Source organism: Methylobacterium sp. PvR107, assembly GCF_017833295.1.
GTDB lineage: Bacteria > Pseudomonadota > Alphaproteobacteria > Rhizobiales > Beijerinckiaceae > Methylobacterium.
The window spans coordinates 5,885,609-5,940,206 of the sequence record NZ_JAFIBW010000001.1 but is presented as its reverse complement, the minus strand read 5'-3'; the positions used below and the strand labels follow the sequence as shown (position 1 = coordinate 5,940,206).

Annotated in this window: 63 protein-coding genes and 1 pseudogene (2 of these 64 cut by a window edge); 34 read left to right on the top strand and 30 right to left on the bottom strand. The window is 66.6% G+C overall.

The genetic code is table 11. The annotated features are described in order from the left end of the window. Together JOE48_RS28170 and JOE48_RS28165 are read left to right on the top strand one after the other, a co-directional pair. Positions 1–110, top strand: partial view of a hypothetical protein gene (locus JOE48_RS28170; protein ID WP_192709091.1) — the end only. 118 nt of this gene lie to the left of the window's left edge; only the last 110 of its 228 coding nucleotides appear in the window; the start codon falls outside the window, past its left edge; its stop codon occupies positions 108–110. 547 nt (positions 111–657) lie between these two features. Beyond that, the gene (locus tag JOE48_RS28165; RefSeq protein ID WP_245252989.1) at positions 658–1,386 is read left to right on the top strand and encodes a nucleoside deaminase; all 729 of its coding nucleotides are present in this window, start codon (positions 658–660) and stop codon (positions 1,384–1,386) included. A 204-nt stretch (positions 1,387–1,590) separates the two neighbouring features. Here the strand turns inward: JOE48_RS28165 and JOE48_RS31290 are convergent. The 3 genes and pseudogenes from JOE48_RS31290 to JOE48_RS28155 form a co-directional block, all read right to left on the bottom strand. Continuing rightward, positions 1,591–1,713: pseudogene (locus tag JOE48_RS31290) on the bottom strand (IS481 family transposase); the annotation flags it as partial. Between the two features lie 209 nt (positions 1,714–1,922). Continuing rightward, positions 1,923–5,870: a glycosyltransferase gene (locus JOE48_RS28160; protein WP_210034858.1), complete on the bottom strand. Its 3,948-nt coding sequence runs from the start codon at positions 5,868–5,870 to the stop codon at positions 1,923–1,925. A gap of 314 nt (positions 5,871–6,184) precedes the next feature. Next, complete coding sequence (locus tag JOE48_RS28155; RefSeq protein WP_210034853.1) at positions 6,185–6,787, bottom strand: acyltransferase; 603 nt, start codon at positions 6,785–6,787, stop codon at positions 6,185–6,187. Positions 6,788–7,139: 352 nt separating this feature from the next. Here JOE48_RS28155 and JOE48_RS28150 point away from each other — a divergent pair, with 352 nt between their 5' ends. Continuing rightward, positions 7,140–7,676 (top strand): hypothetical protein, encoded by a 537-nt coding sequence (locus tag JOE48_RS28150; RefSeq protein ID WP_210034851.1) that lies wholly within the window; start codon positions 7,140–7,142, stop codon positions 7,674–7,676. Positions 7,677–7,712: 36 nt separating this feature from the next. Here the strand turns inward: JOE48_RS28150 and JOE48_RS28145 are convergent, their stop codons facing one another. Continuing rightward, positions 7,713–9,146, bottom strand: coding sequence for a MaoC/PaaZ C-terminal domain-containing protein (locus JOE48_RS28145; RefSeq protein WP_210034848.1), 1,434 nt, complete (start codon positions 9,144–9,146; stop codon positions 7,713–7,715). Positions 9,147–9,354: 208 nt separating this feature from the next. On the opposite strand from JOE48_RS28145, the gene JOE48_RS28140 reads away from it, so the two are divergent. From JOE48_RS28140 to JOE48_RS28110, 7 genes are all read left to right on the top strand, one after another. Beyond that, positions 9,355–10,962: an HAD-IIIC family phosphatase gene (locus JOE48_RS28140; protein WP_210034846.1), complete on the top strand. Its 1,608-nt coding sequence runs from the start codon at positions 9,355–9,357 to the stop codon at positions 10,960–10,962. After that, positions 10,928–11,239, top strand: a complete 312-nt coding sequence (locus JOE48_RS28135; protein WP_210036148.1) for a hypothetical protein — start codon at positions 10,928–10,930, stop codon at positions 11,237–11,239. The genes JOE48_RS28140 and JOE48_RS28135 overlap by 35 nt, the downstream gene beginning before the upstream one ends. Then, the gene (locus tag JOE48_RS28130) at positions 11,232–12,269 is read left to right on the top strand and encodes a 3-oxoacyl-ACP synthase III family protein (protein ID WP_210034844.1); all 1,038 of its coding nucleotides are present in this window, start codon (positions 11,232–11,234) and stop codon (positions 12,267–12,269) included. The genes JOE48_RS28135 and JOE48_RS28130 overlap by 8 nt, the downstream gene beginning before the upstream one ends. Then, a complete protein-coding gene (locus JOE48_RS28125; protein ID WP_210034842.1) occupies positions 12,269–12,496 on the top strand; it encodes a hypothetical protein in 228 nt (75 codons plus the stop codon). The genes JOE48_RS28130 and JOE48_RS28125 overlap by 1 nt, the downstream gene beginning before the upstream one ends. A 10-nt stretch (positions 12,497–12,506) precedes the next feature. After that, the gene (locus tag JOE48_RS28120; protein WP_210034840.1) at positions 12,507–13,229 is read left to right on the top strand and encodes an SDR family NAD(P)-dependent oxidoreductase; all 723 of its coding nucleotides are present in this window, start codon (positions 12,507–12,509) and stop codon (positions 13,227–13,229) included. Positions 13,230–13,242: 13 nt separating this feature from the next. Further along, a complete protein-coding gene (locus JOE48_RS28115; protein ID WP_210034838.1) occupies positions 13,243–13,902 on the top strand; it encodes an acetyltransferase in 660 nt (219 codons plus the stop codon). Positions 13,903–14,412: 510 nt separating this feature from the next. After that, a protein-coding gene (locus JOE48_RS28110; protein WP_210034836.1) for an IS3 family transposase occupies positions 14,413–15,524 on the top strand; the annotation gives its coding sequence in 2 pieces (ribosomal slippage) (positions 14,413–14,662 and positions 14,662–15,524; 1,113 coding nt in all). 958 nt (positions 15,525–16,482) lie between these two features. Here the strand turns inward: JOE48_RS28110 and JOE48_RS28105 are convergent. From JOE48_RS28105 to JOE48_RS28095, 3 genes are read right to left on the bottom strand one after another with little or no spacing between them, the layout of a single operon-like run. Further along, a complete protein-coding gene (locus JOE48_RS28105) occupies positions 16,483–16,665 on the bottom strand; it encodes a hypothetical protein (RefSeq protein ID WP_210034834.1) in 183 nt (60 codons plus the stop codon). A gap of 4 nt (positions 16,666–16,669) precedes the next feature. Beyond that, entirely contained in the window at positions 16,670–16,876 is a 207-nt protein-coding gene (locus tag JOE48_RS28100) for a hypothetical protein (protein WP_210034832.1), read from the bottom strand. A gap of 8 nt (positions 16,877–16,884) precedes the next feature. Next, positions 16,885–17,262: a hypothetical protein gene (locus JOE48_RS28095; RefSeq protein ID WP_210034830.1), complete on the bottom strand. Its 378-nt coding sequence runs from the start codon at positions 17,260–17,262 to the stop codon at positions 16,885–16,887. Between the two features lie 428 nt (positions 17,263–17,690). On the opposite strand from JOE48_RS28095, the gene JOE48_RS28090 reads away from it, so the two are divergent. Next, the gene (locus JOE48_RS28090) at positions 17,691–18,890 is read left to right on the top strand and encodes an IS256 family transposase (RefSeq protein ID WP_210025717.1); all 1,200 of its coding nucleotides are present in this window, start codon (positions 17,691–17,693) and stop codon (positions 18,888–18,890) included. Positions 18,891–18,962: 72 nt separating this feature from the next. Here the strand turns inward: JOE48_RS28090 and JOE48_RS28085 are convergent, their stop codons facing one another. The 3 genes from JOE48_RS28085 to istA (JOE48_RS28075) form a co-directional block, all read right to left on the bottom strand. Beyond that, positions 18,963–19,283, bottom strand: coding sequence for a hypothetical protein (locus JOE48_RS28085; protein ID WP_245252988.1), 321 nt, complete (start codon positions 19,281–19,283; stop codon positions 18,963–18,965). Between the two features lie 530 nt (positions 19,284–19,813). After that, positions 19,814–20,638 carry an IS21-like element helper ATPase IstB gene (gene istB / locus JOE48_RS28080; RefSeq protein WP_053611553.1) on the bottom strand — a complete coding sequence of 275 codons (825 nt, stop codon included), beginning with the start codon at positions 20,636–20,638 and terminating at the stop codon, positions 19,814–19,816. Beyond that, complete coding sequence (gene istA / locus JOE48_RS28075; protein WP_409518549.1) at positions 20,635–22,119, bottom strand: IS21 family transposase; 1,485 nt, start codon at positions 22,117–22,119, stop codon at positions 20,635–20,637. The genes istB (JOE48_RS28080) and istA (JOE48_RS28075) overlap by 4 nt, the downstream gene beginning before the upstream one ends. Before the next feature lie 975 nt (positions 22,120–23,094). Between istA (JOE48_RS28075) and JOE48_RS30605 the strand changes: the two genes are divergently transcribed. Both JOE48_RS30605 and JOE48_RS28070 read left to right on the top strand, forming a co-directional pair. Next, a complete protein-coding gene (locus JOE48_RS30605) occupies positions 23,095–23,337 on the top strand; it encodes a DUF6522 family protein (RefSeq protein ID WP_245252987.1) in 243 nt (80 codons plus the stop codon). Between the two features lie 74 nt (positions 23,338–23,411). Next, positions 23,412–23,630 (top strand): hypothetical protein, encoded by a 219-nt coding sequence (locus JOE48_RS28070; RefSeq protein WP_210034827.1) that lies wholly within the window; start codon positions 23,412–23,414, stop codon positions 23,628–23,630. Positions 23,631–23,637: 7 nt separating this feature from the next. Here the strand turns inward: JOE48_RS28070 and JOE48_RS28065 are convergent, their stop codons facing one another. Next, positions 23,638–24,183, bottom strand: coding sequence for a recombinase family protein (locus tag JOE48_RS28065; RefSeq protein WP_210036101.1), 546 nt, complete (start codon positions 24,181–24,183; stop codon positions 23,638–23,640). A 674-nt stretch (positions 24,184–24,857) separates the two neighbouring features. On the opposite strand from JOE48_RS28065, the gene JOE48_RS28060 reads away from it, so the two are divergent. Next, entirely contained in the window at positions 24,858–25,103 is a 246-nt protein-coding gene (locus JOE48_RS28060) for a hypothetical protein (protein ID WP_210034826.1), read from the top strand. 390 nt (positions 25,104–25,493) lie between these two features. Continuing rightward, complete coding sequence (locus JOE48_RS28055) at positions 25,494–25,790, top strand: hypothetical protein (RefSeq protein WP_210034825.1); 297 nt, start codon at positions 25,494–25,496, stop codon at positions 25,788–25,790. Between the two features lie 379 nt (positions 25,791–26,169). On the opposite strand, the gene JOE48_RS28050 is transcribed toward JOE48_RS28055, so the two are convergent. Then, on the bottom strand, positions 26,170–26,313 hold the full coding sequence (locus tag JOE48_RS28050; protein ID WP_210034824.1) for a hypothetical protein: 144 nt from the start codon (positions 26,311–26,313) through the stop codon (positions 26,170–26,172). A gap of 604 nt (positions 26,314–26,917) precedes the next feature. On the opposite strand from JOE48_RS28050, the gene JOE48_RS28045 reads away from it, so the two are divergent. Next, on the top strand, positions 26,918–27,175 hold the full coding sequence (locus JOE48_RS28045; protein ID WP_210034823.1) for a hypothetical protein: 258 nt from the start codon (positions 26,918–26,920) through the stop codon (positions 27,173–27,175). A gap of 1,053 nt (positions 27,176–28,228) precedes the next feature. Here JOE48_RS28045 and JOE48_RS28040 read toward each other — a convergent pair. Then, the gene (locus tag JOE48_RS28040) at positions 28,229–28,453 is read right to left on the bottom strand and encodes a hypothetical protein (RefSeq protein WP_210034822.1); all 225 of its coding nucleotides are present in this window, start codon (positions 28,451–28,453) and stop codon (positions 28,229–28,231) included. A gap of 451 nt (positions 28,454–28,904) precedes the next feature. On the opposite strand from JOE48_RS28040, the gene JOE48_RS28035 reads away from it, so the two are divergent. Further along, complete coding sequence (locus JOE48_RS28035; RefSeq protein WP_210034820.1) at positions 28,905–29,132, top strand: hypothetical protein; 228 nt, start codon at positions 28,905–28,907, stop codon at positions 29,130–29,132. A gap of 17 nt (positions 29,133–29,149) precedes the next feature. Here the strand turns inward: JOE48_RS28035 and JOE48_RS28030 are convergent, their stop codons facing one another. Continuing rightward, a complete protein-coding gene (locus JOE48_RS28030; RefSeq protein WP_210034819.1) occupies positions 29,150–29,341 on the bottom strand; it encodes a hypothetical protein in 192 nt (63 codons plus the stop codon). A 245-nt stretch (positions 29,342–29,586) separates the two neighbouring features. Between JOE48_RS28030 and istA (JOE48_RS28025) the strand changes: the two genes are divergently transcribed. Together istA (JOE48_RS28025) and istB (JOE48_RS28020) are read left to right on the top strand one after the other, a co-directional pair. Continuing rightward, positions 29,587–31,128, top strand: coding sequence for an IS21 family transposase (gene istA, locus JOE48_RS28025; protein WP_210034817.1), 1,542 nt, complete (start codon positions 29,587–29,589; stop codon positions 31,126–31,128). 9 nt (positions 31,129–31,137) lie between these two features. Continuing rightward, positions 31,138–31,884 carry an IS21-like element helper ATPase IstB gene (gene istB, locus JOE48_RS28020; RefSeq protein ID WP_210031503.1) on the top strand — a complete coding sequence of 249 codons (747 nt, stop codon included), beginning with the start codon at positions 31,138–31,140 and terminating at the stop codon, positions 31,882–31,884. A gap of 173 nt (positions 31,885–32,057) precedes the next feature. Here the strand turns inward: istB (JOE48_RS28020) and JOE48_RS28015 are convergent, their stop codons facing one another. The 3 genes from JOE48_RS28015 to JOE48_RS28005 all read right to left on the bottom strand — a co-directional run bounded on the left by JOE48_RS28015 (position 32,058) and on the right by JOE48_RS28005 (position 32,803). Further along, on the bottom strand, positions 32,058–32,288 hold the full coding sequence (locus tag JOE48_RS28015; protein WP_210034815.1) for a hypothetical protein: 231 nt from the start codon (positions 32,286–32,288) through the stop codon (positions 32,058–32,060). Between the two features lie 30 nt (positions 32,289–32,318). Beyond that, on the bottom strand, positions 32,319–32,501 hold the full coding sequence (locus JOE48_RS28010; protein WP_210034813.1) for a hypothetical protein: 183 nt from the start codon (positions 32,499–32,501) through the stop codon (positions 32,319–32,321). 83 nt (positions 32,502–32,584) lie between these two features. Beyond that, positions 32,585–32,803 (bottom strand): hypothetical protein, encoded by a 219-nt coding sequence (locus JOE48_RS28005; protein ID WP_210034811.1) that lies wholly within the window; start codon positions 32,801–32,803, stop codon positions 32,585–32,587. A gap of 123 nt (positions 32,804–32,926) precedes the next feature. On the opposite strand from JOE48_RS28005, the gene JOE48_RS28000 reads away from it, so the two are divergent. After that, positions 32,927–34,164 (top strand): IS3 family transposase gene (locus tag JOE48_RS28000; RefSeq protein WP_210034809.1). Its coding sequence is split into 2 segments (ribosomal slippage): positions 32,927–33,287 and positions 33,287–34,164, totalling 1,239 coding nucleotides; the frame shifts between segments, so codons are not numbered across the junction. A 51-nt stretch (positions 34,165–34,215) separates the two neighbouring features. Here JOE48_RS28000 and JOE48_RS27995 read toward each other — a convergent pair. After that, complete coding sequence (locus JOE48_RS27995; protein ID WP_210034807.1) at positions 34,216–34,449, bottom strand: hypothetical protein; 234 nt, start codon at positions 34,447–34,449, stop codon at positions 34,216–34,218. 459 nt (positions 34,450–34,908) lie between these two features. Continuing rightward, positions 34,909–35,661: an IS6 family transposase gene (locus JOE48_RS27990; protein ID WP_210034805.1), complete on the bottom strand. Its 753-nt coding sequence runs from the start codon at positions 35,659–35,661 to the stop codon at positions 34,909–34,911. Between the two features lie 891 nt (positions 35,662–36,552). On the opposite strand from JOE48_RS27990, the gene JOE48_RS27985 reads away from it, so the two are divergent. After that, positions 36,553–37,050 (top strand): hypothetical protein, encoded by a 498-nt coding sequence (locus tag JOE48_RS27985; protein WP_210034804.1) that lies wholly within the window; start codon positions 36,553–36,555, stop codon positions 37,048–37,050. Positions 37,051–37,456: 406 nt separating this feature from the next. Here the strand turns inward: JOE48_RS27985 and JOE48_RS27980 are convergent, their stop codons facing one another. After that, positions 37,457–38,290, bottom strand: coding sequence for an outer membrane protein (locus JOE48_RS27980; RefSeq protein ID WP_210034802.1), 834 nt, complete (start codon positions 38,288–38,290; stop codon positions 37,457–37,459). 296 nt (positions 38,291–38,586) lie between these two features. Between JOE48_RS27980 and JOE48_RS27975 the strand changes: the two genes are divergently transcribed. Continuing rightward, a complete protein-coding gene (locus tag JOE48_RS27975; protein ID WP_210034800.1) occupies positions 38,587–39,012 on the top strand; it encodes a hypothetical protein in 426 nt (141 codons plus the stop codon). Between the two features lie 442 nt (positions 39,013–39,454). Beyond that, positions 39,455–39,748, top strand: a complete 294-nt coding sequence (locus tag JOE48_RS27970; protein ID WP_210034798.1) for a hypothetical protein — start codon at positions 39,455–39,457, stop codon at positions 39,746–39,748. Between the two features lie 580 nt (positions 39,749–40,328). Here the strand turns inward: JOE48_RS27970 and JOE48_RS27965 are convergent. Then, positions 40,329–40,679: a hypothetical protein gene (locus JOE48_RS27965; RefSeq protein ID WP_312893386.1), complete on the bottom strand. Its 351-nt coding sequence runs from the start codon at positions 40,677–40,679 to the stop codon at positions 40,329–40,331. A 225-nt stretch (positions 40,680–40,904) separates the two neighbouring features. On the opposite strand from JOE48_RS27965, the gene JOE48_RS27960 reads away from it, so the two are divergent. The 8 genes from JOE48_RS27960 to JOE48_RS27925 all read left to right on the top strand — a co-directional run bounded on the left by JOE48_RS27960 (position 40,905) and on the right by JOE48_RS27925 (position 44,208). Further along, on the top strand, positions 40,905–41,057 hold the full coding sequence (locus tag JOE48_RS27960) for a hypothetical protein (protein ID WP_210034796.1): 153 nt from the start codon (positions 40,905–40,907) through the stop codon (positions 41,055–41,057). Between the two features lie 121 nt (positions 41,058–41,178). Continuing rightward, positions 41,179–41,421, top strand: a complete 243-nt coding sequence (locus JOE48_RS27955) for a hypothetical protein (RefSeq protein WP_245252984.1) — start codon at positions 41,179–41,181, stop codon at positions 41,419–41,421. Between the two features lie 733 nt (positions 41,422–42,154). Then, entirely contained in the window at positions 42,155–42,406 is a 252-nt protein-coding gene (locus JOE48_RS27950) for a hypothetical protein (RefSeq protein ID WP_210034794.1), read from the top strand. A gap of 81 nt (positions 42,407–42,487) precedes the next feature. Beyond that, positions 42,488–42,664, top strand: a complete 177-nt coding sequence (locus tag JOE48_RS27945; RefSeq protein ID WP_210034792.1) for a hypothetical protein — start codon at positions 42,488–42,490, stop codon at positions 42,662–42,664. Between the two features lie 80 nt (positions 42,665–42,744). Next, complete coding sequence (locus JOE48_RS27940) at positions 42,745–42,990, top strand: hypothetical protein (RefSeq protein WP_210034790.1); 246 nt, start codon at positions 42,745–42,747, stop codon at positions 42,988–42,990. 153 nt (positions 42,991–43,143) lie between these two features. Further along, positions 43,144–43,410 carry a hypothetical protein gene (locus JOE48_RS27935; RefSeq protein WP_210034787.1) on the top strand — a complete coding sequence of 89 codons (267 nt, stop codon included), beginning with the start codon at positions 43,144–43,146 and terminating at the stop codon, positions 43,408–43,410. Between the two features lie 149 nt (positions 43,411–43,559). Then, the gene (locus tag JOE48_RS27930) at positions 43,560–43,955 is read left to right on the top strand and encodes a response regulator (RefSeq protein ID WP_210034785.1); all 396 of its coding nucleotides are present in this window, start codon (positions 43,560–43,562) and stop codon (positions 43,953–43,955) included. 88 nt (positions 43,956–44,043) lie between these two features. Beyond that, complete coding sequence (locus tag JOE48_RS27925; RefSeq protein WP_210034781.1) at positions 44,044–44,208, top strand: hypothetical protein; 165 nt, start codon at positions 44,044–44,046, stop codon at positions 44,206–44,208. 512 nt (positions 44,209–44,720) lie between these two features. On the opposite strand, the gene JOE48_RS27920 is transcribed toward JOE48_RS27925, so the two are convergent. The 5 genes from JOE48_RS27920 to JOE48_RS27905 all read right to left on the bottom strand — a co-directional run bounded on the left by JOE48_RS27920 (position 44,721) and on the right by JOE48_RS27905 (position 47,767). After that, a complete protein-coding gene (locus JOE48_RS27920; RefSeq protein WP_210034779.1) occupies positions 44,721–44,990 on the bottom strand; it encodes a hypothetical protein in 270 nt (89 codons plus the stop codon). A gap of 224 nt (positions 44,991–45,214) precedes the next feature. Then, positions 45,215–45,346, bottom strand: a complete 132-nt coding sequence (locus tag JOE48_RS30950; protein ID WP_280921341.1) for a hypothetical protein — start codon at positions 45,344–45,346, stop codon at positions 45,215–45,217. 8 nt (positions 45,347–45,354) lie between these two features. Next, complete coding sequence (locus JOE48_RS27915) at positions 45,355–45,765, bottom strand: hypothetical protein (protein ID WP_210034777.1); 411 nt, start codon at positions 45,763–45,765, stop codon at positions 45,355–45,357. A 174-nt stretch (positions 45,766–45,939) separates the two neighbouring features. Continuing rightward, entirely contained in the window at positions 45,940–46,680 is a 741-nt protein-coding gene (locus JOE48_RS27910; protein ID WP_210034775.1) for a CHASE3 domain-containing protein, read from the bottom strand. Between the two features lie 919 nt (positions 46,681–47,599). After that, complete coding sequence (locus JOE48_RS27905; RefSeq protein ID WP_210034773.1) at positions 47,600–47,767, bottom strand: hypothetical protein; 168 nt, start codon at positions 47,765–47,767, stop codon at positions 47,600–47,602. A 250-nt stretch (positions 47,768–48,017) separates the two neighbouring features. Between JOE48_RS27905 and JOE48_RS27900 the strand changes: the two genes are divergently transcribed. Beyond that, positions 48,018–48,407 (top strand): hypothetical protein, encoded by a 390-nt coding sequence (locus tag JOE48_RS27900; protein WP_210034770.1) that lies wholly within the window; start codon positions 48,018–48,020, stop codon positions 48,405–48,407. Positions 48,408–48,440: 33 nt separating this feature from the next. On the opposite strand, the gene JOE48_RS27895 is transcribed toward JOE48_RS27900, so the two are convergent. The 4 genes from JOE48_RS27895 to JOE48_RS27885 form a co-directional block, all read right to left on the bottom strand. Beyond that, a complete protein-coding gene (locus JOE48_RS27895) occupies positions 48,441–48,809 on the bottom strand; it encodes a hypothetical protein (RefSeq protein ID WP_210034768.1) in 369 nt (122 codons plus the stop codon). Between the two features lie 264 nt (positions 48,810–49,073). Then, positions 49,074–49,205: a hypothetical protein gene (locus tag JOE48_RS30945; protein WP_280921340.1), complete on the bottom strand. Its 132-nt coding sequence runs from the start codon at positions 49,203–49,205 to the stop codon at positions 49,074–49,076. A 1,075-nt stretch (positions 49,206–50,280) separates the two neighbouring features. Further along, a complete protein-coding gene (locus JOE48_RS31285; RefSeq protein ID WP_210034766.1) occupies positions 50,281–50,559 on the bottom strand; it encodes a PilZ domain-containing protein in 279 nt (92 codons plus the stop codon). 583 nt (positions 50,560–51,142) lie between these two features. Next, a complete protein-coding gene (locus JOE48_RS27885) occupies positions 51,143–51,313 on the bottom strand; it encodes a hypothetical protein (RefSeq protein ID WP_210036147.1) in 171 nt (56 codons plus the stop codon). Positions 51,314–52,852: 1,539 nt separating this feature from the next. Here JOE48_RS27885 and JOE48_RS27880 point away from each other — a divergent pair. Then, positions 52,853–54,073, top strand: coding sequence for an IS256 family transposase (locus tag JOE48_RS27880; protein WP_210026721.1), 1,221 nt, complete (start codon positions 52,853–52,855; stop codon positions 54,071–54,073). A 108-nt stretch (positions 54,074–54,181) separates the two neighbouring features. Continuing rightward, positions 54,182–54,598: the beginning of an autotransporter outer membrane beta-barrel domain-containing protein gene (locus JOE48_RS31105; RefSeq protein ID WP_210034758.1), read on the top strand. 1,647 nt of this gene lie beyond the right edge of the window; 417 of the gene's 2,064 nt are visible here — the first part of the coding sequence; it begins with the start codon at positions 54,182–54,184; the stop codon falls past the right edge of the window.

The following is a 54,598-nucleotide window of genomic DNA, read 5'->3' as shown; positions in this document are numbered from 1 at the left end:
GTCTCCTGGGCGATGCCGAGATCCCGCACCAGATCGCCGTCCTGATGCCGATCGGCCTCGACCGCTGGCCGCGGGTGGTCGTGAAGGGACGGCGCCTGCCGGACGTGTAGCGGATCCGGAGGCCGGCGCGGGTCCGCTCGCGCCCCCCGCTCGGCCAGCCCCATCCCCGGCTAATCCGAGCGCACCAGCTTCGCGTGGCCGCCGATCTGCCCTGGGCTCAGCCTGTCCGTCTGTTCCTCGACCGGGCGCCACCTCGACACGCAGGGCGGGCTGGTCGCCGAAGCCGACCGATCGGCCGGATCGCCCCGACCCCTTGTCGCGGGCAAGGGCCCGCTCGCGTAGATTCTCCCGATGGAGGCGTGTCGGCTCACATCGACCTCCGGGGCAGGCCGACAGGAGCTGAGCCAAACCCGTCCCGTCAATGAGCCAAGGGTATCTTGAAAAGATCGTTCTCATCGATCTTGATATCGATGTGCATGATGACGTCTGTCCGCAATCGAGCCACGCATTTTGATTGCCGTTACTTCGCATCTTGAGCGAAATTTTGAGACCTGATTATCCAATAGCGAATTTATATGTGTCACGAGGAAAAACTTAATCTTAAATTCTCCAGTTGGCGGTAGCCGTCGATGGGACCTTGGTTCGGATTTTATGGGGATGGATTTGATGCTGCGAGCTTGCGACTGTTCGTCCGATCATTCCGGGGATTGCCCAACGGGCGGGAATGTCGGTCGGCGCGCCTTTCTGGCGAGTGCGGTCGGATTCGGCATGTCGACGGTCTTGCCATCCGGAGCGGTCGCGCAGGCCGTTCCGGTCCCGGCGGGCAAGAAGGCCTTCATGGAAGAAGCGACCCGGCTTGCGATTGAGTCTGTCGAGAAAGGTTGGGGTGGTCCGTTCGGGGCCGTGATCGTCAAAGACGGTGAAATCATCGGGCGGGGTCAGAACCGCGTCCTCCTGACTGGCATCCCGGTTTTCCACGCCGAGATCACGGCTATCATGGATGCCTCCACGCGCCTGAACCCGAAAGCTCTTCTCGGAAGCGAGTACGGATTGGGAACGATCCTGGAGATGATTCCCCGTGAACCCGGCTCTCCAGATCCAGTGACCGAACGTGCCAGGATGCTGAAGGGCTGCGAGATCTACATCAACGGCGCACCCTGCCCGATGTGCATGAGCGCTATCTACTGGTCACGGATCGACCACGTCTATTTCGCAGCCAGCCTGACGGATACAAGCAAGATCGGCTTCGATGACGCGTTCCAGTACGAGGATTTCGCTAAGCCCTGGGGGCAGCGTCGCATCAAGATCACGGAAAATTTCGAGCGTGAGACCGGCCTGAAAGCCTACGAAGCCTGGACGAACAAACAGGATCGGCACCCCTACTAACCGGAATTCCGGAATTTGCGTGTGCGTCCGACGTCGGTTCGCAGGCTCGGATCTGCGATAAATGGCGGCGTGCGCGGAGCGCCGCAGGCGGTTCAACGAATCCCGCTTTGTGGGGCATCAACAGCGTGTCCTGGGCGACGTCGAGGCGTCTGAGGGCTGTGTCGCCGTTGACGGCCCCGTGCGGGCGCTGCCCGTTGAAGCGGAAGGCAGGTCCGCGCGGCGCTGCTCGGAGGCGTGGCCGGCGCGGGCCGAGACCCATTCGCGGAAGGACGTCAGAACGAAGCGCTCCGCCTTCCCATCGGTCCTGAGCGTGTAAAGCCGCGTGCGTGTGGGGCGGATGAAACGGAGAGCGTTGAAGAGGAAGGCAATGCAGGGCGGATCGGGTCTCGTCCGTGAGGATCTCCGAGCGGCCCAACCGGGAGTGATCGTCGATGGCGAGGCGCTCTGTTTTGCGCAGCGCCTTCTGATATCCGGCTGGGACCACGGGGAACGAGCCGAAGCGTGGCGGGCCGACGTGCCGCTGCCGGAGCGCGGAATCAGGGCGTAAGACCGTAATAGTCGCGCATGAGATTCCGGTAGGCGGCGGCCTGGATCGGCCCGGAGAGCCGGCCGGTTTCCGAGATGTCGATGGCCAGCAGCCGGTCGTTGAAGGCGGCCGGGTCGGTGGCCAGCGCGTAGGGCAGGCAATGGCCGTTCGGGTAGGCGCGGAGCCGCTCGCCCGGGGCGCCCAGGTCGAAGGCCGCCACCGGCAGGCCGGTGCGCAGGGCCAGGGTCAGCGCATACGCGTACGTCTCCGGCCAGATCGCCGGAAGCAGGACCAAATCGGCTGAAATCTGGTTCACGAGGTCGAGGAACTCGTCGTCGTCCCAGTGGCGGTCGGTCTCGGCGATCTGGAGAGCCGCGCGTGCCGGCCGGTCGAGGGTCGTGTCGTCGGTGGAGTAGCGTCCGGTCTCGGTGACGCCCGTGCGTTCCAGGCCGCCCGTGAGGGCCGGGTCGGAGAAGCCCACGATCGAGAACCGCAGCGGCAAGCCCCGGTCCTGCGCGTCCGTCGCCAGAGCCTGCAGGAACAGGCCGCCCTTCGTCGCGCTGATGGCGCCGAGCACCGCGACGCGCCGGACGCGTCCGGGCCGCTGCAGGGCGGTGTCGCGCACGGCGCGCTCCGGCTCCAGATGCGGCCGCACCGTGATCGCCAGGTCCGGGTACACGCCCCGGATCCGCGCCGCCGTGTCCGACGAGGGCGCAAACACCCGCGCCGCCCCGGCCAGGAAGGCCCCGAACGCCGCCCGCCGCTCGCCCGGATCCGGCTCCTCGAACCCCTCGGCATCCGCCGCCAGGCACGCCCGGCATTCGGCGACCGGCGCCAGGCCGCAATAGCGCCCGTCCGGCTGCACCAGGTGGTTGCGGTGGCAGACCGGCGAGTAGTCGTGCAGCGTCCAGGCATAGGGCCGGCCCGAGCCCGCCACCAGGTCCATCAGCGCCCCCGCCGCCGCCCAGCGCAGGCCCGCCAGCGAGTGCACGTGGATCAGGACCGGCGCCAGCGCGGCGATGAAGCCCGACAGCGCCTCGGCGTCGCGCGGCAGGTACAGGCTGCCGAGGTTGGGCAGGTACAGGAACGCGGCGCCGCGATACGCGACCCGGACCTCGAGGTTGCGGGTCCGGTCGATCTGCAGCAGCACCACCGCGAGGCCCTCGGCCCGGGCCTTGGCGATCATGTCGTCGATGTGCCGCTGGATGCCCCCGCCCCAGCTGTGGGTCACGTAGAGCAGCGCCCGGCCCGCGCAGTGCCGGGCCAGCCGGGCGAGGTCGAGGCGCGCCCGCCCGCCCCGGCCCGGATCGGCCTGGACGAACTGCCCGACCCGGGCCGGGTAGTCCGGATGCTTGGCCAGCAGCGCCGCCTGGCCCTGGTCGTACTCGCCGCCCTCATCCAGCCCGAACGAGATCTGGCCGGCATGGTAGACGTAGACGTCCTCGGCGAGCAGGTTGGTGAAGCCGGCCTTGCTGGCGCGCAGGCACCAGTCGTTCTCCTCGCCGTAGCCCTTGCCGAAGGCCTCGGCGTCGAGGGCGCCGACGGCGTCGAGCGCGTCGGCGCTCATGTACATGCAGAAGCCGACGCCGGTGGGCACGGGCACGGCGCGGCCGCGGTTGATCTGCGCGGCCAAGCGGTCGAGATCGGGCCGGTCGATCTCCAGCGGCATGGTGTTGTTGGCGTTGAAGCGCGGGTAGGAGCAGATCGTGGCGTTGTTGGACAGCGGCGTGACGCTGCCCACCCGCGGGCGGGCGGCGCCCGCGGGTTCGGCATCAGGCTCGGCGTCAGGCTCGGCATCAGGCTCGGCATGGGCGACGAGGCGGTCGAGCCAGTCGCCGAAGACCTGGGCGTCGGAGTTGAGCAGGACGACGGCGCGGCCCTGGCGGAGGCTGAGGGCGCGGTTGACCGAGCGGACGAAGCCGAGGTTCTGCGCGTTCTCGACGAGGTGGAACAGGCCCCTGCGGGCGAGCTCCGCGAGGTCGGCGGCGAGCTCCGGGTCGGGGGAGCGGTCGTTGACGGCCAGCAGGGTGAAGGGGGTTGTCTGCGGGGCCGCCAGGCAGGCGTGGAGGGCGCGCAGGGTCTCGCCGCGGCCCTTGTAGACGGGCACGATGACGACGACGCGGGCCTGGTCGATGGGCAGGGCTTGCGGCAGGCCGTCCCAGTCCTCGGGCGCGGGGGCGGTCATGGGCGGGGCGGTGCCCAGATCCTCCGGCGCGGCCATCAGCCCGGCCGCCCGGCCGGTCCGGACGTAGTGCAGGAACGGCGACTCCCCAGGACCGAACAGGTGACCGTAGGCCCGGCGGTAGAACCGGGTCACGAAGGCCGTGCTCGGATCGCGATCCTCTTCCTGTCCGTGCGACAGGAAGTGCATGGCGGGACCGTTCTCGAAGCCGCGCGTGTCGGGGTAGCGCTTCAGGTACCAGGGGGCGTCGAAATAGGGCTCGATCAGCCGCGCCTGCTCCATCAGCTCCGCATCCTCTTCGGGAGGCGGACTGCCGTAGCGCGGATCGAAAGCGGGCCCGGTGAGGTCGACGCCGCGCATCAGCGCCATGGCGAGGAAGTGGACGAAGGGCGCGAGACCCGTCGCCTCCACGTAGGGGTGATGCGCGCGGTACGCCCAGCCGTTGAAGTCGGGTCTCGGGTTCCGGCCCCTGCGCCAGCCGGTGTCGCAATAGTCGCGCACCGCGTCGGCATCCGCGGGCAGCCCGTAGCGCGCCCGGTAGAAGGCGTGGTCGACATGCCCCGCCACCAGCCGCGCCTGCAGGTCCAGCAGCGCCGCCCGCTCCACCGGCCCGGCCCCGATCGCCCCCAGCCAGCCCGTGTCCTCGACCGGCGCCCGCGCCGGACGCAAGCCGCAGACCCGCAGCAGCGCCGCCAGCGTCGAGCGCCCCGGGCCCGGATCGCGCAGCTCCCGCCAGCCGATGCCGGCAAAGTGCAGGTACGGCTCACGGCCACCCACATCCGGGTAGGTCGCCCGGTACCACGCCTCATCCACCGCCGGCACGTTCAGCCGCTCCGGCTCGGCGAACGGTTCCCGCCCGGCCAGACGCGTCTCGGCCACGTAGCGGAAGAACGGGTCGTCGCGCACCGCCCGGCTGCCGGCGCGCGCCTGCACGAAGCCGGCCGGGTCGAAGTCCGGACGCGGGCCGACGAGCCGCCGCCAGCCCTCCGCCACGTAGGCGCGCAGCAGCGCCGCGTCCGTGGCGCCGGCCAGGGCCTCCGCCTGCGCGGCGCTCAGGCCCCGCCGGTAATGGGCAGCGTCGAAATAGGGCGCGAGCGTCGCGACCCGCAGCGCCAGCGCCTCGGCGGCCTCCGGCCGGGCGGGGCCGCCGTGCAGGACGTAGTGCACGAGCGGGTTCTGGGTGGCGTAGGTGATCCCGCGGGTCAGGCAGTAGGCCAGGGTGTCGAACCGGGGCGACGGCTCGCGGCCCTCGCGCCAGCCCGAGGCCATGTAGTGGTCGACCGGATCGACGCCGGCGGCCGCGAGGTCGGGGTTGCCGGCGAGATAGAACGGCCCGTCCACGAGGCGGCGGGCGAGGCGCTGGGCCTCGGCCGTGTCGGGCTTCGGCAGGGCCGCGCCCGTGTCCGCGCCGCCGGCCGCACCGGCCCGGCGCTTGTGCGCCGCGAGGGCGTGCAGGAACGGGTTGATGCCGGCCCGGGCGAGATGGGGCCGGGCGGCGAGGTAGGCGGCGGAGGAGAAGTCGGGCCGCGGGTCGCGGCCCTCGCGCCAGCCCTGGACCAGGTAGTCGCGCACCGGATCGGCCGTGATCCCGTACCAGCTCGCGTAGAACGCCGCGTCGAAACACGGCGCCAGCGCCGCGATCTGCGCCTCCGCGGTGGCGAGATCGTTCGCGGCCGGGAGGCCGCCGCGCGCTGCGAGCCGGACCAGCGGGTTGCGGCTCGCGCGGACGGAGCCCGAACGCGCCCAGCGGTGGTACAGTCCGTAGAGCGTCCTCAAAGCACCGCTCTCGGCTTATCGGCCGATGCGCCCGGCATCGGGATCCGCGGCGCTCCGTCGATCATCGTCCCGCCGTGGCCGCCGTCGATCGATGCCGCACGACCGGTCCGTGCTGACGCGCCGTTCGCGCCGGCGGATATATCGGGACCTGAGGCTCGGATGAGCATGTGTTCGCGCAGGCTGGATTGATGGCCGGGCGCCGCGTCGGCCCGAGAGGCGCGGCGGCGGCCCATCGCCCTATCGGAACGCGCGCGCGGGGTAAACAACGCTGGTCCCGCCGACCGGGGCACGGAGTTCTGCGCGCGCAGACGCGCTCAGATGAGGTCCGAGCGCCAGGTCACGTTCTCCCGCACGATGCGCGCGGGATTTCCTGCGGCCACGCAATGGGGCGGCACGGTTCCGGTCACGACCGCATGGGCGCCGATGATCGCGTTGTCGCCGATGACGGAGCCCTTGAGGAGTGCAGCCTGGTTGGCGATCCAGACGTGGTTGCCGACGCGGACAGGCTTGGCTGGGTTCAGCCGTGCGCCGGAGTCCAGGCCGATCACCGAGTGGAAGTCGCTCGTCGTCATCCACACTCCGGAAGCGATCGAGCAATTCGTCCCGATCTCGATCGTTTCCGCCTCGATGAGATTGAGGTGGACCAGGCCGGTAAAGCCCGTCCGGTCGCCGATGCGGAGCACCGAGCCCGGACCGATATAGATGTTGGCCATCGAGAGACGGACATCCTCGCCGACATCGAACCGGCAATTCGACTCGATGACGATGTGCATATCCTTGTCCGAAACGCAGCCTCTTCCGATGCGGATATAATTGTTGCTGCCGTTTATGTATATCTTTCCGGCCTGGTTTTGCTGGTCGCGGACATCAATATCGATGACGTTATTTTCGCCTTTATCGAAAATGTTCAGCGACATACTGTTCTCTGTGGAGTTGACGTCTGCGACCCCGCGCGACGCGGCCTGTGCCGGCGACCGCAGGGCGGCGCGCCGACGCCGGGGAAGACGCCTCGTCTTCTGCCGTGGCCGCCACGGTATCGGAGCGCTGTGATTGGAAACCTTTTGCGTTCGACGCTACGCTAATGAGCCCGGATCCGGTAGGGGCGTTTCCGGATGTCTCTAGGCCATGTCGCGCCGTCGTCACAACGGAGGCCGTCGCCCACGGGGCCTGCCTCCCGACGGAGTGGCAACAGGTCGGCCGCGTGTTGACGTTCGAAGGGGCCTATGACGTATGGCCGGCTTTGCGCGATCTTGAGGACGAGGCCATCCCGTGGCTGAAGACAACACGCTGACAAAGGCCCTGGTCGACGTAAGGGCGCGCCGAGCGGCCCTGCAGGGCGATTACGATCGGATCGCGGCGGAGTTGACGAAGCTCCGTGCGGCAGAGGCTGCGCTGACCGCGATCGTCGAGGGCGTTCCGCTCGAGGCGACAGGTCATCTCCGGTCAACGGAGGCCCCGCGGGCAAGCGCCGGCGATCGCGCTGCGCCGCAGCAGGGCGGACGGCGCGGCGCCCGCGGTCCGCGGGCGAACTCGGCCAAGGGTCGATTGAAGGTGCTGCTCGGCAATGCGGGTCCGCAGGGCCTGTCGCATGCCGAGATTGCCGAACGGCTCGCCGACGTCGCGCCCAACACCCTCAACACCTATCTGAGCATGATGGTGACGGGGGGCGAAGCGGTCCGGAAGGGTGACTTCTTCACCGCCGCACCGGACTCGGGCCTGGATTCCGATGAGGCCGCCGATGAGGCAGATCCGGACGGGGACAGCTCTGCCGATGACGAGCCTCACCGCGACGCTGCGGCCGAGTGAGCGAGGCCGCTCGTCCCGCGGCGGCCGTCATGCGGGTCAGGACGTCGCCGACATCTGCCGTATGATCGGCAGCATCAGCGCGCCGGGGGAAGCGGCCGGGACGGGAAAGATCGTGGCCGTCTGATCCGTCCGCACCCGCGGCAACCGCTCGATCACGGTCCGCAGGTTCGGGATCGTCCGCGCCATCGTCGCCGCGAGGGTTTCGCCCGCACTTTTCGCCATGACGTATTCGAGCGTGTCGCGGGGCGCCTCGTCGATGGCGGTGGTCGAGGGATAGAAGGCCGCCAGCGCATCCCCGCGTCCGAGGCAGAACAGGCTCAATTCGTAGAAGGCGTAATTGTAGACGCGCATCATCTCCTCGAAGCAGACCGGCTCGAACGGCGCGCGCTTCTGGCGGAAGATGCGGGGCGTCGCGAAATGGTAGAGCTGAGACGGGCTCATCGCGAGCGCATCGAGCTGCGCGGCGACCGGACCTGCGGCGTCGTAGCGGAGGATCTGGCAGCGGCCGCCGCCGTCCCGGATCTCCCGGGCGACCGCCTCCGCCTCGTCGGCGCCCGACGCGTAGGTGATGCAGACCGCACCGCCCCCCGCGGCGATCAGCTTGGCCGTCGCCGCGCCCAGGCCCCGCGAACCGCCGATGACGAGGGCGGCGACGTCGGAGAACGCGCGCGGCTGCACCAGCGCGGCGATGTCCTGCAGGCTCTCCTGTCGGACCGGGCGCGGACGGACGAAGCCCTCGACCCGCGCGGTGAGGCCCGGCCCCTTCGCCTCGAGGGTCACCGATTGCAGCATCGGCTGGAACCGCTTGACCGCGTAGGCCAGGCTCGATCCGTGAGCCGCGTCCGTGAACGTCACGTCGATCTTCGAGAGGATCGAATGGAGCCCGGGCACGAACATGCCGACGAGGGTCGAGAGGCCGCCCAGCCCCGCGACGCGGGCGGGGCCGACGGCCTGCGCGAGCCGCGGCGCCAGCGCGGCGACCGCCGCGGGATCGGGAAGCCGGAACGTGCCCGCCCGACTGGCGATCGTCGCCGGATCGATCACGTCCGGCGCGTCCGGGATCTCGGTCGGGCTTGCGTCAAGCGTCTCGGCCGGTGCCCGCTCGGACGCGAATGTCCCCTGGATCGTGAGCGTACGGACGCCGTCCACCGACACCGACAGGCGCATCTGCCGTGCATCCGCGTCGTGGACCGTGACCTCGGCCCGATCGCCGACCAGCACGAAGCGCTCGAACCGCATCTGCAGCGTCGCGAGCCGCGCGAGCGGATGCTTGTCCGCGCAGGCATCGAGGGCCCAGAGGGCGGCATGAACGCCGTGAACGGCCCGGTCGCCGGCGAGCGTCCGGCGGGCCACGCGCGCATCCATGTGCATCGGATTCACGTCGCCGGTGGCCCGCGCGAAGGCGATCTGATGCGCTTCGGTCCAGACCCGCGTCATCGCGGGGGGATCGTCCGACCCGGGTTCGTTCATCGGGAAGCTCCTCATCTGCGGCCTCGGCCCCGACGGGGCCGCGACCGAGCGCCCGCATGCAGCACGGGGGCTCCGGCGCGAACCGCTTCGCCCCTTGCTTTATGACAGGGGATCTCGCAAGAGGGCGGCGCTCGCACGCACGGGAAGGGGCCGGTCGACCGCCGGAGGGCAGGCATCCACCGGGACGCCGCAGGGACCGGTATCGAGGATGACCACGGCTCGCGCCCTGTCGATCGGCTTCGTCGGAAACGTCGTCACCAACCCGTTCGGGAAAGTGTCCGGCCGCCTCGGGGACCTCGCGGACGCGACCTGCGCGCATTTCCCCATCGGGCAGATCGAGCAGGTCCTGGCGGGGCCGGCCTCCGTCGACGTCCTGATCGTACATCTCGACCACCGCTGGTTCTTCGACGTCGCCCCGGACGCGGGCGCGGTCGCCCGCGCGCGCGCGCTCGCCGCGCTGGTCTCGGCCCGGCTCGGGCGCGGCCCCGGCACCATCATCCTCAACACGGTGCCGTTCGTGCCGGTCTCGTCGGTGGAGAGCGATCTCCACGATCAGCTCGAGGCCCTGGCCGGCGTGAATGCGGTGCTGTTCGACCTCGCCCGGTCGCAGGAACGGGTCAGCGTCGTCGACGCGGCCGGCGCCCTCGCGATCCTCGGCTTCGCCAACGCGTTCCGCGAGCGGAACCGCCTCCTCTACCAGATGCCCTACGCCCCGGCCGCCGTGGACGCGCTGGTCGAGCGCTACGCGGACGCCGTCGCGGTCCGGCTGCGGGCGCGCCGGAAGGTGGTGGTGGTCGATGCCGACAACACGCTCTGGGGCGGCGTCGTGGGCGAGGACGGCGTGGAGAATCTCGAGGTCGACACCGACTATCCGGGGATCGTCCACACGCAGCTCCAGCGCCAGCTGCTGCGCCTGAAGAGCCTGGGCATCCTGCTCTGCGCGGTGACCAAGAACAACGACGAGGATTTCCGCTCGGTCTTCGCGCAGCGCGCGATGCCGCTGCGCCTCGACGACCTCGTGGCCTACCGCAGCAACTGGTCGGAGAAGAGCGACAACATCCGCGACCTTGCCGAGACGCTCAATCTCGGCCTCGACAGCTTCGTCTTCCTCGACGACAACCCCTTCGAGATCGAGGAGGTCCGGGCGCGGCTGCCCGGCGTCGAGTGCCACCTGTTCGACCGGACGCGTCCGGAACTGGCCCTCGCGCTCCTCGACGGGATCGCGTCCCTGCGGGCCCGGAACGTCACCGCCGAGGATCTGGCCAAGACCGAGCAGTACCGGGGCGAGGCGCAGCGGCAGGAGCTGCAGCGCTCGGCCGCCTCGATGGAGGACTACCTCGCCTCCCTCGACATCCGCGTGCACATGGCCCGCAACAATCCGGGCTCCCTGCGGCGGGTCACGCAGCTGATCAACAAGACCAACCAGTTCAACCTCACCACACGGCGCTACACCGAGGACGAGGTTGCCTCCGCGATGCGCGCGGGCAGCGTCTACGCGGCCCGGGTGGTCGACCGGTTCGGCGACATGGGGGTCGTCGGTGTCGCCATCGTCCGGGACGGCGCACTGGAGACCTTCCTGATGAGCTGCCGGGCGCTCGGGCGCCGCATTGAGAGCCAAGTCCTGCGCTACATCTGCCAGCAGGAGGCCGATCCGGCGCTGCGGGCCCACTACCGCCCGAGCCCGAAGAACCGCATGGTCGAGACCTTCCTGGACGAGAACGGGTTCGCGCTCATCGGCTCTGGCCCCGAGGGCAAGGACTATCGACTGACCCGAGGACCGGATGACACCGCCTACATCCACATCGTCGCGGAGTGAGAGCGCCGCCGCCGCGGCCCGCGCTACCCTGGATCGCCTCGTCGACACGTGGGGCCGCCCGGAGCTGGGCGCCCTCAGACCCGAGGACGACCTGTTCGACAAGATCGATTCCTTCGCGGTGGTCGAATTGCTCCTCGAGACCGAGTCCGAGGTCGAGAAGGCCGTGGGCCGCTACGTCCCGCTGGCCGATGAGAGCATCCTCGACAGCACGCATTCGCCGCTGCGCCGGATCCAGAGCTGGTTCGACTACGTGGCGGAAGCCGTGAACCGTGGCTGAGCTCCGGTTCCGGAACGCGGGCCTCGCCGGCCTCGTCACCACGGTCGGCGGCCGGGCGCTGGCCTTCGACGCGGAGGCGGCGGATCTCGGCATGGCGCCGGACGAGGCCGAGCGGCTCAAGCGCGCCATGGGGTTCAGCACGCGCCACGTCGTCGTGCGCGCGGATACGACGACGGCCGACCTGTGCCTGCATTCCGCCCGGCACCTCCTCGACGGCCTCGGCCTGCGGCCGGAGGATCTCGACGGGCTGATCCTGGTCACCCAGACGCCGGATTACAGCTCGCCCTCGACGGCGATCGGCCTGCAGCACCGGCTCGGCATGCGCACCGACACGCTCTGCTTCGACATGCGGCTGGGCTGCAGCGGCTTCGTGTACGGCCTCTCGGTCGCCTACAGCGTGGTCGAATCCGGGCTGAAGCGGATCCTGCTCTGCGTCGGCGACGTGGCGAGCCGGATGGTCGCCAAGGACGACCGGGCCATCACCCCCATCATGGGCGATGCCGGCGCCGCCGTGCTGATCGAGCGGCGCGAGACCGAGAGCGTGTTCCAGCTCCACAGCGACGGGTCCGGCGAGAAGGCTCTGTTCATCCCGCATAGCGGCCTGCGCGCAGATGCCGAGGATCGCGACAAGCCCGCCTCCATGCAGATGGACGGCGCGCAGGTGTTCAACTTCACGCTGAAGCGCGTGCCGTCCCTGATCACCGACATCCTGGCGGCCGCTGACCTGCGGCCGGAGGAGCCGGATTTCTACGTTCTGCACCAGCCGAACAAGTATATCCTGAAGAACCTGCAGCGCCGCCTGGGCCTCGACGACGGCAAGCTTCCCTCAGGCACGCAATCCGTCTACGGGAACCAGAACTCGGCCTCGATCCCGGGCACGATCTCGGGTTTCCTGGCGGAGGATTTCTCACACCGGCCGTTGCGCGCGGTGCTGGCCGGATTCGGCGTGGGTCTGAGCTGGGGTGCGTGCGCGATCACCACCGACCGGCTCTACGCACCGCCCGTCCTGAAATTCGAGGAGACCGCGTGATGACCGAGTCTGGGTTCCTGGACGAGCTCGGCGCGATCCTGGATCAGCCGGGGCCGCTCGCGCGCGGCCAGAAGCTCGGCGAGATCGAGACCTTCGACTCTCTCGGCATCCTCAACATCATGGCGCTGTTCGACACGCTGGGTCTCGAGGTCGAGCCGTCGCGGATCGCGGAGGCCGGGACGACCGACGATCTCCTCGGCATCGCCGGCACGAAACTGCAAGCCTGAGGCCCGGACCATGGCGGAGGCCGAGGGGCATATCCTGGTCGTCGGAGCGAGCAGCGGCATCGGGCGGTCGGTGGCCGAGCATTTCGCCAAGCAGGGGGCGGTCACCGCCCTCGCCCGTCGGACGGACCGCTTGGCCGAACTCGCGGCGGCCGGGATCGCCACCATCGCGGCGGACGTGACCGATCTCGCGGCGATCGGCGGCGTGCTGCAGGCGGCCGTCGCCGCGCGTGGACCGCTCACGGGCCTCGTCTACTGCGCCGGCGTCCAGGTCATCAAGCCGATGCGCAGCCTCGGCGTGGACGAGGTCGAGCGGCTCTACAAGACCAACCTCGTCGCCCCGACCGTGTTCGCTGCCGGCTTCGGCAGCGCCCGGATCTCGACCCGCGACGCCGTGTTCTGCGCCGTGTCGTCGGTGGCCGCCCAGCGCCCGGAGCCGGCCATCGTCCCCTACTCCGCCTCCAAGGCGGGGCTCGACGCGCTGATCCGGGGGCTGGCCCGCGAACTCGCCCCCCGGCGGGCGGTCGCCGTCGCACCAGGCTGGCTCGACACGGAGATGACCCAGGCGCATGCGCGCATGTACGGCGCGGAGTTCAAGGAGGCGCTGGAGAAGCGCAGCCCCGCCGGCGCCGCGACCGTCGAGGCGGTGGTCGATGCCATCGCGTTCCTGATGTCGCCCCAGGCTCGGCATGTGACCGGCGAGATCCTGCGGGTCGACGGCGGGGCGACGCTATGACGGACAGAGCTCAGTGACGAGCGCGACCAAGCGCCTGGCGCTGATCGGCGGCGGTGGCTTCTCCAAGGAGATCGCCGAAGTCGCGCAGATGCGCGGCTACACCGTGGAGGCGACCTACTCCAGCCAGCCGACCGCCCAGGTCGGCACCTACAGGGGCTACCTCGACGAATTGCTGGCCGATCGCGCGGAGTTCGACGGTGTGGCCCTCGCCGTTGGCGGCGTGAGCCGGGCCGCGATCCAGGCGCGTGCCGAGATCATCGCCTGGCTCGACCGGCATGCCCTGCCCTGCCCGCCCCTGGTGTCGCCGCATGCGATTGTCAGCCAGGGCGTCGCGCTCGGCGCGGGTGCGTTCGTCGCGCATGGGGTGATCGTCAACGTCGATGCCCGGTTGGGCCGGTTCTGCGTCGTCAACACCGGCGCGATCATCGGCCACGACGCGGCGATCGGCGACAACACGACGATCTCGCCCGCGGCCTTCATCGGCGGCCGCTGCGCGATCGGTGCGGACGGCCTGGTCGGTCCCCTCGCCAAAGTGCTCCAGGGTCTGAAGATCGGCGAGCGGGCCATGATCGGCATGGGCTGCACGGTGCTGCGCGCCTTGCCCGACGACGCCGCGGTCTGGCCTAGGCCGGACAACCCGGTCTTCGCAGGGGATCGGCGCCCTGTCGAGTGAACCCGGCTGAGCTGCCTTGGCGGCTGTCCGGTGGGCATCCATCTTGAGGAGGACTGGACACAGCCGGGACGGATTGCGGGATCGCGTGCCGTCGGACCGAAAGCGGTGGTTCGGCTGAGGCGAGGACCGCTCCCGACGACGGCGCGTGCGGCGGGTGTGTTCGAGCCTTTGGGCGGGATGTGCTATCAGCCCCCGTCGCCCTCTGCGGGCAGCCGGGCTGGTCACCATGCGCTCACTGTTGCTCGCCGTCTCGTTCCTGCTGCTGCCCGCCCCTGCGTCAGCCCTCTGCCGCTGCACGTGCATCCAGGGCACGATGCAGCCGATCTGCCAGCCGACCGACGTGATGATACCGATCTGTCAAGGTCTGTGTGAGACCGAGATCCGGCCCGATCGCGTTATCGTTCCCCTCGCGGGCGGCAAGCCGGCCTCTGAACCTGTCCAGGCGTTCTGACCTTGCCCCCTGGATTGCCCTCGATCTGAAGCTAGGGTCCGTCGATCAGGAGACGGACGATGAAGAAGAGCCGGTTCAGTGAAGAGCAGATTATCGGCATCCTGAAGGAGCAGCAGGCTGGCCTGCCGGTCGCCGATATCTGTCGCCGCCACGGCATCAGCGACGCGACGTTCTACACATGGCGTTCGCGCTACGGTGGCATGGAGGTCTCGGATGCGCGGCGTCTGAAGGCGCTCGATGAGGAGAACCGCAAGCTCAAGAAGCTCCTGGCCGAGGCGATGCTCGACGTGGCCACGCTGCGCGAGGCACTGGGAAAAAACTTCTAACGCCTGGAGCACGGAGAACAGCCGTGAGCTGGGCCATCGAGGAGAAGGGCTATTCGCAGCGTCGCGCCTGTGGGCTGATCGGCCTGGAGCCGAAGACATACCGCTACGCCCCGACCCGTGATGATGATGCGGCCGTGCGGGTACGCCTGCGCAGCCTGGCCGGCGAGCGTCGTCGCTTTGGCTATCGGCGCCTGCTTATCCTGCTGCGGCGGGAGGGCCTTAAGCTGAATCACAAGAAGCTGTTCCGGCTCTACCGGGAGGAGCGGCTGTCGGTGCGCAGGCGGGGTGGGCGCAAACGAGCCCTAGGGACGCGGGCACCGGCCGCCGTGCCGCAGGAGCCGAACCAGCGCTGGAGCCTCGACTTCGTCTCCGACACGCTCGACGACGGACGGCGCTTCCGCATCCTCGTCGTGGTCGACGACTGCACGCGGGAGTGCCTGGCGCTCGTGGTCGACACGTCGCTGTCCGGCCAGCGGGTCGCGCGCGAACTCGACCGGATCATCGCGGATCGGGGCAAGCCGGTTATGATCGTCTCGGACAACGGCACCGAGCTGACCTCGCACGCCATTCTTCGCTGGCAGGAGGAGCGTGCGGTCGCGTGGCACTACATCGCTCCCGGCAAGCCGCAGCAGAACGGCTTCGTTGAAAGCTTGAACGGGCGCTTGCGCGACGAGTGCTTGAACGAGCATCTCTTCCGGAGCCTGTCGGCGGCTCGGACCATCATCGAGGCGTGGCGGGTGGACTACAACACCTGCCGCCCTCACACGAACCTCGGCGGACTCACCCCGAACGCGTTTGCAACCCGGTCCAAACAGGACCAGAACCAGAACGGACTCTGGTTATGAACGGGGGCAAACAGGGGGCAAGGTCACAGCCTTTCCCGATTGCCCGACGAGGTGCTGTGTTGGATCGGAAGCAGCCGTTCGAGGGTGCCCTGTCTAGGCATCCTGTGGCTCCGAGCGTTGGGCGAAGTACCAGCGACTAATCATCGGTCTCGCCGCCACGAGCACGGTCCGCGAACACCAGTTCGAAGCCCGACTGGTCCGCCCAACCGAGAGGCCAGTGCAACCGGTTTCACTGGGACTGCGCATAGGTCGACCCATCGGCCGGGGTTGATCTCTGCTACACCGGACTGCTACACCGTGAGGGTAGGGACCTTCTCTAAGTCATTGATTTCACAGGCGCTGGCAAGCTCGGACGATTGTCCCGCTCTCTCCGCCATTTGACCCGCAAAAACCGTTATTTAACAACGAGTTAGCGGTTTTCATCTCGGTCCTACCGACAATAAAACCCACAATCCGCCCGCACCGGATGCGCGAGCGGCGTTCGTGAGGGCATCAAATGAAGGCGACAGCCTGCCGCGACAGTCGTGGATTTGACGTATCGACCTCGGTTGATCTCCACGCCCGCTGCCTGGTGATCCCCTCATGCCATTAGCGCGGGCGTGGATGTGACCTCTTCGATCAAGCAAAGCGCGGCCCACCAGATTAGAATGTGTGGGTCGGGGTAAACCGATCCCCCGGCCATCCACGCCTGCGGGGATTACCATGGCCCCCCAGGGCAATCTGTCAGCGGGCGTGGGTGCCTTCGCCAGCTTGGCGAACCCTCGACTGATCAAGTGGCCAACTTGACCACTTGAACCGACGCAAGCGCCAACGTTGCGGTTGCGTCCGTTGCAGGCGCAAAGTTTGCGGCTGCATCCTCTGATGTGGTCAACATGGCCACTCGCGTGAGTCGCCAACTTGGCGAGATACGTGACCGCCAAGTTGGCGCTGACGTTGGCGAAAAGTTTGCGGCAACGTCTCACCGCATCGCCGCCAGTGACGGCAGGTCCGCCCGAGCTGCCAGAGCTTCGGCCAGACGCACCCGCTGCCGCGACCGCTCGAAGGCCTGACCACCATCAAGGTAGAGGCGTTCGGACCGGGCGAGGTCGAAGCGGGCGAGCCGGAGCATTCGGACCGCAAGGAAGGCGTAGATCACGCGCATAGCGTCATCTCCCTGCCTGCTCATCGTCGGCCGCCAGCGCGTCGGCGAACTGGCAACGCAGTTCGTGGCCGATGTCGAGTAGCGGACCGCTCAGCGCGTTGAGCGCCTCGGCCTCGATCTCGCCGTCGCGTTCACCGAGGTACATCAGCAACCGGCCGATGCGCTCGACGGTGCGGATGTTGGTTTCCATCGCGAGGATGGCGGCGCGCATTGGGCTGCTCATAGGCCGCTTCCTTTCCACTCGCACCCGACAGTGCTCAGCACGAGCGCAGCGCGCGACAAGGCCGAACCCTCGTTGTTGCCGTGGAACCGCGCACCGCCGTTCGCCACCGGCACGTAGTCGCAGGGCCGGTCAACACCCTTCACTTGCATCAGGAACGGCATGTTCCAGCGAACGGGAGGGTCCATGTTGCCATGACGCTCCCACTGTAGGTGGCGGCGCTCGTACTCCAGCCACGCATCGTAGCTGTCGAGCAACTCGTGGGTGACGGGCTCGGCGACCGCGGAAGGGGCGCCGATCAGGGTCACACTGCCGCCGATCAGCGGGAGCGTGGTGAGGCCGCGCAGGAAACCGCGGCGGTTCGAAGAGCCGCTCATGCCGACCTGCCGAAGCTGCTGAGACCGCCACCAGCGCCATGATGAAGCTCTTGCCGGCTCTGCGCCCGCAGACCAGCCACGCCTCGCTGTAGGCTGCCGTAGGGATCGTCTGGCGAGACGTACAGGCCCGGCAGACCTCAGCCTCTGCATCGGAGAGCGGCAGGCCGAACAGGGCGCCGAGGAACGCCCGCCACGCCGTCCAAGTGTCGTTGTCCTTGAACCAGGACTTGAACAGCTTCGAGTCGGTAGTCGCTTCGAGCAGGTTCAGGTCGTGTCCCTGATGGTGGTGTAGCTCGGCGGTAGCGAAGAGGCCCGTCCGCGCGCCTTCCACAGGGCTGTGGCGGGCGGGGCTCCTCGCGGGGTGGTCATCGGCGGTTGCCGGGTAGGGTCGGGTTGCGAGCGCCAACCCCGAACCCGAGAGACCCCCGATGACCGACGAGATGATGGCCCTGCGCGGGCTGATGGAGAAGAGCGCCGACACCGATCTGCTGCGCGAGATGATCGGCTTTGCGGCCGAACGCCTGATGGAACTGGAGGTGGGCGGCCTGACCGGGGCCGCCCATGGCGAGAAGAGCGCAGAGCGGTTGGTCCAGCGCAACGGCTACCGTGACCGGGATTGGCAGACGCGGGCCGGCACGGTGGAGTTGCGCATTCCGAAGCTGCGCAAGGGCAGCTACTTTCCGGGCTTCCTGGAGCCGCGCCGCATGGCCGAGAAGGCGCTCACGGCTGTGATCCAGGAGGCCTACATCCAGGGCATCTCAACCCGCTCGGTCGATGACCTCGTCCAGGCGATGGGCGGCACAGGCGTGTCGAAGAGCCAGGTCAGCCGGCTCTGCCAGGAGATCGACGAGCGGGTCGGCGCGTTCCTCGATCGGCCGCTCGAGGGCGAGTGGCCGTATCTCTGGATCGATGCGACTTACGTGAAGGTGCGCCAGGACGGCCGCATCGTCTCTGTCGCCGTGATCGTGGCGGTGGGCGTGAACACCGACGGCCGGCGCGAGGTGCTGGGCATGGATGTCGGTCCCTCCGAGGCCGAGACGTTCTGGACGGACTTTCTCCGCAAGCTGGCGCGCCGGGGGCTGCGCGGGGTCAAACTGGTGATCTCGGACGCCCACGAGGGCATCAAGGCGTCGGTGGCCAAGGTGATGAACGCGACCTGGCAGCGTTGCCGCGTCCACTTCATGCGCAACGTTCTCGCCCATGCCGGACGCAGCGGGCGGCGTGTCGTGTCCGCCTTCATCGCCACGGCATTTGCCCAGGATGACGCCGAGGCGGCCCGTCAGCAGTGGCGGCGCGTGGCTGATCAGCTCCGGCCGAAGGTCCCCAAGCTCGCCGCCCTGATGGACGAGGCCGAGCCGGACGTGCTGGCCTACATGGGCTTCCCCACTCAGCATCGGGTCAAGCTGCACTCCACGAACCCGCTGGAACGCCTCAACGGTGAGATCAAACGCCGGACCGAGGTGGTCGGCATCTTCCCCAACGAGGCGGCCATCACCCGCCTCGTGGGCGCGATCCTGCTGGAACAGAACGACGAGTGGGCCGTCCAGCGCTCCCGCTACATCACCCTGGAAAGCATCGCCCCGATCGGCGATGATCCCCTCGTCAGCCTGCCCACCCTGGCAGCCTGATCAATCCGGCCCAAACCGGTGATCGTGGTGGCCACGCCGAAGCTACACCACGCCAGGGGACACAACCCAGGTTCATGCCGCGCGACCCTCGATGTAGCTGGACAGGTCGGGCGTGATATCCTTCGGGCGACGCCGCAGGCCGATGGCCTCAAGCAACCGACGCAGATTTCCGCTGGTCCGTGAGTAGAGATCCAGAGCGTCGGGATCGGCCTCGCCGTCCGTGGCGAAGCGCTCCTCCATCCGCTCCAGCTCGACGGTCAGCGTCGCGATCCGGCGGACGATGCTCTTCTCTGCCTCAGACGCGACATCAAGGCCGCCAAGGTCATTCAAGTGCAGGTTGGCGACATCCCGCATCCGCCGCGCCCATAGCGTTCTGCCGTCCACGCCGGGCATGAGGCGGCTGCCGTTGGTAACCCTGCTCCGTGCCTGAGCCTTCATATCGCTGCGCTTCGGTTAGACGCGGACTATCAGACCGCTTCTTTTGATAGATGATATCTATCGTTTGCGCAAAGTTCCTTCGGCGGCGCCTACTGTGCTGAGGTCTGCCGCTTGCATCGACTGGCCACGAACGGGGATCGGACGTGAAGCCAGCCTACACAATCCGATATATCGTGGACGGTAAGGCGAAGAAGCTGCCGTGCACCTCGGCATGGATAGCCTACGAGCAGCACAATCGCTTGGTCCGACAGGGCCGGAAGGTTCGGATCTTGAACCGTGCTGGGGAGCCGGTGACCATTGGCCAGTTGGAAGCCGCAGCACAGGCTGAGACCGGTGCGGCAGTGACTAGGACGGATGTAGCGCGGCGATCTGGATGAGATGTCAGCGACAATCAGGATGAGTGACCGGTGTCGCGGCGGGTTGATGATGAGCGGGTCGATCGACCGGCGCAAGGTGGCGTCGGGTCAGGTTCGTGTCGCGGAGCGTCACGCATCGGCAGTTTTGATTGTCGCGCGAGTTGGCGGTCGACCAGGACCGCGTTTCCGATCCAGGGCCGTGCGACGCCGGTAGCTCTCGACGTTCATCTCGAAGATGGTGGCATGGTGCACCAGCCGGTCGACGGCAGCGAGCGTCATGGCCGGATCGGGGAAGATCCGACCCCACTCGCCGAAGGGCTGGTTGGCGGTGATCATCAGGGAGCGGCGCTCGTAGCGGGCGCTGATCAGCTCGAACAGCACGCTCGTTTCGGCTTGGTCCTTGGTGACGTAGGCGAGGTCGTCGAGGATCAGCAGGTCGAAGCGGTCGAGCCGGCCGATGGCCGCCTCCAGGCCGAGGTCGCGCCGGGCGACCTGCAGCTTCTGGACGAGGTCGGTGGTGCGGGTGAACAGCACCTTGAAGCCGGCCTCGACGAGAGCGAGCCCGATCGCGGCGGCGAGATGGCTCTTCCCACCGCCAGGTGGACCGAACAGGAGCAGGTTGGCCCCCTGCGCCAGCCAAGCGTCGCCGGCGGCGACCGCCATGACCTGAGCCTTCGAGAGCATCGGCACGGCGGCGAAGTCGAAGCCATCGAGCGTCTTGCCGGGTGGCAGGCGCGCCTCGGCGAGATGACGCTCGATGCGTCGTCTGTCGCGCTCGGCCAACTCGTGCTCGGCCAGCGCCGCGAGGAAGCGGGCGGCAGGCCAGCCCTCCTTGTCGGCCTGTTCGGCAAAGCGGGGCCAGACGGTCTTGATGGTCGGCAGGCGCAGCTCACCGAGCATGATCCCGAGCCGGGCGGTGTCGACCGCGGTGGTGGTGCGGGCCAGGGCCTTCATGCCGCCCCTCCCGTCGTGACGCCGTCGAGGAGGCTCTCGTAGCTCGCCAGCGAGCCGAGGGCGACGTTGACGTGAGGGATGGTAGCCGGATCGGGTGCGAAGCGGGCACGCAGGACGGCTAGATCGGGCAGGCGCTTGGCGGCCAGTTCGACGGCCAGGCATTCGGCGAGTTCGGCCTCGCAGCCGCGGTCATGGGCCAGCGCAAGTAAATCGACGGCGATGCGGCAGGCCTGCCGTTCCGGAAGCGCGGCGCGCAGGGACTCAAAGGCGTGCCGGTAGGGTGCCCGCGGGAAGAGCCGGTCGCGGTAGACGAGGTTGAGCAGCGCCATCGGCTTGCGCCGGAGGGCGTGGATGACGTGGTGGTAGTCGACGACCTGATCGTGCCGTCCGTCCGGATGAGCCCGCCCCCGCGGCAGGGTGAAGAGGTGGGATCCGCCGACGAAGACGTCGAGGCGGTCGTCGTAGAGGCGCACGCGCAGGGTGTGGCCGATCAGGCGCGAGGGCACGGTGTAGAACACCTTGCGCAGGCGGAACCCGCCGGCCGAGGAGACGCGCACGCTGACCTGCTCGTAGTCGCACGAGCGCCGCTCGGGCAGCCGCGCCAGGACAGCCCGCTCGCTGTCGATGCGCTTAGCTTGGCGGGCGTTGCGGCGTCCGACGAGCTCGTCGACGAAGGTGCGGTAGGCGGTCAGGTCGGGGAAGTTGGTGCTGGTGCGCAGCAGGAGCGCATCGGCGAGGGCCCGCTTGAGGTGGCCGTGCGGGCCCTCCACCGAACCGTTCTCGTGGGCGAGGCCGGCGTTGTTGCGGGTGGGCGTCATGCCGTAGTGGGCGCACAGGGCCTCGTAGCGGCGGGTGAGATCCTCCTGGGCGGCCTCGTCGAGGTTGCGGAAGGCGGCCGAGAGGCTGTCGGTGCGGTGCTCGCGCGGCACGCCGCCGAGAGACCAGAGGGCATTCTGCAGCCCTTCGGCGAGCGCCACGAAGCTCTCGCCGCCGAGCACGACGTGGGCGTGCTCGAAGCCGGAGTAGGCGAGCCGGAAGTGGTAGAGCCGATGGTCGAGGCGCAGCCCAGCGATGCTGACGCCGAGATCGGCCATGTCGGTAAAGTCCGACAGTCCCATCCGCCCGGGCTCGTGGGTCTGACGAAAGATGACGTCCTGGTCGGCTCCGTGCACGGCGCGCCAAGCCCGGATACGCCGCTCCAGTGTCCGTCGGACCCCTTCACCGAGATCGGGATGACGGCGCAGGATCTCCTCGAAGACGGCCACCGGCCTCAGGCCGGGCGCGGCTTCGAGCAATGGCACGATCTCGGCCTCGAACACCTCGGCGAGGGGATCGGGCCGACGCCGTCCGCGCGGGGTCTTCTTAGCCGAGGGCAGACGCGGATCGGCGGCAATGCGATGGCCGGTGGCGGGACTGAAGGCGGCCTTGGCGGCGGCCGCAGCGACGCTGTCGCTCTGACGGAACTGCATGAAGAGCCTCATCTGGTGATCGGTCACGTGGCGGCCGGGCACGGGCAGGCTCCTCAAACTGAGGACGACCCGCAGCTGGCCCGGTGGCCGCGATCACCAGACGACGTGCCCCTGAAGGTCACGCCGACGCCGATCCGATGCCTCCGGTCGGGCTCTGCCCTCCTTGCGTCATCAGATCGGCGGTTCCTCTCATCTTGATTGACGCGCTGGTCTCATCCTGATTGCCGCGCTGCAAGGACGGAGGAACCGGGCGGATTGCCAATCAGCGCCAGGAACCTGCTGATGGGCTCCTAAAGGCTGTCCTTGAGCCGCCGATCGCGTGCTTACCGGGTCTCAACTGCGCGACAGCCTGACGCAATTTGTTACATATGTAGCTTTCCCAGCGTCGGTCACTCGGATCAATTGAGTGCGTCGGTGACCCGCAAGTTCTAGTAGTACCGTCCGGTACTGCAGCGAAACTTGAGAATTCACCGCTTGCGAGGGGCGCATCATGAACATGGAAGACGTTCCGATCTGGATGAAACGTTATATAAAACGGCGGATGGCTAGAGATGCCGAGCGAAAAGACAACGTTTCTGGGCTTTCGAGTAGCAGCTCAGCAAACCAAGGCCACGAATTCCGGTCAACACTTCCGAGTAACATTGTATTGTTTCCGGGAGCGCTGCGCCTGAGAATTCAACACATCAAATAGACATGACCAAAGCACATTGGCCGGCGCAGATGAAAGTCAATCTCTGCGCCGCCTAGTCGCGCAGTGGCGAACAAGCCGCAAACCCATTGCCCCCCTAGCTGAGCTGAGCAGGCAGCCGCGCCAGCACCCGCTGAACCTGCACGGCCTGCCACTGGCCCTTGCCGGTGGAGGTCTCGATCCCGCGCTCGTTCAGAGCGATAGTTCATCTCCGAATAACAGTCCGCCCCTCACCGCGCGGATGTGCTATTGACGGTATCAGCCTCGCATCTACTGCCAAGCTGTAGGAGGGCCACTCCATGCGGCTTAATATTGGTCAAAAGGGCGATTGGCTCGTTGATCCCCGCGATTTGTCCTCGCGCCTCGGTGTGAACCCAACAGAACTGAAGCGCCTGAACCGAACAGGCCGCCTCGACTCGCGAATAGCGTCTGGACATGGCGAGGACGAAGACCGAACTCTCATCACAATCCGCCTAGCTGAGCGAGGCTGGCGAGGCATCTTCGACCGCGCCGGTACGCTCGTTCGCGAAGAGATGTGGTAATCCGCGCGAACAGTTTGTCAGTCTATTCTGAAGATTGCCGCTCTGGCACGCTGTATGCCCAGCCGGGAGGTGTCGTGGAATACGCCTATATGATCCGCGCGATCCGCAGCGACGAGACCGTGCGGTTGCCCTGCGCCTCAGCATGGATAGCCCGGGAGAGATGCCATCTCTTCGAACAGCAAGACTGGGGCGTAGCCGTCTTCGACCTCAAGGGTGCTTTCGTGACGGGCGCGCGGTTGGAAGCCCTGGCGCAAGCTGAGTTCGATGCTGCAGTGAGGGGCGTGGAGCCCTGATTGCTGATCAGGCGTCGAGCCGCTCCAGCAACCGCGTGACCTGCGTGGTGCCCCACGTGTAGCTACCGCGAGGGGTCTCGATCCCGCGCTCCGTCAAGGCCTTGGCGATCCCGCGGGCGGATGTGATCCCATCGGCGCGGATCTCGGCGATGATGGGGGCGAGGTCCGTTGATCGGGCGTCCGCCTTGGCCTTCACAGCGGCTGTGCTGGCGGCGCGGGCGGCATCTGACGGGACCTGTCCGCGGTTGCCGCCCAGAACCTTCCCGCGGGCCTTGGCAGCCTGCAGAGCAGCTTTAGTGCGGGCACTGATCAGCCCGGCCTCCAGCTCGGCCACCGCCACCATCTGGTTGAGCATGAACTTGCCGACAGGGCCCTCGATCTGCGGCAGGTCGCAGAACCTCACCTCGACGCCGCTCTCCAGCAGCCGGGACAGAAAGCTGACGGATCGGGTCAGCCGGTCGACCTTCGCAATTAGGATCGGGCAGCGGTGGGCACGGGCGGACGCGAGAGCCTTGTCCAGTTCAGGTCGAGCGTCGTTGCGCCCGCTCTCGATCTCCTACTCCATGGTTAGCGGCAGAGCCGATTGAGCATTGGCGATAGAGGGATGATCAATACTTAAGCTTCACCGGCCCCACATTCCAACTCTATGGGTGCAAAACATAGTACTTTTTTATACGAATTACAAATTCTAAATCAATTTATCTGAGAGCACGAAAATAAATTTTACCATAAAAATTAATGTACATTATGCACCTCCGTTTGAGCAATATCGGAGGGTGGAGCATGCCGGTCTAGCGCTCGGCACATTCATAGTTCCGGCGCAGATAGATGAGCACGTTAATACGATATGCCCTCAGTTTAGGAAAGATATTACGATGACTATGGTTAAAAAGCTTCCAGCATGGCTTTTACGTCGTGGATACAGTGATCGTCTAAAGCAGCGCATAGCTACGATGCATTCCCGGGAACATTATGCCCAGACTGGAGTGCCGGAGTTGTTCTTACCTGAGGAGCAATTTCTGGGCGAGAATGTACTCCTCTTCCCTCTGAGACATCTTGTTGGGCACCCTCACGCGGCCTGAAACCGGCCGACCCTGGCGTGGTCCGCCGCACGCTCGATGCCCGGCTGGCGCAGGGCCAGGAGCCCACCAAGGCGGCTGTGCGACGAATGGACGGTTCCCAGGCCGAACCATTCCTGTAGGCTTCCGGCTGGGCGGGAGCTGAGCCATGGGCGAGCCGACCGAAGACGACGTGCTGGCACGTGCCAAGCGCACCTTCATCGCGAAGAACCACGATGATCGCGCCTGGGATGCCGGCTTCACTGAACGGGAAGCCCGCCAGGGCCACAGCGTCGCCTGCCAGACGGAGCTTGAGCGCGAGGAGTACCTTGAGCAGGCGCGCCATGAGCTTCGCACCAGTTCACCATCCGAGCGAACAGACCGCGGCAAGGCGAGGCGCAAGGGTATCGAGTAGCAGGCCTACAGGCGGGCTTTTTCTGCTGCCGTGCGTGTCCCGCAGCACATCGAGCCGGCGAGCTTGAGCATAGATCTCTCTCCAACGACGGCAGCCGCCGCCCATCCCGTGGAGATCGTCATGTCCCTCTCATCCCGCCTCGTCCTGCTCAGCGGTGTCGTCGTCCCGGCCGGCGCCTTGCTCGTTGGTGCATATGTCGCCCTCGTCAGCCTTGCGCTGCCGATGCACTTCGCCTGAGCCTGTAGAGTATCTGGGGAAATCCCTAGATGCTCCCGTCACCGTGCATAGAACACAGTGTTCGGCTCCGCGCGCCAATCAGGATCACCGGAGCAACGTACTATTAACCATATCAGTCGACCCTTGCCGTATCAGCGAAGCGGCGAGGGTTCTATGGCGACGTCACCCCGACCAACGGCGGCGTTCCTGGCGCGGTACCCGGTGCCGATCGAACTGGTTTCGGCCCTCTACCGCGCGGACGATGGCGAGCGCGGCCGCCTGCTGTCCGCCTTGCCGGAACACGGACGAGCGCGGCTGGCCGCCTATTGTGCGGAGACGGAGCGGCTACAGCCCCTTGGCCTGCGGGTGGCGTCCACCTGCGCCGAGGCGAGCTTGGTTCGGGCCGCTGGCGCCGCGATCGGCGCCAGCCTGTTCGCTCGGTCGCGGATCGACGCAGCAACGGCGCACTGAACGGCCATGCTGACGGCCAGCAATCAGACCTGCGAGGTGAAGGTGGAGGGGACGTGGCGCTCCACTACCCTTGTGGAGGCGCGCGGCCTGTACAGCATGGTGCCGAAGCGATGCCCCGCCTGCCATGGCCAGGTAATTGTTTCCGGCAGCTACATCGGTGCGGGCCGTCTGAACCTGCAGCACCGCCGGTCACATACCGGCTGTCCGATCAAGTCCGAGACGTACAGCGGCAGACCATCACCGCATCCCCAGGCACTTACCTGACAGGCAGCGCTGCCCCGCCGCCCGATCTGATCACGGGCTGGCGGGGCGTGCCGTGGTTCGCACGGCCTGAGCCAGATACGCGACGCGGCTCGGAAGGCAGGATGGCCGCAGGAGGTTAGCCGGCCGTGACGCGGGCGGGCTTGGTGCTGTGCCGGAATAGACTGCGTAGGAGCCGGAAGGGCAGGCGTACCAGCCTGTAGAGGGCGTGGGCAGCCATGACGGCTAGGACGGCGACAACCGCCAGGATCGTGTTCAGCATCGCGGGTACTCCGGGCGGCACGAACACGGGGCCGCCTCCCCATTGCGCTCAGGAGGCGCGCCGAACGCGGCGGGATTATGAGGCGGTTCTCGGCGCACCTCGGCCGCCGATGGCACCTGCTGTTTCTTGGGGATAACCGCAAAAACAGCCTAGCGACCTGGCCACATTTGGCCGTTTCTATCAGGCGCCTCTGGTGGAGCCTATGGCCCACAGCTGACAACAAGCGCCGCCAGCATCCACCGCACGTCGTAACCGCCTGAACGGGCGGTTTTTTGTGCCCGCAGGGTCGTGCGCCAGCCGCGCACGCGCCCGGCCTTTCCCTGTCTTCACCCTGCACCGTTCGCCCCCGCCTGCCGTCCTCGGCCGGCGGGCGCTCGCGCGTGCGCAACCCAGTGAGCATCGTGATGACAACGGCCCCTGCTATCCCCGCTGAGCCACCCCTTCTCCTCGGGCTCGCAGCTATCGCCGGGTTCCTCGGCATGACCCCGCGTCAGCTTCGCCAGATCGCATCAAAGGGCGATGTCCCCCTGTTCAAGCTGAAGCGCTCTGGCCTCCTGGCCGCTCGGCCCGAGAAGTGACTTTCCGGCCTCGGACGATGGGTGAGATGGCGCGGCCCCTTTTTGAGCACCTGGTGCTGCCGTGCGTCGTCGCGGGCGCCCCGGCAGGCTGGTCGCCGCTCAAGCACGGCACCCGCCCCAGCGACGTGCTGCGGGCGCTTGATGCTCTCGAAGTCCGGGCGAACGTGCCTCGGCCCGAGCCTGAGGTTCGCGTCGAGCGCCGGCCGCTCGAGCGCGCTCGCGACGTGCGGACGAACCCCGAGCGGGCGCCGACCGCGGTGGTCGATCTTCTGCGGTCAATCTGATGGCTCGCCGCCGCCGACCGCCGGCCGGCTATGTGCTGCAGCTCCGCGGCGGCGCTTCCGCCAGGCCAGTTACGCGGGTTTTGAAGCGCGTTCGGTTCTATGCCGATCAGCGGGGCGAAATCCACTTGGCCCTCTGCGAGCATGAGGGGACGCGGGCGAGGGGGCGGCAGCCGCTGTACCTACATCTCTATAACGAAACGGTCGGGCCGGTGCGGGGCAACTCGAAGCCTGCCGCGCTGAATGCAATACAGCTCGCCGCCTTCATCGAGAAGCTATAATATCTTCACGCTGAGATGACGTCCTTGAGGCCGAAGATATTAACCAATGAGTTTCCGAGTACAGCTATTGCGCCCGGCACTACTTGCGGGGGTCCATGACGGCGCCGCGGCCCGCCGAAAAACGGGAAGTTCGTCTCCGCACCCGCGAGCAGTTCAACGGTCAAGACGAGCGTGGCCGCATCCATTCCATGAACGAGAGTGTGATGCTGATGGTGATCGGACAGGCTTGATGGCGCGCGTATCCGCAGATCGACAGCCAGCGGGAAGCCGGGTCGGCCTTGAGCCAGACCCGGTTCACCGCCTCGGTCCTGAGTGGGATCGCGCCTCCAGATCTTACCGGGCCGCTGGCGCTGTGGTGCTTCCGCCGGCGCCGACGCCCGGCCGCGCGGTTCCAGTACCCGGCACTGTCGCAGCACCAGCTGCGCCTGTGGTCGAGCCGGTGGTCCGCTCTTCCATCTTCTCGGAGTTGCTCTTCACCGAGCCCGGGTTGTTCATATTGCCCTCAGTGCGACCGCCGCCAGCTGGCGTTTGAGCGTAGGCGGCGCCGGTCAGAGCAACAGCAAGAGCAGCCGCAAGGCTGAATGTCTTCGCGTTCATAAGCGTTTCCTCAATCGTCCTGTATTTCGGACTCGTAAATCAACGCCGTCATTTGCATATTCGTTCAACGGATATTTTGGGACAAAATTTTATGAACATTCACGAGAGCTCGCAATTTATACAGGTCGTCATCCCGCCGGCGGATCCGATCGCGCCGCCCGTGAAGCGGCCGCCGAGCTCACGGACGCTGGCCCGGCTTCAGGGGAAAGCTGAGGCGACTGATCGTGATGCTGCTGCCGCCCGGGTCGTACGCGCCCTGGTCCAGCCCGGGCTGAAGCCGCCGGCCGGGAAGCTGTTTGACGTCGACGTCGGCGCTCTCGTGATCCGCGGCCCGGCCGGCGGCCTCGGCATCAGCGAGCGCCTGGCGCGCACTCTCACGCCTCTGGCTGCTGGCGAGCGGCATCCTGCAGCTGCTCTTGTGGCTGCGGGGACCTGGCGGGACGAGGCGGCGCTTCGTGAGGCCCTCGCCGGGCTAGGGGGGAAGCTGGCCGCCGTGGGCCTGCGGATCGACCGTAGGAAGGCCGGCCTGAGGATGTCGAAGTTGCACCCGCCCAAGACGGACGCAGTAGCAATGCGCTAACCTTCCAACGCCATGCTTGCCTCAGCGACCGGGCCAAGACTCGAACGCCTTCAGAGCAGCGCACCGGCTCCAAAGAAAGGGCCCCCTGGTTTGCGGTCTCGACGGCGAAGTCGCAGCTGAGGCCCGCCCCCATCCCCCGGTGGGCGGGCCTCATGCGTTTATCAAGCACGCGCAGTCGTGAGGCTATAGAGACAGATCCGTAACCAAACCGCCGAATGATCGCCGCAGGCTGGCGTTAGGCACAAGCGCTTCCGCGTTTGACCGGAGCGAGAGCATGACGCGAGCCGACCTCGACAAGCGCGCCGAGCTGACCGTGTGGCCCAGCCAGGGCCCGGCACACGTCGCGCAGGGTCATCAGTTCCTGACGTTACGAGAGGCACTTGCTGCGGCGGCCGAGGCCATGGACGCCGAGGACGCACAGCCCTGGATCATTACCGAGGACGGCGACATCCTCTCGCCGCGCTGGATCCGGGCGAAGGTAGCCGCAGGACGCTTGCAGTAATCGTAGCTCAGACCGCCTTAGGCAGCCAGGACTCCACGGTTACGTACGGCATCGGGCAGGCGACGTGTCCGCCGAACCCGAGCCGACACGCGCAGGAAAGTCAGGAAGTTCTCTGCCTCATCGACGCTCATCCCGCTCGCAATGGGGCGATGGTCCTGCACGACCATGTGAGTGCCGTCGCCGGCGAGCTTCACGCTGATCCTCGCCATGCGCCTCTCCTCGAAGGATCTTTGGAGGCACCTGGGATGTAAAGGACGCCCTAATTGCGTGTTCCGGTCGAAGGTGATGATGGATTCCGGTCGAAGGTGATGGAGGTTTCCGGCGCAAGGTGATGACGTTTCCGGTCGAAGATGATGGCCGGTTCCGGTGAACGCGATGGCGGCGCGACCGCCTTTCCTGCTGGCAGTCTGCAACCCTGGGTTCACGCTCGGCTCCTCAGCCCGAAGGAGCCGCGATGCCCGCCCCGAGACTGCTTATGCGCCACCTGCGTGATCTCCTGCGCCTGCGTCTGGCCAACGGCCTCTCCCAAGAGGCCATCGCACGCAGCCTCGGGCTGGGTCAGGGCACGGTCAGCAACTATCTCCGCCGCGCCCGTCGCGCCGGTCTAACCGCTTGGCCGCTGCCCGAGGATCTCGACGATGCGCGGCTCGAGGCGCTGCTGTTCCCGCCCCCACCCGATCTGCCGGCCGACGAACGGCCGCGGCCAGACTGGGGCGAGGTGCATCGCGAGCTGCGCCGGCCCGACGTCACGCTCACCCTGCTGTGGGAGGAGTACCGTGCCCGTGCCCCCGATGGCTTCGGCTACTCCTGGTTCTGCGACCTCTACAAAGCCTGGGCCGGCCACCTCAAGCCGACACTGCGCCAGGTCCATGTGGCCGGTGAGCGCCTGTTCGTCGATTACGCCGGACGCACGATGCCCATCCACGACCCCGAGACCGGGGCCGTGCACGCCGCGCAGGTCTTCGTGGCCGTGCTCGGAGCCTCGAACTACACCTATGCCGAAGCTACCCTCACGCAGTCACTGCCGGATTGGATCGGCGCGCATGCCCGGGCGCTCGCCTTCCTCGGCGGGGCGCCCCGTCAGATCGTCAGCGACAACCTGAAGGCCGGCGTCACGCGGGCCTGCTTCCACGAACCGATGGTCAACCGCACCTATGCGGACCTGGCTCGGCACTATGGGGCGGCCATCCTGCCGGCGCGCCCCTACAAGCCCCGTGACAAAGCCAAGGTCGAGGTCGGCGTCCAGGTTGTCGGCCGCTGGATCCTGGCGCGCCTGCGCCACCGCCGCTTCTTCTCGCTTGCCGCACTCAACGCCGCGATCGGCGAGCTCCTGATCGACTTGAATGCGCGTCCCTTGCGGGGCTGGGGACGCTCCCGGCGAGCCCTGTTCGACGATCTCGACCGGCCGGCGCTGACGCCGCTGCCGGACGAGCCTTACGCCTATGCCGAGTGGAAGCGCTGCCGGGTCGGGCTCGACTACCATGTCGAGATCGCCCGCCACTTCTACAGCGTGCCCTTCGGCCTGCTGCGCCAGGAGGTCGAGGCCCGCATCACCACGAGCACCGTCGAGCTGTTCCATCGCGGCACGCGCGTCGCCTCGCACCTGCGCTCGACCCGTCCGCATCGGCAAACCACGCTGCCCGAGCACATGCCCAGTTCACACCGGCGCTATCGCGACTGGACGCTCGAGCGCATCGGGCGTGAGGCCGCCCGGATCGGTCCGGATGCGGCCAGTCTCATCGCGGTGATTCTGCGCACGCGGCCTCACCCGGAGCAGGGCTTCCGCTCCGCCATCGGCATCATCGGCCTGGTCAAGCGCTACGGGGCCGAGCGGGTCGATGCGGCGTGCGCGCGGGCGCTTTGCCTGAACACGCGCTCCTACACCTCGGTGGCCGCGATCCTGACGAACCGGTCCGAGGCGAAGGCTCTGCCCACCACGGACGACACCCCCGTCCTGGTCCACGCCAACATCCGCGGCCCCGACTACTACCATTGAGGAGAGACCATGCTGATCCATCCCACCGCCGAGCGCCTGCGCGGGCTCGGTCTCAGCGCCATGGCTGACGCGCTGCTGGAGTTGCAGAACAACCCGCAAGCCGCTGAGCTGCCGCATGCCGACTGGCTCGGCTTGCTCGTCGACCGGGAGGCGAGCGTGCGCGACAACCGCCGCTTGGCGCGCCGGCTGCAGGTCGCCAAGCTGCGCCAGGCCGCGGCCGTCGAGAACGTGGACTACCGCACGCCGCGCGGGCTCGACCGCTCCCTGTTCCAGGCGCTCGCGACGGGGGCATGGATCCGTGAGCATCGCCACGTCGCGATCACCGGCCCGACCGGCACGGGCAAGAGTTGGCTGGCCTGCGCGCTCGGCCACAAGGCCTGCCGCGACGGGATCTCGGTTGTCTACCGGCGCGCGCCGCGCCTGTTTGCCGACCTCGCCCAGGCGCGCGGCGAGGGCCGGCTGGCGCGGTTCATGACCCAGATCGAACGCACGCAGTTGATCATCATCGACGATTGGGGACCCGAGCCGCTCACCGCCGAGCAGAGGCGCGACCTTCTGGAGATCGTCGACGACCGCTACGATCGCGGCTCGCTGCTGATCACCAGCCAAGTTCCGATCTCAGCTTGGCACGACGTCGTGGGTGACCCCACCTTGGCCGACGCGATCTTGGACCGTGTTCTTCACACCGCCCATCGCATCGAGCTCCGGGGCGAGAGCCTGCGCAAACGCGGCGCACGGGAGACGAACGAGGCTTGAACGACCTTGACCGGCACGACTCTGCCGGCGCACACAACAACCGTCAGTGAGAGAGGCAGTCGCGTCGCCGATCGAGCCCGTCCTGGGGGCGTCCTCGGCCATCACGAACGCCGGAACCGATGATCACCATCGGCCGGAACAGCCCATCACCTTCACCGGAATACGCACCCTAATCAAACAACGACATCGGAGGCGTGAAGTTCGCTCTCTCGATTGCGCCGCGCCCGTAGTGCTCGCCGTGATCGCGTGAGTACGAAGTAGGCGGTTAGGGCCGTGCCGTTGATGCAGAGTGCCCAGCCGTAGCTGTTGAGTGCCTGCCCGTACATCGGCTGTCCGATGGTTCCGAAGCCGACGCATGCGCCAAAGATGGCGAGACCCGCGAATAGGAGAGCGAAGGACAGCATGACCACCTCCCACCAAGAAACGGGAAGCACCTACAGGTCGAAGAGGCGGACAAATTCATAGGGCGTGTACTGCACGCCCTCCCCGTCCGCGATCAGCACGTCGGCGTAGCCGGTGCGGATCAGCTCGGCTGCCCTCTCCAGAGCGCCGATCGCTGTGTCGCAGTCGATGAGGGTCGGGCCCCTCAAGCTCAAGCCGGTGACGATGAAGGTCATACCGACCTCCGTCTGCTAGGTGCGCCCCGTGGTTCAAAATACGCCTGTCCGCGGGCTTTCACTATTGCGTTGAGAGCAGGCCGCTACGACCGATGGCAGCCGACTATCGCAAGGCATCGCCTGAGCTTGGCTTCCAGCCCGTCCAGCTCACGCACCACCTTCGAAGCGGATTGCCACGCCTGATGCGCTGACCCGTCTTGTTCGTCCTTGAGGCCGTGCTTGGCGCAGCGTTCCGCGTCCATGGCGTGCTTCAACGCCCGCTCTACGGCGCCGAGTGCGTCTCGGATCTCAGCCTCTGTCATCACAGGCTCCCGTTCGCAATGCCGCCCGGCCGCATGATGCGAATGGACGGGTCGATCCGCTTGAACCGCACCCCGTTTTGACCGGACAGGCGGCATAGCTCACGAAGGCATAGGCGTTGGCCTATGGGTAAGGCTATGTCATCCGATCCGATCGCCCCGCCGGTGCACGGCGAGATCCTGACCGGCGTTCAGCGTCGACGGCGCTGGTCCACCACCGAGAAGATCCGCCTCGTCGAGGAGAGCCAGCAGCCCGGCTCGTCCGTGTCGTTCGTCGCCCGCCGCTACGGCATCTCGCCCAGCCTGCTGTTCTCGTGGAAGCGGCGCATGCTGGAGGGTGGCCATCAGGCCGTGCACGCCGACGAGGAGGTCGTCGGCACCAGCCGGGTGCGCGAGTTGGAGCGGCGCGTGCGCGACCTCGAACGCCTGCTCGGGCGCAAGACCATGGAGGTCGAGATCCTGAAGGAGGCGCTCGACCTCGCGCGCACAAAAAAACCGACCTTGCCGCTCAGCTCCTGGGGCGGTTCGACGGGCGGTTCGCGGTGAAGGCGGTCGCCGACACGCTCGGCGTGGCCCGCTCCCACCTGGCCGAGCGCCTGAGTCGACCTGCTCGGCCGCGCGGCCTCTACTACAAGCCTGAGGATGCGCAGTTGCTGCCGACCATCCGCGCGATCGTCGATGCCCGCCCGAGCTACGGCTATCGCCGCGTCACCGCACTGGTGAACCGGGCACTGCGCTCGCGCGGCGAGGCAAGCGTCAATGCCAAGCGGGTGCTGCGCATCCTGCAGGCGAACGGGCTCACCCTCGCGCCGCACACTGCCCGCCGGCCCGGCCGTACCCACGACGGTGTAGTCGTGGCGCTGCGCTCGAACGTGCGCTGGTGCTCGGACCACCTCGAACTGCGCTGCCGGGACGGTGCGGTCGTCCGCGTGCTGTTTGCCATCGATGCCTGCGACCGCGAGATCATGGCGTGGTCGGCGACCACGACGGGCGTCTCGGCCAAGATGGTCAGTGACCTGATGATCGCCTGCTGCGAGAGCCGGTTCGGCGCGACGAAGACCCCGCACCCGGTCGAGTGGCTGTCCGACAACGGCTCTGCTTACATCGCCAAGGAGACAGCGCAGACGGCCGCCGCGCTCGGCCTACGGCTGCTGTTCACCCCGGTGCGCTCGCCGCAGAGCAACGGCATCGCGGAGGCATTCGTGAAGACGCTCAAGCGCGACTACGCCCGCCTCGCCATCTTGGTCGACGCCGAGACCGTGATGCGGCTTTTGCCGGCTTGGTTCGAGGACTACAACACCATCCACCCGCACTCCGGACTGCGCATGCTCTCGCCCCGAGAGTTCCTCAGCCGGAGCGCCTAAACCCGCCCCGCTGCCTGTCCGGTCAAACAGGGTGCACTCCACCGCTGCCCTTTAGCAGTCTCGATCCAGCCACACCTCTCCCAGGCGCAGCGACCAGATCACGTGCCCTGCAGGGTCGGTGAGGTAGATCGAGTTTGTGCCCGTGCCGACCATGTCGACGTTGATTCGTTTGGCCATTTTGATGGCCTCGTCAGCATTCCCAGCCATGATGCTTTCCTCGCGCGCGGGTGCGTCGAGTGTTCCGTCAAGGTGCCGCAGGGCTACACAGAATCGATAGAGGTGCATCGGACTAACAGACTGTTCGTCTGCTGATACCGCTCGCGCCGAATCTCGGGACTCACATTGGTTAAGGTCGCCCGCTGCCTCTCGGCAGCCTTCTTCGGTCCCGCTAGCCGCGAGGCTCCAGAATCGGGCATGTTCTTTCGGAAGCCTGAGCCAGCCGCTCGCCGTTCATGCGAGCGAAGCGGCTGGTTCAGGCATTTACCGTGCGCGCCGCGGGCGGGCTTGTACGTTTCGGGGCTGTCAGACGCCTGTTTCCGGCTTGGGGACGGCTTGTTGATGAGCCTCTGAGAACTTCGACAGCCGTGGCGTTCGCACCTGTGCCCCCTATGCTGCCGAAACCCACATGGCTCGCCCGGGGTAGGCGCAGGCGCAGCCAGGCGGCCCATTCGCGGCTGGCGATCCGGACGGGGCTTGTCGCAAGCTCTGGTATAGGCCGCAGGAAGGACCAGAACTGCCTCGGTTTCAGACTTCGTTAACCTTTTGAAGTCCGAAGCAGACCCCAAGCAGCCGGTTCTGTTCGCGCACGGTCCACGCACCGGCAAAGCCGAAGCCCTTGCGCAGCCAGAGCATGGCTTCGAAGCCGCAGATCGTGCGCCGGGCCGTGTTGAAGGAGCGGAACCCGCCGACCCGCGGCATCGCTCGCTTGACCCGGAAGTGGTCGCTCTCGATGCCCTGCTGCAGATGCTTGGTGACGTAGTGGGTCGGCGTCCGGGGTAGCAGGCCCTCGTCCCGGCTCTGGGCGATGGCCGGTGGGTAGGTGCCGGCGCCATCGGTGCCGATGCGATCTGGGGCGAGCAGCGGCTGATCTTGGAGCATCTTGCGGAAGAACCGCTTGGCGGCATGTAGGTCGCGGTTGGCCGTGAGCAGGAAGTCGGCCGCCTCGCCGTACTTGTCGATGGCTCGGTAGAGGTAGCGCCACTGGCCGCGAACCTTGATGTAGGTCTCATCGATCCGCACCGAGCCGCAGTGCGGCCGACGGAACTGGCGTAGCCGCTTCTCGATCAGCGGCGCGTAGGCGAGCACCCAGCGGTTCAGGGTGGAGTGATCCACCTCCAAGCCGCGTTCCAGGAACAGCTCCTCGATGTCGCGGTAGCTGAGTGGGTAACGCAGGTACCAGGACACCGCCTGGACGATCAGCGCCGCCTCGAAGTGCCGGCCCCTGAAGTCGGCCTTGGCGCGCTGTTTGAGCTTGGCGGCGATGGCGTGGAGGATCATGGGCCGGCTCCAAGGCGGAGGCGGCAAGCTGGGCGGGTATGGCTAACGAGCCGTGAACCTCAGCGCATTCGCGGTTGCGACACGCCCGTTCAGAGCCGACGGCGGTGTACTAACCAGCGGCCATCGTTCTCGCCGCCACGAACACGGGTCGCGAACGCCAGTTCGGATCCCGATTGGTCCGCCCAACCAAGAGGCCAGTACAACCGGTTTCACTGATGCAACGCATAGGCCGACCCATCGGCCGGGGTTGATCTCTGCTACACCGGACTGCTACACCGTGGGGGCAGGGGCCCTTTCTAAGTCATTGATTTTATAGGCATCGGCAGGCTCGGACGATTGTCCCGCTCCCTCCGCCATTATCACCAGCCAACCCGCTGTCTGAGCGTAGTTTTTTTCCGGCGATGGCCACGGTTGCCCCAACATTTACCCCAACGCCTTCGTCAGATTGCGGCAAACGTCGGTAAGGCTGTAAGCTGCAGGTGACGCTTCAGCCGCGCTGCCCATCGCAATGCTGCGGTCGGACGGACAGCCGAGGCATTTTCGAGCGTGACTTATCGGGCTAGCGCACTTCGGCAAACGGCATTGAACGTTGGCGGATCCTCGCGAGCGCCTGAGCTAAGTTATTGATTTAATGTGTATTTACTGACTTTTCGCCCTATTCTTCGGATGCTGTTCCGGAGGGTCGGCGATGCGTCTAACATCTTATCCGTTCCTGCGAGTTGAACCGTCGCTGCCAGTTGCTGCAGCCGCCGCAGCGCGAGCGCGCGGTATCGGCCGGTCTGAATTCATTCGCCGCGCTGTCCAGCAAACGATCCAGGGCGCACATGCGCCAGACCGCGAGCCGCCTCGACCGCCCACCGCCCATGCGGCCGCAATGCGGGCGGCCGCTTGATGCCGGACGACGCCCCCGACGTTGACGAGTTGCTGCCGGACGGCGTCGTGCTGGACGAGGTGGATGAGGGCCCGGCGCCGGATCCGGCTCGAGCTAACCGAGTGTCCGTTCAGGAGACCATCGCTCGTCAGCTCGGCGGCGTTCGCTGTCCGGTCTCGGCTCGGACTTTCTATTCCGTCGCCGACCCGTTCGCGCATGTCCTGGAGTGGGTCCGCACCGGCACCGGCCGTCAGCTCGGCACCCTGCCGGTGTGGCTGCGATGCTGGCGGGAAGACATCGAGCTTGGCGTGGTGTTCACGTTCTCGGCGCCTCGGCCTCTGGATGCGGCCGAGCTGATCGTGGTCGGAATGCGCGGCGCCCTGTCCCGTGCTGTGATCCGCGGCGCTGCCTACCGGGCCTTCAGCATCGTCGGCCTGAGGCGGGTCGTGGCGCGGGTTCCGGCTGAACGCTCCGATCGCGCGGAGCTGCTTCAGGGGTCTCGTTCTCGTCCGACATAGGTGCTTCTCCGTGTGAGAAGGCCCCCTATCCATACTGGATCGACGCAAGACACAAACGGCCGAGCTACGGGAGGGCCTTGGCGCACCCATCGGATGACCCGGCTACGTCATCGGATGATGCCGGAACGGTCAGCAGCTGACGCTCGAGGCGTTTGGGATCCAACTCGCGATGATGTCATGGCGAGGCATAGGATCGGGAGCATCCTGATGGCCCCAAAAAGAAACACCCCAGGAGCAGGTGCTCCCAGGGTGTCGCCGACCTCGCGGCCAGTTTGATCGGGCTGGGGATGCGAAGGTCAGCCGGGCGGCTGCTCCTCGGCGGCGGAAGGCGATAAGGAGGACCAACTACCTCTCGCCCGCCGTCGCATCTCCCGGGACAGACACCCGGGAGCAGCGCGACCGGATCTTAGTACGAGCCGAACTTGTAGTTCAGGCCGGCGCGGACCACGGCGAACTGGTCGTCGCGGCGGCCGATGCCGGTGGTGAGGACCGGCGTGAGGCTGGCAGCGTCGACGAGCAGGACGCCCTGGTTGCGGGTGCCGCGGTCGAGGTTCACGTACAGGCCTTCCACCTTCAGCGTCACGGCGGACGAGCGGAAGAAGTTCAGGAACGAGTCGGTGGGCAGGGCATACTCGATGCCGCCGCCAGCGGCCCAGCCGGTGCGGAAGTTGTCGTTGCCGCGGAAGCCGCCGAACGAGCGGTCGGCGCTGCCCGAGCCGTAGGCGAAGCCGCCGGTGCCGTACACGAGAGTGCGGTCGAAGGCGTAGCCGAGGCGGCCGCGCACGGTGCCGAAGTAGTCGAGGCTGGAGAGGCCGCGCGGGTCGTTGACGATCAGGCCGGGTGCGACGGCGCCGGAGATGAAGGCGTTGTTCCGGTCACGACCGAAGTCGAGGTACTGGGCATCGGCCTCGAAGCCGATCACCACGCCCGAGCCCGGGGTGAACTGGTAGTTGTAGCCGATCTGCGCGCCGCCGGAGAAGCCGTCCTGGCTGCGGTTGCGGAAGGAGGCGACGGTGCCGGGAGCGGCGTACGGGAAGGGGACGGCGAAGGTGTTGCCGGTGTTGCGGTCGCTGGCGTCGAAGGCGTAGCCGGCGTTGATACCGAAATAGGCGCCAGTCCAGGTGAACACCGGGACGGGGGTGAAGATCGGCGGCGGCGCGGCGCGGCGCGGCAGGTCGGCGGCCGATGCGGCGCCGGTCAGGGCGGTGAAGGCAGCCAGCGAGGCCAGGAGCTTGGTCATGTCGTCAGGTCCAGAATTTCGATCTGTCGCTATGACTACCGGACCGTGGCGAAAAAGCTGTAGTTTTACGGACACACCGAGCGGATACGACGCAAAACGCTATAGTAAATTGTCTACTAACACAGATCAGATGGCGGATTACGCCCCGAGATACGAGATGAGATGCAACAACATCTGATCGGAATGTCGGTTCCGGCCTGCCGCAGCGTTGCCCAGCGCATGTTGCGAACAGGCAACAGGGCTGGAACAGTCGAGGCTATACAGAGGGGAGCCCTTTACCGGCACTTCACCGCGCCATGCCGATCCGGCCCGAGCATCGCTTCATCTATCCCATCGACTGGGCGCAGCTCTCGACCGTGATCCGGTTCGGCGCGGCGAAAGGCTGCTGCGAGGGTTGCGGGCGGCCGCATGGGCGGATGGTCTGCCACCTCGGTGATGGGCGCTGGTGGGACGCCGAAGCCGGCCGCTGGCGCGACGGATGGGGCAGGCGGATCCGCCTCTCCGTGGAGGCTGCCATCCTCGGCCGTGCCCGTCGGACCAGGGTGGTGCTGGCCGCCGCCCATCGAGACCACGACACCTCGAACAACGCGGACGCCAACCTCGCGGCCTTCTGCCAGCGCTGCCACATGATCCACGACCGGCCGGAGCATGAGCGGCGTCGGTGGCGCACGCTGTTCCGGCGCAAGGCGCTCGGCGACCTGTTCGGCGCCCCCTACGCCTAATCGCTCTCTCGGCGGCGGGAGCTGTGAGTCTCCCGACTCACAGCACTGTCATCGAACCGCAAAGCTCGTCGCTCGTTCGTTTGCAGGCATGCCCGCTACAGAACAGTCCTGCGGAGGTCCGATGCGCGCACGTCTCACTGGCGCCGCCCTGCTTATCCTGGCCACGGCAGGGGCCTTGGCACAGCCCCTCGAAGAACGGCGGCCTCCACCCCCGAGCGTCGATTTGGACCGACCGCTATCACCGCAGGATCGTGTCCGGCCGTCGCCGGACGACGACGACGACGACGATATGGAAGCGCCGCTGCGCCCTGGCGGTCCTCGGTCGCCGGACGATGACGATGATGCGGATGCGCCCCCACCGCCGAAGTCGGATCGGCTCTGATCGTCAGAAATCCTGCGTTTACCGGTCCGTGGTGTCCTTCAGGCTTACCGGAGGACGGCGATGCGTGGATCCTTGAAGACCGCTGGTGCAGCTGCCTTGGCCGCGCTCACCCTGTGCTGCGCCCAGCCAGCGGCCCAGGCCCGAGACGGCATCGGAGTTGGTGCTGCTGTCGGTCTGGGCGTCCTTGGCGGCGTCGTGGCTGGCAGCGCCATCGCCTCGGCGAACAGCGGCTACTACCCGGGCCGGCCGGTCTACGTTGCGCCCGGACCCTATGGCGCCTGCCACTTCGAGCGGCGCGCCTACATCGACCCGTACGGATACGAGCACATCCGCCGGGTCGAGGTCTGCGAGTAGACCAACCGCGTCGGGTCCTTGCCATCCCGCATGGACGCTCCTAGCCTCCGTGTCCTGGCGCGCATCGAATGCGGCGCCGATACCGGAGAGGAGGTCAGCCATGAGACATCACGGCACCAGCCCCCGAACGTCGCGCATCGCTGATGCGGACCAGGACAGTCCGCCCAACCACGACCAGCAGGGATAGTGGCTCTTCGAGCGGTGAATTCCCGGCCGGATCGAACAGTGTGGACCCTGCGACAACCCGCCGCCTCAGGCCGGCGGGTTTTTTCATGGGCTGACAGGCGACCTCACGACCCTGCAGCGGAACGAGCAGATCGCCGAGTGGATCCGGCTCACGAAGTAAGCGCCGGCGACGAGAAACTGGCTCAACTTGAGCCAGTTTCGAAGGGGGGCTGAGGGAAGGCCGGCGGGGTTCGCGCTGCAACACGTGAGCTCGGCATAGATCGGAACGAAGCGCAGCGCGCCCTGAAGATTGACGGCATAGCGCCGGCGGCGACGGACGCGGCTCGAGCTGCCGGGCCCGAGAACAACCAGAGCGCCCTGCTCAAGGTCGCCCGCTTACGGTTCCTCTACGAGTTCATCCGCGTGTCGTTGCTTGAGAGCGTCGCTCCAACAGCAGCACGACGCCGAGGCCGATGAGCACACCGACCGCGCTGGCAGCCGCCTTCACGAGGAAGTCATCGAACCGCCCATGGCGGGTGCTGGTCAGGTGCTGCGCCGCTTCCAAGCCGCCAGCAAGCAGGACGCAGCCGAGCAAAACCCAAGGCCAGCGAAGCGGGTAGCCCCAGACCATGCACAGCCCCAAGGCCGCGTAGGCTGCGGAGCGCTCGATGCTCGGGCTGGCGGTCACGACCGGCCGCAGACCGAGCGGCACGAGCGTTATGACGGTAATCGCTATGACGAGAACCCAGGCCACGAGCCGGGCCAAACTGGCTATCCGCTTCCCCGACATGAGCTTTATCGCTCCGACGCATCGACGGCCCAGACGTACAGTCTATGGTCGGTCACGGCTGTTGCATGTCGGAGGCCATCTTCCCTGGGCAGCGCCGGGCCTGAGCGGCAGCCGTTCGCATTTCGTACCACTGTGATCCCGGCGCGGCAGCCAGCTCCGCACGGCTGAGCTACGGTGCAGTCGTCTCCTCGAGGCGCCTCCATGCTCGTTCCCGCGCTGCCCATCCGCCGCTGCCTGCTGCTCGGGTTCATGCTCGCTGGCTTGATCGCGCTGGCAGATGGCGTGGCCCGACATGAGCTGCAGCAGGCGACGGGCGGGGTTGCCTTTGCGGTGGCCGGCGCGTCCGATGAATAGCCGGGCGGCGCAACGCCAAGGCTTGGTCCTACTCGTCACGCTTGCGGGGGTCGGACCGGCCTCGGCCCTGGCGGCCGAGCCGGCCGACCTGCCGGCGCTGGAGCGGGCATGGCATTGATGCGTGCGCGAGGCGTACGACCGGCAGCCGGAGCAAGGCAGCCGTCCCGGCCGGGAGCGCAACACCCTTAACGAGGGCAAGCCGCACGAGGACCGCTACGTGACGGCGCTGATGGCGACGCGGCCTGACGATCCCAACGTGCCCGGCAGGGCGCGGACATGGGCAGCGTATGTGTCGTTCGTGGTCGATCCGGTGAAGGCCTGGATCGAGGCGCTGCGGCGCCCATACGGCCGGGAACCAGGGTAAATGATCCGTTCACCAAGTGTGCGCAATTGCACAGGCTAATCTGATCTTACCGCCCTCGACCCACGTTCTACTGGCACACCCACCGGAGACTGGCGGCCATGCTGATCCTCAACCCACTCACCGGCCAGACTGTCGAGATCGTCGTGCCCCGGCCGCGACCCAGGACGGCTTGAGATTTTAGCTGCTCACGCCCATCTCTTGTAAGCCGCGCGCGTACATGACCGCGCGGTAGGCCGGGCGCCTTCGCCTGCAGGCCGTAGCCCGCCCCTGATACGCTTGAAACAGGCCTCGCTCTGATCGAGCGGAGCGCACCCATGACACTGTCCGATCTCAACAGACCCGCTGAACTCACCATCTGGTCCAGCCGCAACCCCGCCCACATCGCGCAAGGCCGCCCCTTTCCGACCTTGCGGGCAGCGCTGGCTGTTGCGGCCCAGGCAATAGACACCGGGGACGCCCGGCCGTGGATCATCACGGACGCCGGGGACATCTTGGGGCCCAACTGGATCGCCTCACATCGCCTGTAAAGGCGGTGGGCCGGCGCCCCGCGGTGTCGAGTTCCCCCACATATGCCGTCCCTCACGCAGCTGCCCGGCCAAGGCCTCACGGGCAAGGTGCAGGGAACTGGCCCGCACCCGCCTGTCGCCGCGGGTCCGCCTGCGACAGCATCGTGTGGGTCGCGAACACCGGGGGCGCATCAGCAGTTGGAAGCGGTGCTGTCGCAGGTGCCAGTGTGGCCGCCCACCGGGCCCAGGCCGACGCCGCGGAGATCGAGGCCCAGGCCGAGCGCCGGCTGGCGGATGGGTCCGACGCGGCGCAGCAGCGGGGCGAGGTCGCATCCGGGTCGGTGCGCACTGACATCGTTCCGCCAAGTAACGATGTTCGGCCGGCAACTGCAGCCGACCTTGGCCTGACCCGCAAGGCGATCCACGAAACCCGGCGGTTGCGCGACGCGGAGGTGATCTTTCTCACTCCATGCGGCTAAAACGCGACCTATACAGACTGGCAATGGGACGTGCTCCAGTCCTGTGTTGATGATTGACGGTCAGACCAAGGAGTCGCCGTGATGAAGGTTTATCAGGTCCGGCAGCGCGTCACCGGGACAATCCTCTGGACCGGCTCGGCGATGGATCCGTTCGGCGCCTTGGATGCTATGGCCCATGAGGCCGGGTACTACGACCACTCCGACATCCCGGATCACCTGCGAGCCGGCGGCCTCGCGGTCGAGGAGATCCGGGGCTAGCGCCTCAAGACCGCGATCCAGCTGCGCTCGCCCACTGAGGTCCACTCCTGTAGACTTCCTGCTGGGGGGGGGACTGAGCCATGGGCGAGCCGACCGAAGAGGACGTGCTGGCGCGTGCCAAGCGCACCTTCATCGCGAAGAACCACGACGACCGCGCCTGGGACGCCGGCTTCACTGATCGGGAGGCTCGCCAGGGCCACAACGTCGCCTGCCTGACGGAGCTTGAGCGCCAGGAGTACCTTGAGCAGGCGCGCCACGAGCTTCGCACCAGCTCGCCATCCGAGCGAACCGACCGCGGCAAGGCAAGGCGCAAAGGGATCGCGTAGCAGGCCGGCTTTGCCGAGCTGCCGTGCGAGGTGCGCCAGGGCGGCCTGCGCAATCCGGATGGGGCAGACCGCAACCGCGATCGCCTTGTCATCGTGGATCGCTAGACTGCCTCGTTCGTTCCCGACATGGATCAAGCCGACCAGGGGTGAGCCGTGGCCAAGGACACCAAGAGCACGTTCCCCTCGCTTGTGCAGGGCGGCACGGACGCGGCGAAAGCGGAAGGGAACGAGGTCAGCGCCAAGATCGATAAGGCGTTCGAGAAGCTGGCCAAGAAAATGCGCCATCACGCCGATAAGGCCAAGGCGAAGATCGAGGGGACGAAGAAGCCGGAAAAGCGGGCCGTACTGCTACGACGCTTTGAACTGTACGCCGATGCGGCCACGCACCTTGAGGAGCGACTTGCGCACCGCGAAGATTAGGTGAGGCACGTGGGCCTGAACGCGGGCCCTGGTGAGCTGCCGTGCGACGTGGTTCATGCCGGCAACAGGTTCAGCCTCGTCCCGGCCTCCAGCGTGGGGCGCAATCGGCGCCTTCCGCGTTGAAAGGCGTTAGTGAGGAGAAGGGACGGATGTCCGACGCGTTCACGCCGCGGCTTGCCGTGCTGCTGGTCGAGGACGATCCCTTGCAGCTCATGGACGCCTCCGCGGCTCTGCGAGAGGCTGGCTTTGAGGTAGCCGAGGCGTCGACCATCGACGCGGCTCAGGCTCACCTGGCGGCTCGTCCCGAACTCGTTGCCATGGTCGCCGACGTCGACCTCGCCGGCGAGCCACTGAGCGGCTTCACCCTGGCCAAGGCTGTCGCGGCGCGCTGGCCCGAGGTCGCGATCCTGGTCGTATCGGGAGTGGAGTGGCCAGGCGAAGAGCAGATGCCCATGGGCGCACGCTTCCTGCGCAAGCCGTTCGCGCCCGAGGGGCTCGCCGAAGCCCTGCGGGCTGTTCTGACAGCACGGGGCACGACCCTTTAGATCGGGATCGAGAGCTGAGCGGCGCCTTAACGGCGCATTTACCATGCGGCTCCAAGCATCGGCATGCAATCGGAGCCCCTGTTCGGCCATGCTCGACGTCGTATTCTGGTGGTGCGCGGTCGTGGCCTTTTCCGGATCGGCCGCGTTAGTTGGCCTTGCCTTGCTCGTGCGGCGGTCGCTCAAATCCCAGCCCACGGGGATCCAGCTGACCTGGGAAGAACCCGTTGCCGTGCGGCACTTCGGCCGGGCGTAGGACGCCGGCCGGTTCACGCGCTGGCGCACGGTCCACACGATGGACACGGCACGGATCGGCAGGCAGCACAGCGCGAGCCCGATCAGCTACCCGCCAACCGTCAAGGCGTCTGTCGCCGCCCTATTGGCCAGGGTATCTCGTCTCGCCTGACTTAGCACGATGCGAGCTGCTGCCCGGGCGTTTGCCGCGCGCAGTTCTGACCTTGGGGCTCCATCGCGCAGGGCACGCCGTGCCATGGCGCGGAACCACTGGATGTTGGCGATGGCCACAGCACGACGATGAGTAAGCAGCCCGCGCTGCCGCGGGCCGGCTGAGATTATAATCTGCATGAAATCAATCCTGGACGGAAAAATACGCCCGTCCGCGAACTGAAAGATTGTTCTCATATCTTATTTCGCCGATCAATATAGCATTCGCATTGAATGCAAAATTAATCGATCCGTCTGTTACCGACCAATCGGCATCATCAGCGTCGCTATCGGCAACGCGACACAGCCAGCCGCGCGATGGCATTAACGCGGTGGCGCAGGGCGAACCAGCCACGTGACGGAGGCGAAAGCCCCCAGCCACGACCCCAAGGCCGCGAATACGACGTACACGGCGTTCTCTGTGTAGCTGATGACGGCGAACGCGGACAGCAGGTACCAGCACGCCGACCAGTTCGCGGCCGGGATGCGCCGGCGGGCGGCCACGGCGGCGTTGAAGAAGACATAGGCCGCGTCGGTGACGGCAGTGGCGGCCACAACGCCCACCGCGATCAGCGGATCGATGTTCAGCAGCATGATACGCTCCCAGGCTTGCCTGGGGATCTCGGCCGCAAGTACGGCGCGGCAACCGTGAGACGGACGTGGCCGGCTCTGCTCCGCCGCCCGATCCGATCATGGGCTGGCAGGGAGGCCATCTATCTCACCGGCATCCCGATAGTATGCGGCAGCCGAATTACGTGCAGATGTACGGCGCCGCGCGCCGGATGACCACGCGCGGCCGAGGCATCAGCGTGCCGGTCTCAGCAGCCGTAGCCGTAGTCGCCGCAGCCACCGTAATAGCCACCATACCCGTAGGGGCCGCAGCCGCCGTAGCCGTAGGGACCGCCGTAGGCGCCAGCCAGCCCGTATCCGAGGGCTGCACCCGTGGCCAAGCCGACCCCTAGGCCAAGACCGCCGTAGCCGCATCCGTGCGGCCATAGCCGCCGCGGAAGCCGCCGTACCCACCCCGGAAGCCGGCGCCGCGGAACCCACCGCCACGGAAGCCACCAAAGTCTCCGCCGTGGAAACCACCTCCATGAAAGCCACCGCCGCCGAAGCCGCGCGCATCAGCGCCGGTCGGCAAGAAGGCAAGCGCGGCAAGGAGCGCGGTCGAGGCGAATGCAAGGCGTTTCATAATCACCGCCGCCAGCTCAGCACACTGTGCCTGGACCTTCGTCAGGCGCAGATTGATCCGCGCTAAGCACAGGTTTGCCGCTCGACCGTCGGCGAGCAGCTCGGCGGCGAACTCGTCGAGATTAGTGAGCGCGGAGCGACCACCTCTCGGGCGCACCGGGATGATCGACGCAGACATCTGCTCGCTCGGTTAGCGGCTGCTGCGTGTCTCGCCGTGAACAGCCCGCCGCCATGCCTCAACCCCACCTGCGTGGTGCCACAGCCATGCCGTTGCTGCCACCCATGGCCCACCGATCAGGATGAAAGCGAGCAAGCCCATGGTTCCGCTCCCTTGCTGATTGAAGGCGCCATCCTACGCCTTGTCGGCAGGAACGTCAGCCCGCAGCTGTCCCTCTGCTCGCTCGCGCCGCGTGCTCTCATGGCGAAGCGCATCGTTCGCGGATCGGAGTTCGCGGGTGCGATGTTGGTCGGTCCTAACGACCAGCCAAGCGAGGGCAGCAGCCAGAAACAGGGCGATGATGATAACTGCAGCTAGGATCGACCGACGGAACGCGGCTCGTTCGCCGCGTGTGGCCTGGAGTTCCACCTCTGCTCGATCGAACTCGGTGACGGTCGCCCGAATACGCCTCATCAGGTCGCGTCCGGTGTTGGTACGCACGATGGCGAGCGCTCCCGCTTGGTCCCCTGCCTGCATGCGCTCGGTCGTCCGTGCGAGTTCGGCGACTTTCTCAGCGATAATGGGTCGGAGCTGATCCAGCCGGGCTTGCTGCTCTGCGTTGTCGCCCGTGAGATACCGCAGTTCAGCCTCGGCGGCCGGCAACTCGCGGCGAGCGGTCGTGAATGGATCGAGGTAAGTCAGGTCGCCGGTGAGCAGGAAGCCGCGCTGGCCGGTCTCCGCCTCTTGAATGAGCCGGAATAGCCGCGCCTCCACTTGCCGCACTACAGCAGAATGAGCAGACCATGCTTCCGCGTTTGCGCTGGCCAAAGCTACGGCTGCCGCAGCCAAACCGGCGAGAACGAGCAGAACGAAACCGACGACAGTCGCGACAGTCTCGCGAGATCCGGCGAAGCGTTGAACGAGCCGACTTTTCAAGCTGCATCCTCTGCGCCGTGAAAGGGAATGCCCCGTGCGGCAGCGGTCCACATAGGTGAAGTTTTAGACGCGGCCACCGAGCAACGGCGAAGCTATGTGATCTGCTCGTCGCAGCGTTCGCTTTACCGTCCGGTTGCAGAACGTCACCGCATAGCTCCGCCTGTCCTACGGCCCGCGCGAATTCTCGAACGGTCTGATCGGTCGAGGTCAACCGCTGAGCTCTCGGCAGCTCTTCGACGGTTCTGCTGGATGCCAGCCAAGGCTACGCTTACGCCTGAGCGCGACCGCATTGTCCCGGAGCATGTCGGCCGGGGGACACGGTTAAGTCAACGTTGAGGTCCGCTATGGAGCTACTGGATCGCTTGCGGGATGTGTTGCGCGAGCGGCTTGGTCGGCCGCCGCTCCAGAAGGACAAGGCCTACGGGCAGCCTGGGCAGCGCCTGACCGATTGGGGCGGCGACTACGAGGATGCTGGCGCCGATCGCGGCGTGGATCGCGAGTCATGGCCGGGCGAGGCGCTAAGGCTCTCGCGCGATCCAGATCGTCGGCTCCAGCACATAGGGGGATCCGGTTTAACGGCGCGAAGGTTGAACCAGCGGAGGTGGAGCGAGTGCGGCGCGCCTCTCGATCTCATCCAACGGACGCAGCGTCGCCCGTACCTTCGCGACCTCCGGCGGCTCCGGCGTTCCAAGCAAGGCATGGATGGCCTCGTGGGTTTCTAGCCAGCGGCGGGCAATGACAACCAGAGCAACACCAGCAACATCGAGTCCCTGACGCGCAACGCGTCGGCGTGCACCAGCTAGCTGGCGGTTGAGCCCCCGCACCCTCAACAGCAGGATCAGGAACCGAGCTGTGTCGGGCCAGGATCGGCGCTGAGGGATTGCGGCAGTTTTGGAGCGGCTAGGGAGCGTGGTCGGCATCAGCGCACCTTGGCGAGGTCGAGAAGCGCTATGCCGACAGCCGTCACGATGTTCCCGCGGCCGCCCCACCGAAAAGGCGACACTTGGATCACGAACGCCTCGGCCGCCACTTCCGGCAAAGCATTCTCGGGCGCTTCGGCCTCTCGGTCCTGATCGTTCCCATGCATCCACACCACATGACTGCCGGTCTGGTTCTCGAGGGCAGCCAGCCAGGGCTCAGCGTCTGCGCTGTCCTCAAGGTCGGGATCCCCGTCGAGGCGATCAAGAACCGCGATAATTCAGTCCGCGAAGGCCGACGAACGGCTAAGCTTAGCGTTCTATTTACGCGTGCGTCCCAGCACATCAGTATTCATATCGATCATGCAGTCTTCAATCACCGAAGCGGACAGGCCGCTAGGCGATACATTGGAGAGCGTCATGATTAGCAAGACATTCAAGTCCGTGCTCGCTGCCGCTGCCATCGCGGTTCCGGTCGGCATACTTGCGGCCACCGAGGCGTCGGCCTTCGGCGGCCACTTCGGCGGAGGGGGCGGCCATTTCGGCGGCGGAGGCTTCGGGGGCGGTCATCCAGGCGGCGGCCTTGGCGGGGGACATCCCGGTGGCGGCGGGAGCTTTGGAGGTGGCAGCTTTGGTGGTGGCCACCATGGTGGCGGAGGCTTCGGAGGTGGCGGGTTCGGCGGCCGTCATTTCGGCGGAGGCTACGGCGGCTACGGTTGGGGATCCCGCACGGTCGTCTACGTGGGCAGCGGCTGTGACTACGGCTTCCACTACAGCAACTCTTGGGGCCGCTGCATTCCGAACGACTGAGCGCCCACGTCTGGAGCGCCAGCACTGGCGCTCCTACGCCCGCTCCAGCAGGTTGATGAGCGCTGTACCGGCAGCGGCGATGACGTTGCCTCCTCCGCCCCAGCGCAGTGGCTCGATCTCGATCACAGTCGCTTCGGCTGGCGGCTGCACCGCTACTTCCGGCAGCACGATCTCGGGAGCCTCGATCTCGCGGTCTTGGTCGTTGCCACGCAGCCAGGTGACCTGACTGCCAGCGGCGTTCTCGGGCGCAGCGAGGGACGGTTCAGCGTCCCCGCCATCCTCGTGCTCGGCATCGCCACCCATACGATCCAGCACGGCAATAATGCGGTCCGCCGCGTCGAGGGCGGTCTGTGCCGCTTTCTCCAGGCTGAGCGCCCCGGCCCTCAGCGGCTCAAGCGCCATGCTGCCGCTCCCGGTCGAACCGCCAGGATGTAGAACGATGGGGAGTGCCAGTCCGTCCAATCTGGGGCTGGACCGACTGCCATTACCGACTGTCATTCCGATCCGGGATCTGGGCAGAGGCGACCGTTGAGCCTCGGCTAACCGCCCTCCCCATCCTGTCTCTTGGGCCGCGTTGCGTGCTGGCCCCAGCCGTGAAGAACGGCACCGAGCCCCGCCAGCCCGTGATCACATCGGGCGGCGGGGCAGACCGCGGATAGGTGGTGTCTACTCGACCACGCTCGCGCCGATCGATTGCGCGACGGCATACGCTTGATCACGCGTGAGGCCGCTGACCACGACAGCGGCATCGCGATAGACGGTGTAGGTGCCGTCGTCGGTAGGGCGAATGCGGACCATAGAGCCTCCCTGCGGATCGGTTAGGTGTGGCTGATGCGATGCTGCCGGGCGGCTCGCTGGCGCGCGCGGGCGTTGTGTAGGCGCCGCATCTGCTCTTGATGAGTTTCATCCTGCTGCCGCGGCTGAGCAGCTATCACAGGAGACTGGAAAGCGGCCGGGACACCCTCGTGGCGCGAGTCGTCCAGCTTCATGATGCACCCCCTCATTAGTACTTAAGTACCAAGCTTAACCATTCGTTAAAAATTTGCAACTCGGCGGCCAGATTGTGTGTGCACCAGACCGATCGTGGCTACTGGTTATGATTATCAGTTCGCTTTTCAAAATGAGCACACATTGTTTGCAGTAGCGCAAACAGAATAGAGCAATTTTTATCTTTCTGTGAAAGAGAGTACTTACAGTCAATTGGGACCGTCTTACTTCGGAGAGCAAGGGCTCAGCCTACGCCGCAGACTTCAGTCGAGAGCGTCTGACCAACCTGCGGTAGCCCGGCCGGCCGAGTGAACCGCTCCCGCCCGAACGTAAGCTCCGCGCCGCGCCACGGCCTGTCCTCCGAGCTTGACCGAGGATTTGGAACGAGTCGTGAACATAGTCGGGTGGATGACCGAGAACACCGACATGTGTCAGTGCGCGTTGCCGGTAACCGCGAACGAAAAGTGTTCCGGCAACGGGCGGTTAACCATGCTGTGACAGGATGGCCGCAGCGAGCGCCGGAAGAGCAGCACCGGGGCCTATTCCCCCTGGCTTCGGCGCTGCCTCGCCGGCGCAATCGCAACAAGCCCGCACCCATATTCTCGTCCCGAGGTTCAACACCGCGACGTTGACGCCTTGGAGCGCTTCTTCCTTCGCTTGGGTCTCTCCCTGTAGCTGGTGTCCAGCAGCATGTCCGGGGAGGCGAGCCAGGTGAGGATGCGACCGGCGTAGCTCGTTTCAAGCTCGGCACGTGAAGGAGAGGCCGCCAGTAGTGTTTGTATCTGCCGGCGCAGACTGTCCTCATCAGGTTCGGCCATAGGCGCTCCGACAATTACGACGAACGCCGCCGGAGGTGCTCGGTTCGAGCTTGGCCTTGAACGCCCGGCTATCCAGCGATCACATCGGGCACGGCCCTGGGCGCCATGAAGCCTACGCCGACCATATTTGCCCGCCGCCACACGACGCGAACTATCTGCCGCTCTGGATCACGGCCAATCTGCAGTTCGAACACCCGCGGCACTGCCACGTCGGGTGCGAAGGCAATGCAAGCGCCACGGCCTGATAAATTCAGGATTACGCATCGCGTCTCAGCGGCGACCCTCGCGAAGGTAGCGCTTCCGGGCAGCGCTGTTTTGGCACGACGCTTTGCACGACGTTCGAGCACGAAAATTTCCCAGGAGGAGCATTCTAGAGCTCACTATTGACCCGGGACGCTTAAAGCTCTCCCTACCAAGTACGCACCCGGCCCGTTATCGAGATCAGCAACATCCTGCCGGCCGAGGCCGCATCTTCCGCCGGATCGGCCGCCAAATCTAGGCCGCTCCGGCCACCGCCCCCGGGCTGCATCAACAAGGCCAAGCCCGCGCGCGAAAAGGCCAAGCCCGCGCGCGAACCCGTCCAGCCGCCGCATCATGTGCTGGATCGCGGCGCGCTCATGCATGCCTTCTGGCGACTCGCTCATCCTTTCACCGGATGCGCCAGCAGGATCGCCGTCCGGATCATCGTCGATTTGAACTTCGGCGTCCGGTCGGGATCGGCCACGGCCGTGACGGCAGGTGGATACGTGTCAACCGCGGCAGCTACGTCGGCCTCATGGCCAGACGCGAAGCGGAACGGGGCAGTCCTGGGGGTCGCCACAGAGGCATCAACCGCAGCGTCGATCTCCTAGTCCGTGACCTCAGAGGCCTTACGCAGATCGGAGACGATCGGGGTTCTTCGACCATGGCAAAGAGCTATCGCAGGCGGTCTCAACCGTCCATGAGGCCCATCCGCTGCGCTTCGCCGAGAAGCTCAGCGCCGGTCATCACCTCACCGTTCACCCGCCACAGACCAGGATCCTCTTCGAAGCGCTCGACCATGTAGCCGGCCGCCATGAGGGCTTCGACGGCTTCGCGGTTCGGATCATCGTCCTTGATCATGACGCGAGGCTACCTCGATCACACGAGCTGCGCGATCCTACGGGCCATGGCGATGAGGACCAAGCGCATCAACGGCCAGGCGCCATATCATCACGGCTCGCCCGGCCTCGCCGTGTCTCAATAGAGTCCATTCAATCGACGGATACGGTGTCGGAATTTCCAATATGCCCAGCGTAAGATGCCGTAAGTGTCCCGCAGAAGCGTCTCGCTCAGATAAACAGAATTGAGAGAAACTCCGATTACGATGCGTGCGTGACTGCGAAAGCAATTCTATGCCGATATGTATCCAATTATACCGACATGCATACGATTATAACGAATGCAATACTTCATATATATCAATACGTGTTGTCGTATAAATATCACTCACGATACAAAAACAGGCCACCTTGCTTCGCTACACTTCCCTTAATTCCGAATAGGCCGGCATCGTTCAACGAGATCGGTGGTGCCCCTGCGGCTGCTCCCGAGTGGGGCAAGCGTGAGCGGACGGATGGCACGACGGACGTCGACAGGGCGAGGTCTGGCGCAGGCAGTGATGGCCTCGATGTCGTTGGCGGTGCCCGTCGTCACGCCGATATCGAGTCCTTTGGCGAATGGCGGTGCTGGATCAGCCGCGCTGAATGGTGCCAGTGGTCGAGGGGGAGCCGATGCAACGACAGTACCGGGGGGCGACGGGGCTTCCGCGGGAGCCGTAGCGACAGGCGGCGGCGGCGGCGGCGGCGCTGGTCTGACCGGAGGCGCTGGAGGCTCGGGTGCATCCTCGGCCAACTCGACTATCGGCGCCGGCGCCGGTGGCGCTGGCGGCCAGGCCCCCGGCCAATCTGGATCAAACGGCGGTCCGGGCACGTCGAACAACGGAGGCAATGCCGGTACAACTGGCGGTGGCGGAGGTGGCGGTGGCGGTGCTCACGGATCTGTTGGCGGCACGTTGCCGAGTGTGGCTGCTACTGGTGGGTCAGGAGGGGCAGGCGGGAACGGTTTCAGTACGAATGGCGACGGCGGCGGCGGGGGCGGGGGCGGCTATGGAGCGGTCGTCACCGGAACAGGCTCTCTCGGGCTTCTTTCGACATCAGTGAGTGGCGGAAACGGGGGAACCGGAGGAGGAAATCCAACCGGGACCAACTTCGCAGGCAGCGGCGGCGGAAGCGGCGGCGTCGGCCTTTACTTCACGTCGGCCGGCGCAAGCTTTACCAATACCGCGTCGATTACTGCCGGAAGCGGTGGGAACGGAACGGCAGGAATACAGGCTGTTTACGGTGGAGCTGGTGGCGCGGGCGGGATCGGTATTGTGGGTTCTAACCTGAACCTGATCAATAGCGGAACCATACGGGGAGGCGCGGGTGGTACCGGCGCAGGTTCGAGTGCTACGGGAACCGGCGGTGTCGGCATCGTTGGGGCAAGCCTGACGATCGTTAACAGCGGCACGATCGCAGGCGGCGCTTCCGGAACCGGCGTTCTAGCCAACGCGATCAGCTTCACGGGACTGTCAGGAATTTCGTGTTCGGGCGGCCATAGTGGATCCGATGGAGGTTCCCGATGGCACGACGCAAAGCACCCCGTATCCCTGACGCGATCCTGGACCAGCTCCTGGCTGGGGCCGATCCCAAGACGGCCTTCGAGGCCGATGGCCTGCTGGACGAGCTGAAGAAGGCCCTGGCCGAGCGGGCGCTCAACGCCGAGATGGACCACCATCTGGCGGGCGAGGACGCCGGCAACACGCGCAACGGCTATGGCCGCAAGACGGTCACGACCGAGACAGGCCGGATTGAGCTGGCGATCCCGCGCGACCGGCAGGCGACGTTCGATCCGCAGCTGATCGCCCGGTATCAGCGCCGCTTTCCCGGCTTCGACGACAAGATCGTGTCGATGTACGCCCGCGGCATGAGCACCCGGGAGATCGTCGCGCACCTGCGCGAGCTCTACGGCATCGAGGTCTCACCCGACCTGATCAGCGCGGTGACCGACGCGGTCCTGGAGGAGGTCGCCGCCTGGCAGGCCCGGCCGCTGGAGCCGGTCTATCCGATCGTGTTCTTCGACGCTCTGCGGATCAAGGTGCGCGACGAGGGCGTCGTTCGGAACAAGGCCGTCCACATCGCGCTGGGCGTGCGCGCCGACGGCTCCAAGGAGATCCTCGGCCTGTGGCTGGAGCAGAACGAGGGCGCCAAGTTCTGGTTGCGGGTCATGAACGAGCTGAGGAACCGCGGCGTCGAGGACGTGCTCCTGGCCGTGGTCGATGGCTTGAAGGGCTTCCCCGACGCGATCCGGGCGGTGTTCCCCGAGGCGCTGGTCCAGACCTGCATCGTGCACCTGCTGCGCCACAGCCTCGACTTCGTCTCCTACAAGGACCGCAAGGCCGTGGCGGGGGCGCTGAAGGACATCTACCGCGCGCTCGATGCCGCAGCCGGCGAGGCGGCGCTGGCGGCCTTCGAGGCGAGTGAGTGGGGCCGGCGCTACCCGGCCATCGCCCAGAGCTGGCGACGGGCGTGGGGCGAGGTGATCCCGTTCTACGCCTTCCCCGGCGAGGTGCGGCGGATCCTCTACACCACCAATGCCATCGAGGCTCTGAACGCCACGCTGCGCCGGGCTGTGCGCGCCCGCGGGCACTTCCCGACCGACGAGGCCGCGCTGAAGCTGCTCTACCTGGTCTTGAACCGCTCCGAAAAGGCGTGGAAGATGGGCCCGCGTGAGTGGGTCATGGCCAAGGCGCAGTTCGCCGTCATCTTCGGCGAGCGCTTCACCCGGGCCATGGCGGCCTGATGTTCAATCCGCCGCCCGCACACGGAATTCCTGACAGTCCCCAGCTTCACCAGTGGCACCAACCGTCTTGAGCTACGGGCTGGCACCACCATCACCGGCAATGTCGTCGTGCAGGCAGGCACCGGTACGCTGGCGCTCGGCGGCGCAATCGCCGCGACTTTCGACGCCACGACCCTCGGTCCAGCCGCGCAGTACCAAGGCTTTACCGCCTACGAGAAAACCGGTAGCTCGACCTGGACGCTGGCCGGCAGCAACGCGCTCGCCGCGCCCTGGAGCGTCACCGGCGGCATCCTCAACGTCACCGGCAGCGTCGCCGCGGCACCCTTCGCCATCGCCTCGGGCGGAACGCTGGCTGGCTCCGGCACGGTCGGCAGCCTGTCCCTGACCGGCACCGGCATCGTCCATCCCGGTGCGGTGGCCGGCGCGCCGACCACGCTCACGGTGGCCAACGGCCTGACCTTCTCCGCCGGCGCGACCTACCGCGTCACTGCCACGCCCGCGGCCGCCGATCGCATCACCGTCACT

Coding starts and splice junctions, on each gene's coding strand:
- JOE48_RS27970 (WP_210034798.1), top strand. CDS start 39,455: ATGCGTGGATCCTTGAAGACCGCTGGTGCAGCTGCCTTGGCCGCGCTC.
- JOE48_RS28145 (WP_210034848.1), bottom strand. CDS start 9,146: ATGAACGAACCCGGGTCGGACGATCCCCCCGCGATGACGCGGGTCTGG.
- JOE48_RS27990 (WP_210034805.1), bottom strand. CDS start 35,661: ATGATCCTCCACGCCATCGCCGCCAAGCTCAAACAGCGCGCCAAGGCC.
- JOE48_RS28010 (WP_210034813.1), bottom strand. CDS start 32,501: ATGACCTTCATCGTCACCGGCTTGAGCTTGAGGGGCCCGACCCTCATC.
- JOE48_RS28060 (WP_210034826.1), top strand. CDS start 24,858: ATGGGCGAGCCGACCGAAGACGACGTGCTGGCACGTGCCAAGCGCACC.
- JOE48_RS28125 (WP_210034842.1), top strand. CDS start 12,269: ATGACCGAGTCTGGGTTCCTGGACGAGCTCGGCGCGATCCTGGATCAG.
- JOE48_RS28035 (WP_210034820.1), top strand. CDS start 28,905: ATGACGCGAGCCGACCTCGACAAGCGCGCCGAGCTGACCGTGTGGCCC.
- istA (WP_210034817.1), top strand. CDS start 29,587: ATGCCCGCCCCGAGACTGCTTATGCGCCACCTGCGTGATCTCCTGCGC.
- JOE48_RS28040 (WP_210034822.1), bottom strand. CDS start 28,453: ATGCCGCTCGCCAGCAGCCAGAGGCGTGAGAGTGCGCGCCAGGCGCTC.
- JOE48_RS27895 (WP_210034768.1), bottom strand. CDS start 48,809: ATGGCGCTTGAGCCGCTGAGGGCCGGGGCGCTCAGCCTGGAGAAAGCG.
- JOE48_RS28090 (WP_210025717.1), top strand. CDS start 17,691: ATGACCGACGAGATGATGGCCCTGCGCGGGCTGATGGAGAAGAGCGCC.
- JOE48_RS28100 (WP_210034832.1), bottom strand. CDS start 16,876: ATGCGCGCCGCCATCCTCGCGATGGAAACCAACATCCGCACCGTCGAG.
- JOE48_RS28050 (WP_210034824.1), bottom strand. CDS start 26,313: ATGCTGAACACGATCCTGGCGGTTGTCGCCGTCCTAGCCGTCATGGCT.
- JOE48_RS28085 (WP_245252988.1), bottom strand. CDS start 19,283: ATGCCCGGCGTGGACGGCAGAACGCTATGGGCGCGGCGGATGCGGGAT.
- JOE48_RS27885 (WP_210036147.1), bottom strand. CDS start 51,313: ATGATCAAGGACGATGATCCGAACCGCGAAGCCGTCGAAGCCCTCATG.
- JOE48_RS30605 (WP_245252987.1), top strand. CDS start 23,095: ATGCGGCTTAATATTGGTCAAAAGGGCGATTGGCTCGTTGATCCCCGC.
- JOE48_RS27940 (WP_210034790.1), top strand. CDS start 42,745: ATGGGCGAGCCGACCGAAGAGGACGTGCTGGCGCGTGCCAAGCGCACC.
- istA (WP_409518549.1), bottom strand. CDS start 22,119: ATGAGGCTCTTCATGCAGTTCCGTCAGAGCGACAGCGTCGCTGCGGCC.
- JOE48_RS28165 (WP_245252989.1), top strand. CDS start 658: ATGGATTTGATGCTGCGAGCTTGCGACTGTTCGTCCGATCATTCCGGG.
- JOE48_RS28105 (WP_210034834.1), bottom strand. CDS start 16,665: ATGCGCGTGATCTACGCCTTCCTTGCGGTCCGAATGCTCCGGCTCGCC.
- JOE48_RS27915 (WP_210034777.1), bottom strand. CDS start 45,765: ATGTCTGCGTCGATCATCCCGGTGCGCCCGAGAGGTGGTCGCTCCGCG.
- JOE48_RS27980 (WP_210034802.1), bottom strand. CDS start 38,290: ATGACCAAGCTCCTGGCCTCGCTGGCTGCCTTCACCGCCCTGACCGGC.
- JOE48_RS27985 (WP_210034804.1), top strand. CDS start 36,553: ATGCCGGACGACGCCCCCGACGTTGACGAGTTGCTGCCGGACGGCGTC.
- JOE48_RS28095 (WP_210034830.1), bottom strand. CDS start 17,262: ATGAGCGGCTCTTCGAACCGCCGCGGTTTCCTGCGCGGCCTCACCACG.
- JOE48_RS28045 (WP_210034823.1), top strand. CDS start 26,918: ATGGCGCGGCCCCTTTTTGAGCACCTGGTGCTGCCGTGCGTCGTCGCG.
- JOE48_RS28155 (WP_210034853.1), bottom strand. CDS start 6,787: ATGTCGCTGAACATTTTCGATAAAGGCGAAAATAACGTCATCGATATT.
- JOE48_RS27920 (WP_210034779.1), bottom strand. CDS start 44,990: ATGCTGCTGAACATCGATCCGCTGATCGCGGTGGGCGTTGTGGCCGCC.
- JOE48_RS27960 (WP_210034796.1), top strand. CDS start 40,905: ATGCTCGTTCCCGCGCTGCCCATCCGCCGCTGCCTGCTGCTCGGGTTC.
- JOE48_RS27925 (WP_210034781.1), top strand. CDS start 44,044: ATGCTCGACGTCGTATTCTGGTGGTGCGCGGTCGTGGCCTTTTCCGGA.
- JOE48_RS28005 (WP_210034811.1), bottom strand. CDS start 32,803: ATGACAGAGGCTGAGATCCGAGACGCACTCGGCGCCGTAGAGCGGGCG.
- JOE48_RS27900 (WP_210034770.1), top strand. CDS start 48,018: ATGATTAGCAAGACATTCAAGTCCGTGCTCGCTGCCGCTGCCATCGCG.
- JOE48_RS28120 (WP_210034840.1), top strand. CDS start 12,507: ATGGCGGAGGCCGAGGGGCATATCCTGGTCGTCGGAGCGAGCAGCGGC.
- JOE48_RS27930 (WP_210034785.1), top strand. CDS start 43,560: ATGTCCGACGCGTTCACGCCGCGGCTTGCCGTGCTGCTGGTCGAGGAC.
- JOE48_RS27945 (WP_210034792.1), top strand. CDS start 42,488: ATGAAGGTTTATCAGGTCCGGCAGCGCGTCACCGGGACAATCCTCTGG.
- JOE48_RS28140 (WP_210034846.1), top strand. CDS start 9,355: ATGACCACGGCTCGCGCCCTGTCGATCGGCTTCGTCGGAAACGTCGTC.
- JOE48_RS27995 (WP_210034807.1), bottom strand. CDS start 34,449: ATGCACCTCTATCGATTCTGTGTAGCCCTGCGGCACCTTGACGGAACA.
- JOE48_RS30945 (WP_280921340.1), bottom strand. CDS start 49,205: ATGGTCCGCATTCGCCCTACCGACGACGGCACCTACACCGTCTATCGC.
- istB (WP_210031503.1), top strand. CDS start 31,138: ATGCTGATCCATCCCACCGCCGAGCGCCTGCGCGGGCTCGGTCTCAGC.
- JOE48_RS27905 (WP_210034773.1), bottom strand. CDS start 47,767: ATGCATGGGAACGATCAGGACCGAGAGGCCGAAGCGCCCGAGAATGCT.
- JOE48_RS28055 (WP_210034825.1), top strand. CDS start 25,494: ATGGCGACGTCACCCCGACCAACGGCGGCGTTCCTGGCGCGGTACCCG.
- JOE48_RS28015 (WP_210034815.1), bottom strand. CDS start 32,288: ATGCTGTCCTTCGCTCTCCTATTCGCGGGTCTCGCCATCTTTGGCGCA.
- istB (WP_053611553.1), bottom strand. CDS start 20,638: ATGAAGGCCCTGGCCCGCACCACCACCGCGGTCGACACCGCCCGGCTC.
- JOE48_RS28135 (WP_210036148.1), top strand. CDS start 10,928: ATGACACCGCCTACATCCACATCGTCGCGGAGTGAGAGCGCCGCCGCC.
- JOE48_RS27975 (WP_210034800.1), top strand. CDS start 38,587: ATGCCGATCCGGCCCGAGCATCGCTTCATCTATCCCATCGACTGGGCG.
- JOE48_RS28030 (WP_210034819.1), bottom strand. CDS start 29,341: ATGGCGAGGATCAGCGTGAAGCTCGCCGGCGACGGCACTCACATGGTC.
- JOE48_RS27880 (WP_210026721.1), top strand. CDS start 52,853: ATGGCACGACGCAAAGCACCCCGTATCCCTGACGCGATCCTGGACCAG.